Genomic DNA, 57,012 nt, shown 5'->3' on the forward strand with positions numbered 1-57,012 from the left:
GGTCCGGCCGTGCCGCTCCCGGGGTCGACGGCGGGGCCGCCGTCCGGGCCGACGACGGCGCCGGTGGCGGGTTCGACGGCGGGGCCGGTGGCGGGGCGGGCCGCGCCGCAGGCGGCGCACGGCCGCCGCTCGTGCCGCTGTTCGTCGTCGGCTTCCTCGCCATGGCGGCGCTGAGCAGCACCGGACTGCTTCCCCCGTCGGTGCTGCACGCGGCGGGTCAGGCGCGGGAGCTGCTGCTCGCGGCCGCGCTGTTCGGGCTCGGCAGCGCGGTCGACCTGCCGTCGCTGGCCCGGACCGGCCGCCGGGCCGCGGCGCTGGGGCTGGCGGCCTGGGTGCTCGTCGCATCCGCCGCGTACGCCGGGGTGGCCCTGCTCCCGCGGTGAGCCCGCCCGCCGCCTGTCGCTCCGGCTGTCGCTCCGCCCGGCATCCCGCCCGTCATTCGACCGTGACGACCGTGTGCGTGCCCTTCGCCGCCAGCTTGTGGCCGTCGCGTACATCGGCCACCCAGGTGACCAGCGCGTACTCGCCCGGTGTGAAGGGCACCCGGACGACGACGGACCTGCCGGGGGAGACCGGCGGAGTGCCGACGCTGCCGAGCGGGAAGGGCGGCGGCACGGACCAGTCGTGGTTGTCGACCGCGACGAAGAACCGGTGCACGTCCTCCGCCGTCTTGCCGGGGTGCAGCTTGTAGAAGGCCGCCTCGTTGACCTGGTCCAGGGCGTTGAAGAACAGCAGCGGCTCCCCGGCGCGCAGGGTGCGCGGCGTCAGATAGCGCGCCCCGGCGCCCGGCCTGTCGTACGAGGCGACGACGGCCCGCGGCGCGGGCGGCCGCCCCGCCGGGCCGCCGGAGACCGCGAGCGTGCCGATGCGCTCCTCGCCGACGGGCAGCTCGCGGTTCTGGAAGTCCTTGTACTCGATCAGCAGATAGCTGCCCGGCCGCAGGAGCTGGGTGAAGGTCACCGGGTGTCCCGGCTTGGTGAGCGCGCCGCCCAGCAGTTCGGCCGAGGCGCTCAGGAGCGCGGCGCCCCGTACGCTCTCGTCCCGGTCGTCGGAGAACGACATCCGCAGCCCGGTGCGGAAGTCCTCGAGAGCGTCGGGCCTGCGCAGCCGGACGAGGCCGATCTGTCCGGCCGTCGCGTCGGTCGTGGAGACCGCGAAGCTCGCGGGGCCGGGACGCGCCACGGCGGGTACGACTAAGTCATCGGCGGTGGCGACGACGGTGTACGAGTTCCTGCGGTCCTCAGAAGCCGCCGCCTCCGTCCGGCCGCGGGCGGCGTCCGCGGCCGCCGCCGAGTCGGGTGCGGCGCCGGCGGCGGTCGCCGCGCCGGGCGCGAGGCCGGTGAGCAGCGCGGCGGCGGTCAGCAGAGTGAGTCCGGCGGCTGCGGCGGATGTGGTGCGTCGCCGTGCTCTTGAGAACATGGGGCCTCCTGGGACACGGATGGGTGACGCACCGTACGCCCCTCGCCTCGGCTCGCCGTCGACTCCTCGTCGTGAGCGCCTCGACGGAGGCGACCCGGCCGGCCGCGGTGTGCCGACGCCCGGCCCGGCTGCGGTGTCCCGCGGCGGTCCGGGCCGGTCAGGCGAGCAGTGCGGGCGTCGCGCGGGTCAGGACGTCCGTCACCCGGTTCCAGGTCTCGACGTCGCGTTCCACCGGCGGCAGCTCGGCGGTGTGCCCGCTCTGCCAGCCGGCCGCCAGCGCCACCGGGTCATCGCCCGAGGCGGCCGCCGCCGCGAGGGCCGCCGCCCCCAGGGCGACCAGCTCGCCGTTCTGCGGGATCAGCAGGGGGCGGCCGGAGAGCCGCCGCACCGTCTCCACCCAGTGGCGTCCGCGCGCGCCGCCGCCGACCAGCCGCAGCGGACGGGCGGCGACATCGGGATCGGCCGGGTCGAGTCCGCAGGCGCGCAGCACCTCGTCCAGGGCCCGCAGCACGGTCACCGTCGCGCCCTCATAGGCCGCGCCGAGGATCTGGTGCCCGGTGGTGGCGTGTCGCAGCCCGGTCAGCAGGCCGGAGGCGGACGGCAGATCGGGGGTCCGCTCGCCGTCCAGATACGGCAGCAGCACCACCTCGCCGCCCGCCTGCGCGGCGTCCCGGTGCAGACCGAGGACGGCGGCGACCTTGTCGACGGCCTGGGTGCAGTTGAGAGTGCAGGCCAGCGGCAGATAGGTGCCGTCCGCGGCCGCGAACCCGGCGACGGAGGGGCGGGTGGGGCGGGTGCGGGTGGCGGCGAACACGGTGCCCGAGGTGCCCAGGCTGAGCACAGGCTGGTCCAGCAGCCCCGCGCCGCCCAGCCCGAGGCCGACCGCGGCGGCCATGTTGTCGCCCGTACCGGCGGCGACCGCGATCCCCTCGGGCAGGCCGAGTTCCCGGGCCGCCTCGGCGGTCAGCGAGCCGACGCGCACGGCGCCGGTGGCCGCCACCGGCGGCAGCAGGGCCGGGTCGAGCCCCACGAGGCCGAGCAGTTCGGGGTCGTACGCGCCGTCGGCGGTCGAGTACCAGCAGGTTCCCGAGGCGTCGCCCGGGTCCGTGGCGGGCGTGCCGGCCAGCCGCTCCGTGAGGAAGTCGTGCGGCAGCCGCACCGCGGCGGCGGACCGGGCCGTATGCGGCTCGTGCTCGCGCAGCCACTGCCACTTGGCGGCCGTCATCGAGGCGACGGGAACGGAGCCGGTGCGCGCGGCCCATGCGTCCGCTCCGCCGAGGGCCTCGGTCAGGGCCGCGGCCTGCGGGGCCGAACGCGTGTCGTTCCACAGCAGAGCGGGCCGCAGGGGCCGGCCCTCACCGTCCAGAACGACCAGTCCATGCTGCTGGCCCGCGACCGCGATGCCGGTGACCGCGGCGGCGGGGAGCCCGGACTCCTTGAGTCCGGCGGCCACCGCCTCGCGCAGCGCCCGCCACCACACCTCCGGGTCGCTCTCGCGCGCCCCGTCCGCCCCGCCGACCTGGTGCGCGGCCCGGCCGACGGCGAGCACGGCCCCTGTGCCGGCGTCGGTGAACGCCGCCTTGGCGGACTGGGTGGAGCTGTCCACGCCGATGACGACCCGGTGTGCCGGCATTGCCCACTCTCCTCGCTGCCCTTTTTGCTGTGGCGGAAACAAATTACGCCAGGTGATGCGGAAGGAAAAGGTCCAGAGAGGTCACAGAGAGGTCCAGAGGGGTCTACGGGGCTCCGGAGGGCTTCTCTGAGGCGCGGAACCCGTGCATAATTAGTTCACATAGACAACAAAATCGGATCGGCCATGCTTGGCCGACGCTGCCGTCCGCGCCCCTGTGCGCTCCATGTGCAGTCCGCGTGCTGTCCGAATGCAGTCCGTGTGCAAGTCCGTATGCATCCCTCTCTGGCGAAGGCGGTTGCCCGATGTCGGAACGCTTCACCCCCACCCCCGAGGACCGTTTCAGCTTTGGCCTGTGGACCGTCGGCTGGCAGGGCCGGGACCCCTTCGGAGACGCCACCCGGCCGCCCCTCGACCCGGTCGAGACCGTCGACCGGCTCGCCGGTCTCGGAGCGTGGGGCGTCACCTTCCACGATGACGACCTGATCCCCTTCTGCGCCTCCGACGCCGAGCGGCGAGGGCGCGTCGCACGCTTCCGCCGGGCGCTCGACACGACGGGCATGGCCGTGCCGATGGCCACCACCAACCTCTTCACCCACCCCGTCTTCAAGGACGGCGCCTTCACCGCCAACGACCGCGAGGTGCGCCGCTTCGCGCTCCGCAAGACCCTCCGCAACATCGACCTCGCCGCCGAACTGGGCGCGCGCGTCTATGTTGCGTGGGGCGGGCGCGAGGGGGCCGAGTCGGGGGCGGCGAAGGATGTGCGCACCGCGCTGGACCGGCTGAAGGAAGCGCTCGACCTGCTCGGGCAGTATGTGCTGGAGCAGGGCTACGAGCTGCGCTTCGCACTGGAGCCAAAACCCAACGAGCCGCGCGGGGACATCCTGCTGCCGACGGTCGGGCATGCGCTGGCGTTCATCGAGCGGCTGGAGCGGCCCGAGCTGTACGGGGTCAACCCCGAGGTGGGCCATGAGCAGATGGCCGGGCTCAACGTCAGCCACGGCGTGGCCCAGGCCCTGTGGGCGGACAAGCTCTTCCACATCGACCTCAACGGCCAGAGCGGCGTCAAGTACGACCAGGACCTCCGCTTCGGCGCGGGCGATCTGCGCGCGGCGTTCTGGCTGGTCGACCTGTTGGAGGAGGCGGGGTACGAGGGGCCGAGGCACTTCGACTTCAAGCCGCCGAGGACGGAGGACGCGCAGGGGGTGTGGGCGTCGGCCGCGGGCTGTATGCGCGCCTATCTGATCCTCCGGGAACGGGCGACCGCCTTCCGCGCGGACCCGGATGTCCGGGGCGCCCTGCGCGCGGCCCGCCTCGACGACCTCCGCCGCCCCACGGCGGACGACGGCCTCGCGGGCCTCCTCGCGGACCGTACGGCGTACGAGGACTTCGACGCGCAGGCGGCGGGGGAGCGGGGGATGGCGTTCGAGGTGCTGGACCAGTTGGCGCTGGAGCACCTGACGGGTGCGCGCGGCTGAGGCGGGGCGGTTTCCCTCCCCGCCCCGCTCTCCGCCTCCGCCCTGGGGTGTGGGGGACCCTTATCCCGAACCCGGGGGCTCCGCCTCCGGACCTCCTCTGCGGCGCTCGGTGCGGCGGCTCCCGCGCAGTGCGTCGGCACGGGCGAGCGGTCCCCGCCGGCCTCGCTTCGCGCCGCCGGCGCGCCCTGCAGCCCGGTTGCGGTGCAGTGCCGGCGCGCGTACGGGCCGGCGCGCGTGCGGCCCGGCTCGGCGCACGGCGCCCGGAGCGGGCGGTGGGCCCGGTCGTCCGCGCGGAGCGCCGGGTCGTGCAGGGGTGCGGGGGCGGAGCCCCGGTACATCAGGGGGCGGGCGGGTGGAAGACGTCAGGACGGGGCGAACGCCGCGGGGTCGGACAGGGCCGATTGGAGGACCAGTCCCGCCGCGCCGCGGGAGGCGTCCGTCGTGGGGGAGGCGGGCCGCAGGCGGCCGCCGCCGGGCGACCAGAGGCCGGAGACCACCCGGGTGGAGAGCTCCGCCTCCGCGGGCGGGGCCAGCCAGCGGAACAGCGGCCGGTAGATCCCGCCGAGAACGACCGCGTCCGGGTCGCAGAGGTTCACCGCGCCCGACAGCACCCGGCCCAGCACCCCGCCCGCCCCTTCGAGCGCGGCCAGCGCGGCCGCGTCGTCGGCCGCGGCCCGCCGTTCCAGCTCCGCCACACCGGGCGCGCCGGACTCCCCGTCCAGTCCGGCGGCCCGCAGCAGCGCCGACTGCCCCGTGTACTGCTCAAGGCAGCCCCGCGCACCGCACCGGCACAGCCGCCCCCGCGGGTCGACCGTCAGATGCCCGATCTCCCCGGCGAACCCGTGCGCGCCGCCGAGCAGCTCACCGTCGAGGACCAGCGCTCCGCCGACCCCGATCTCCCCGGTCAGATAGAGGAAGCCGCGCACCTCGCCGAGGCCCTCGGCCCCCAGGCCCCCGAACCACAGCTCCGCCAGCGCGGCGAGGTCCGCCTCGTTCCCCGCGGACACCGGCAGCGGGGGTGCGGCGGGACGCACCGCACTCAGCTCCCGCGCGAACGGCTCCGCCGCCTCGACGCCGCGCCACCCGAGGTTGGGGGCCTCGCGTACGGCCCCCGCGTGCACCAGCCCCGGAAGGGCCAACCGCACACCCACCGGTCGCAGCTCCTGTTCCGCCGCCGAGGCGAGTGCACGCGCGGCGATGTCCGCCGCACGCCCGAGGACCCGCCCGGGGGACGCGCCGCGGTTGTCGAGGTGCTCCACCAGCCGGACCCGGTCGGTGCCCGCGAGATCCGCCACGCACACGGACACATAGTCGACGTTGATCTCGACGCCGACCCCGGCCACTCCGGTGCGCGACACCTTCAGCACCGTGCCCGGCCGTCCCGCGTGTCCGCTGAAGGACTTCCCGGACTCGGTGAGGAACCCGCCGTCCAGCAGCTGCTCCACCAGCGAGGAGACGGCCGCACGGGTCAGCCCGACCCGTGCGGCGACTCCGGCGCGGGTCGCCTCGCCCTCGTCGCGCACGGCCCGCAGCACCAGGCTCAGATTGTGGCGTCGCACGGTGTCGCGGTCCGCCTTGGGGCCCAGGGACGTCCGGCCGCCCCTGGAACTGCCGTTCATGTCGTTCATCGCACGATCGAGCCTACGCGCCCGCCGGGGCCCTGCTCCTGCGGGTCTGTGCGACGGCGGGCGAACGGCGCAGTGCGAGGGAGATCAGCACCAGATCACGCGGTCCCTCGACCGGCTCGGCGGGTCCGGCCGGGCCGGAGTCGTCGGAGGAAGCGGCTCCTGCCGAGGAGATGACCCTGCCCTCCGGGTCGGCGGCCCGGGCCCGCAGCGCGGCGGAGATCATCGCCGCGTCGGCTGCGGCCCGCGCCTGCTCCGGGCAGACTCCGCGGCCGAGGGCGGCCCGCTGGGCGTCGGCCCGCAGCGCCCGGTCGAAGTACGGGTGCAGAAACAGCAGTCCGTCATGGATGTCCGACTCCCGCTGGGTGACCCGCAGGTCGACCGGCGCCCACCGGGGGATCCGCACCGAGGGCGTGGAGTGCGGCGCCACGGTGCGCAGCTCACGCCAGAGTAGACCGAGCCGCCGGTAGGCGCACCAGGCCGACCACTGGTGGGCCACCCGCCGGGCCAGCAGCGGCAGCACGAAGCCCGCGGCGCTGAGCAGAGCGCCCAGCGAGGCGAGCGGCGGCGCGACGGAGGTGCTCAGCGCGTCCAGGTCGGCTCCGGCCCAACGGGCGAACACGGCCGCACTCTTGCAGACACCGTAGCCGAGGCTGAACAGCGAGCCGACGACGATGGTGACCAGCCCCGTGCGCAGCCAGCCGTGGACCTTCCGCGACCAGCGCCAGCACATCGCCGTCATCGCGGCCGCCGCCACACTGTGGGCGGCCAGGTACAGCACGATCATCTCGCGGATGTACGGGGTGCCGGCGTAGTGCGTGTCCAGGTCGCGCAACCGCTCGACGGGGGCCTCGCCCAGGGAGAACAGCACATTGAGGGCGACGACGACCGCCCCGTAGCCGTACATCCAGCGGCGTGCCACCGTTCGGGTCTCCTCGGGCGGACCCCCGCGCCAGTTGACCAGCAGCACCAGGCAGGAGGCGCCAAGCGCGGTCAGGATGCTGTAGACGAGCGGCGCGGAGAAGTTGGGCACGCCGGCGAGGCCGTTGACGGCGGTGATGGTCGGCGGGGCCGCGAAGAAGAACGTGGACGCGGCGAGTGCCAGCAGCGCGCACACCGAGCGCAGCAGCGGATCACGCCAGTTGCGACGCATCCCCGGCAGCTTGAAGGCGAGCGCGAGGCCCAGCGCGGCGGCGGGGATGTAGTAGTCGGGCCCGTCCACCCCTCAGCCCTGCGGACCGCGGTATCCCAGGGAGGCCTCGATGCGGCCGGCCAGCCCGTCACGGCTCGTCGGCCCCTTCCCCGCGCAGCCGCCGGCCAGCCAGGCGCGGCACTTGCTGCCGAGCAGCAGGCCGAAACTCTCGGCCTCGTTCTCCTCCGCCTGGTCGAAGCGGGTCCTCGCGGCCACCTTGAGCACGGTGTCCTGGATGTCCGCCTCGTCCGACAGCAGCCGGGCGGCGACGGCCGCGCCCTCGACGTGGTGGGTGCAGTGCCCCGCCTTCATATGCCACAACTCATGGCCGAGGATGACCACTTGGTGGTAGGGAGCGGTGCGGCGTTCGATGACGATCAGGTCCTGGTCGGTCATGTCGAGCCAGAGGCCGCTGGCGGTGCCCGGAGGGAACGAGGCCGTGCGGTAGCGCACGGGCCGGCCGCGGTGCCTGGCCATCCCTTCGCACAGGGCGGCGTAGAGATCGGCGGGTTCCGCCGGAGCGGGGAGATCGATTCCGGAGACCAGCTCGCCGCACAGCCGGCGCATCTCTTTGCCTATGCTCACCGTTCTCCTCTCCCCTGAAGCGTGCGGGCGGACACGTGTGCGGCCGACGCTGTCCGGAAATCGGGGTTACCGGGAGTCGTCGGGACTGGTCGGCTTGACGCTCTCCAGCAGCATGTCGAGCCACTCGGTGACCTTGTCCCGGTGCTTGTCGGTGGGCAGCTGGGCGGCGCGCCAGGCGATGCCGCGTACGCCGTGGTCCTGCAGCAGCCGCTCCAGCGGATCGCCGTCGCCGGCGTAGTCCTGCAGCAGCCGCTGCTCGGTGCGCTGAAGTGCGCCGTTGAGCGCGTCGGCGTCGTCGGCCGTAAGAAACCCGGCGTGGACCTTGAAGAACCTCTGGATGGCATCGCAGTGCTCCATGGTGGGCCGGCGGTCGCCGTTGATCAGGGCTCCGGCCTGCTGGCGGGACATCCCGGCGCCGTCGGCGATCTCTTGCTGGGTGTAGCGGCGGCCGTTGGGCTTCAGCCGTGTTCTGCGCAGCAGGTCGAAGCGCTGCAGAAAGCGGGTCTGGAGGTCGGGTTCGCCGGCCGGCTGCCCGTCGAGCAGGGCGGCGACGACATCCGCGGGCACTCCGGACGCCTCGGAGAGCTCGTCGACGTGGAAGACGTCGCCATGGCTCAAACCAAGCCTGCCGGCGAGGTCCGCCACGCGCGCAACGGTAGCCGCGAGAGGGCCTGTGGTCGTCGGGCCCGGAACCGAGAAGCCGTCTGTCACCAGTAGGTCTCCTAGATCACGCGGGTTCGCTCCGCAGACAGTGGGCTGCCGCGAGACTAGCCGCTCCGAGTAAATGCAGCCAGGTTTTGCCACAGCTGTGGCGCGATCTGGTCGTTCAACGGCGCGGAATGCCACGATAGTTGACATGACCGCCTGTGCGGTAGCAGGATCGCCACGCGGTTGAAGATCGAAGCGATGGTTCCGGTCCGGGTGAACCGAACTCCGGCAAGGGCGACTTCGAGAACTGCAAGAGCTTCACGAACTTCGAAACACCGCGAGGCGACTTCGAGAAGGGGGGCGTTCTCGATGACACACGAGGCAGGCGCGGAGCAGCCCGGTGTCCAAGGACGGCTCGGATGCGCCGGCGCGACCCGTGGCACGCCGCGGACCCGACGGCTGGCCGAGGCGCTGAGGCGGCGTCGGCGGCAACTCGGCCTGAGCCTGGGGGAGATGGCCGAACGACTGGCGGTCGCCCCGGGGGCGTACCCGGGCGGGAAGCGGACCGGGGAGCACACCCCGGACAGCGCGTCGGCCGCCGCGGTCACCGCGTCGGACGGCCGGCGGGCGAGAGCGGACCGGCGTGAGGCCGAGCCGGACGGCCGGCGGGAACGGGACCGTCACGGCCGCCGTTTCACACGACGCCGCGACGACGCGAAGCCGCGAGCCCTGCTCGACGCCGTGGAACGGGCGGAGCGAAGCGGGGCGGAGAACGCCCGGCCGGCCGGTTCCGCCCAGGGGTACGAGGCGTTCGGCTTCGGCGGAGTCCCGCTGCGCCCCTCGGGCGCCCCGCTGCGTCCCTCGGGGCCGGTGCCGCCGTCGGGCCCCCGCCGTCCGGCCGTGCCGACCCGACCCGTCGGCCCGGCCCGCCCGTCGGGGCCGGTGCCGCCGTACCGCCCGCCCGCCTACCCCGCGGGTCCGGGCGCCCGGCCCGCCCGCCCCGCCGTGCCCGTCGTCGTCCCCGACACGCAGTCCTACCTGCGCGACTACGCGGCGATGATGGACGCGGTGCCGCTGCCGTCGCTGCTCTTCGACCGCCGCTGGAACGTGGCGCACGCCAACCCGGCCTTCGACGCGCTCTTCCGGCGTGTCGCACCGCACCCCACCGCCATGCCGACGCAGAACTTCCTGCGGTTCGTGCTCTTCCACCCGGACGCGGCGACCGTGCTGGCCGACCATGAGACCAGCTGGTGCCTGCCGCTGATGGCGCAGCTGGAGTCCGCCCTGGAGAGCGACGGCGAGGACCGGGTGCTGCGGTCCATCCGTGAGGACATCGCCGGGGATCCGATCATGGACGCCGCCTATCGCTGCGGCCTTCCGCACTGGATGAGCGCCGTGGGTGCGGCGGCCCTCCACCATGACGGAGCGGTACGGCCCCTGTGGCACCCCGACCCGCGCTGGGGTCGCACGGACTGCCGCATCGTCGACGAAACTCCCAGGACCCTTCAGGACAAGGGCTATACGCGGATGACGCTGGTGCTGCGCGAGACCCGTCCGTCGGCGGTGCCGGGCTCCCGGCGCGGCCCCTCCCATCTGCGTGCCGTTCCGGGCGGCTGAGCCGGCCGTACCGGAACGGCGGTCGCGGCGGGTTCAGGCGGGCCCGGCGGCAGCCGACGCGGTTCGGCAGCGCCCCGAAGGGCGCGGGGCTGTGTCGATGTGCGGCTCCGCGCGTGGTCGCGACCGGCCACGGCGTGGCCGCCCGCGCTCGGCGGGAGGAGCGCGGCGAGGAGTATCGCGACGCCCGCGCCGACGGCGGCGGCGGAGCGGCAGGCTGACGCGTATCGGTATGTCACCTCTGACCTCCAGAGGGGGGATTGGGCCCGACGGCTGGGCGCGGGCATGCCAAGATGCGCCCGCCGAGTATCCCGGGGCCCGGCCAGCGCGAATAAGGTGATGTCCACGCCGCGCAATCGGCAGGCGTAACGCGCCCCTTGCCCTCCGTGCGCGTCTTGCGGCCGGCTGCCGCGACGAGTCCGGCGGACAGCCGAGATTCGAGGGGCGATGCGTAACGTGCCCGAACCCCCTGTGTTCCGCAGGGGAGACGGGGGCGGGCGGCACACACCCCCGTGGACGGCTGGGACGGCGTTCGGGAGTTCGTGTGGCTGCGCTCATCGAGGACTATGCACTGATCGGGGACATGCAGACCGCCGCCCTGGTCGCCAGGGACGGCTCCGTCGACTGGTTCTGCCTGCCCCGCTTCGACTCACCCGCCGTCTTCGCCGGGCTGCTCGGCGGCGAGGAACACGGCTTCTGGCGGCTCGCCCCCGTCGCGGGCGCCCTCGGGCCCACGCCCGCCACGCGCCGCCGCTACCGCGGCGAGTCGCTCGTGCTGGAGTCGGAGTGGGACACGCCCGAAGGCACCGTACGGCTCATCGACTTCATGCCGCCGCGCGACGCCGGACGCGGCAGACCGGACGCCGCGCCCACCCTCGTACGCATCGTCGAGGGCGTCTCCGGACGGGTGCGGATGAGCTCCGCCCTGCGCATGCGGTTCAGCTACGGGCGCATCGTGCCCTGGGTGCAGCGCGAGCAAGGGCCCGGCGGACGGGACCGGGTGGTGGCCGTAGCGGGCCCCGACGCACTGTGGCTCGACACCGACGCCGACACCTACGGCAGCGACCTGACCACCCACGCCGCGTTCAGCGTCGCCGCAGGCGAACGCGTCGCGCTCGCCCTCAGCTGGCAGCCCTCCCACGGCGACGCCCCGCCGCGGCCCGACCCCGCCGCGCTGCTCGCCGGAACCGAGAGCTTCTGGGCCCGCTGGACGGGGCAGTGCACCTACCTCGGGCCGTACCGGGAGGCCGTGGTCCGCTCGCTGATCACTCTCAAGGCGCTCACCTACGCCCCCACCGGCGGCATCGTCGCCGCCCCCACCACCTCCCTGCCCGAGGAGATCGGCGGCGTACGGAACTGGGACTACCGCTACACCTGGCTGCGCGACGCCGCCATCACCCTCTCCTCCCTGCTGCGCACCGGCTACCGCGAGGAAGCCCGCGCCTGGCGCGAATGGCTCCTGCGGGCCGTCGCCGGAGACGCCCAGAACCTGCAGATCATGTACGGAGTCGCGGGCGAACGCGAACTCGCCGAGTCGGAGCTGCCGTGGCTGCCCGGCTATGAGAAGTCGGGCCCCGTCCGCATCGGCAACGGAGCGGCGCACCAGCTCCAGCTCGACGTGTACGGGGAAGTCGTCGACGCCCTGTGGCTCGGCCAGACCTCCGGCCTGTCCCGCGACGACTCCACGCACATCCTCCAGATGAAGCTGATGAACCACCTCGAGTCCCACTGGCGCGAGCCGGACGAGGGCATCTGGGAAGTCCGCGGCCCCAGGCGGCACTTCGTCCACTCCAAGGTCATGGCCTGGGTCGCCGCCGACCGCACCGTCCGCAGACTCAGCCGGCTCCCGCTGGAGAGCCCCGTACGGCGATGGAGGGCCCTGCGCGACGAGATACACCGCGATGTGTGCGCCCACGGCTACGACCCGGACCGCAACACCTTCACCCAGTACTACGGCTCCCGCGAACTCGACGCCTCCCTGCTGCTCATCCCGCAGATGGGCTTTCTGCCGCCCGACGACCCCCGCGTCGTCGGCACCGTCGAAGCCGTCCAGCGCGAGCTGTGCGACGACGGCTTCGTCCGCCGCTACCCCGTGCCCGACGACGGCTCCGACACCCTCGGCGGCGACGGACTGCCCGGCGGGGAAGGCGTCTTCCTCGCCTGCTCCTTCTGGCTCGCCCACGACCTCGCCCTCATCGGCCGCACGGACGAGGCCCGGAAGCTCTTCGAGCGGCTGCTGGCGCTCCGCACCGATCTGGGGCTGCTCGCCGAGGAGTGGGACACCCGCCGCGGCCGGCTCGTCGGCAACTTCCCGCAGGCCTTCAGCCATGTGCCGCTGATCGACACCGCTCTGCGGCTCTCCTGAGCGCACCCCGTCCGCCGGTTAGAGCCATCGTCGAGAGAGGGGGCGCATGGTCTGTGGACGGGGTCCACCACACGCCAAGGAGTTTCGGCCATGTCGTCGCTGCGGAAGTTTGTCGTCGTCAGGGTGTTGCGCCCGGTGGGCAGGGCTCTGATCGCGTACGGGATGTACTGGGTCTGGGTGCCCGGGGTGCGGCAGCACGAGACGCTGCCCTCGGAGATCGTGCCGCGTGGCGACGGCAGGTGAGAAACACGCCTTTTTCCATGAGGTCCACGGGGCTTCAAGGACGGCTTGAGAGCGTTCTCCGAAGCTCTGGCCATCAGTACGCGGCGCTGGGGGCGTAGATGGCTGCACACCGGAACTTCACCGAACTCGCGCACGAACGGATAACCGCACTCGCCGAGCGCGAGGCCTATGTGTGCGTCCGGGACGATCAGCAGGGCGGGCTGGAATCCGACGTCCTCAGCTACGGCGAGCTGGGCGAGAGCGCCCGGAGGCTGGCCTCCTGGCTGCAGCGCAGCGGCTCCCACGGCCATCGGGTGCTCATCCTGCAGAGTGATGTACGGCAGTTCATGAGCAGCTTCCTCGGCTGCCTGTACGCCGGGGCGGTGGCCGTGCCCGCGCCCGTGCCCGCCGGCTCCCGGCAGAACGTCGAACGCGTCGCAGGCATCGTCCGGGACGCCTCGGTGAGCTATATCCTCACCGACGCCGCCATGGCCTCCGCCGTCTCGCAGCTGCTCGCCGAGATGGGGCACACCGAGGTGGCCACTCTGGCCACCGACCGCTTCTCCGGAGGAGACCCGGACGCCTGGGAGGAGCCCGGGCTGTTCCCCGACGACGTGGCCTTCCTCCAGTACACCTCGGGGTCGGTCAGCGACCCCAAGGGCGTCATGGTCACCCATCGCAATCTGCTGGCCAACCAGCAGTCGATACAGCGGGCGATGCGCACCTCACAGGAGTCCCGCGTGGGCGGCTGGCTGCCCTTCCACCACGACATGGGGCTGGTGGGGCATCTGCTGCACCCGCTCTGGCTGGGCGCGTGCGGTGTGCTGATGCCGCCGATGACCTTCGTCAAACGGCCGCTGCGCTGGCTGCAGATGGTCGACCGGCACGGCATCACCACCGGCGGCGGCCCCAATCTCGCCTACGACCTGTGTCTGCGCCGCATCAAGGACGACCAGATCGCCGAACTCGACCTCTCCCGCTGGGAGACGGCCGTCAACGGCGCGGAGCCGGTGCGCGCCGAGACGATGGAGGCGTTCGCGGAGCGCTTCGCACCCGCCGGGTTCCGCAGAGAGGCCTTCTACCCCTGCTACGGACTGGCGGAAGCCACCCTGCTGGCCACCGGCGGCGATGTCGGGGAGCCGGCCGCGATGCGCCTCGTGGACGCCGGGGAGCTGGAGCAGCACCGGCTGCGCCCCGCCGAGCTGGGGCAGCCCGAGCGCCGGCTCGTCAGCTGCGGCCGCCCGCAGGGCTGCGAGGTCGCCGTCGTCGACCCCGACACCGGCCGCAGACTGCCCGCCGGACAGGTCGGCGAGGTGTGGCTGCGCGGCGAGAGCATCGCCCGCGGCTACTGGAACCGGCCGCTGGAGAACGCCCACGCCTTCCACGCCGTCACCGAGGACGGCGACGAGGGGTATCTGCGCACCGGCGACCTCGGAGCGCTCGCGGGCGGCGAGCTCTATGTCACCGGCCGCATCAAGGACATCATGATCGTGGCCGGCCGCAACCTCTACCCGCAGGACATCGAGCGCAGCGTGCAGCGCATCAGCGCGCTGTTCGGCTCCAGCGCCGCCTTCGCCGTCGAGTCCGGCCGCGACCATGTGGTCGTCGTCCAGGAGGTGCGCACCGGATCCTGCTTCGAGGCCGAGCTGGCCCAGCTGTCGGCCGCCGTGCGGACATGCGTGGCCCAGGAGTTCGAAGTCGCAGCCGAGAACGTGCTGCTGGTCCGCCCCGGCACCGTACGCCGCACCACCAGCGGCAAGCTCCAGCGCACCGCCATGCGCCGGCTGTTCCTGGACGGGCGGATCCAGCCCCTGTACGAGGAACTGCACCCGGAGGTGCGCGCCCTGGTGACGACGGGGGCGATGAGCGGCGAAGGCGCCACGAGCGGCGGGGCGGCCGGATGACCGCACTCACCGAGCGGACCGGCACACCCACGCCGCTGCGCGCGTCCGCGGACGCCCGAGACGACGAAGGCGGCGGCCCGCGCTGGCTGCTCGCCGAACAGCTCGACCGCGGCCTCGGCGATCCGGAAGCAGACGGGCCGCTCTCCTACGCCCGCGCCGCGCACCAGGACGCGGCGGAGGAGTTCCCTGCGGACGCCTGTGAACTGCTCGGCGCACTGGGCGTCCACCACTACTACATCCCCGCGGAGCACGGCGGCGCGCTCACCGGCTTCCCACAGCTGCTGGAGATCGTGCGCACGCTCGCCCGCCGCGATCTGACCTGCGCCATCGGCCACGGCAAGACCTTCCTCGGCGCGGTCTGCGTCTGGGTCGCCGAGGACCGGGCCGGCGCCGGCCGGCTGGCGCCCCTGGTCAGGGCGGGGGAGCCCGTCTCCCTCGGGCTGACCGAACGCACCCACGGAAGCGACCTGATGGCCGGAGAGGTCGTCGCCGAACGCACCGACGGCGGTTATCTCGTCAGCGGCGAGAAGTGGCTGATCAACAACGCCACCCGCAGCCGGCTCGTCTGCCTGCTCGCCCGCACCTCGCCCGAAGGCGGCCCCCGCGGCTTCAGCCTGCTGCTCGTCGACAAGAACGAGCTGCCCGAAGGGGTCTGCCGCACCCTGCCCAAGGTGCGCACCCTCGGCATCCGGGGCGCGGACATCAGCGGCATCGCCTTCGACCGGGCCCCCGTCGACGCGGACGCTCTCGTCGGGCGCGAGGGTCAAGGCCCCGAGACCGTGCTCAAGGCCCTCCAGATCACCCGCTCGCTGTGCACCGGGCTCTCGCTCGGCGCGATGGACCACGGGCTGCGCCTCGCCTGCCGGTTCGCCGCCGAGCGGGAACTGTACGGACGCCGGCTCATCGACCTGCCCGCCGCGCGCCGCACCCTCGCCGAGTCCTACGCCGATCTGCTCGCCATGGAGGCGCTGAGCACCGTCGCGGCCCGGTCCGTCCACACCCTGCCCGACGAGCTGAGCGTGACCTCCGCCGTCGCCAAGTACCTGGCGCCGACCGTCGCCGACGACATCCTCACCCGACTGCGCGGGGTGCTCGGAGCCCGCTCGTACCTCTCCCGCCACTACGCGCACGGACGCTTCCAGAAACTGGAGCGCGACCATCGCATCGTCGGCATCTTCGACGGCAACACCATGGTCAACCTCTATGCGCTGACCGCGCAGTTCCGCACGCTCGCCCGCCGCCACCCCGTGCGCACCGGCAGCCGCGAGGAGCGGCAGGCCCTCGCGGCCGCCTTCGGCCACACCCGGCCGCTGCCCCGGCTGCGCCCCGGCCGGCTCAGCCTGGTCGCCCGGAACGGCAGCAGTCTCATGGGCTCCCTGCCGACAGCGGCCGAGGTGCTTGCCGCCCAGGCGTCCCGCGAGCCCGCGCTCGCCCCGGCGGCCGCCCTCGCCCGCACACTGGCGGCCGCGGCAGCAGAACTGCACACCCGGATGCGGGCCCAGCGGCCCGTGCCCGGCGGCGCGCCCGTGGAGAGCTTCGACCTCGCCCGCGGCTACAGCCTGCTGTTCGCCGCCGCCTGCTGCCTCGGAGTCTGGCAGCACAACCGGCGCGAGACGCTGCACACACGGACCGAGGCGCTGTGGCGCGACGGCCTGTGGCTGCACGCCGCCCTCGCCCGGCTCGCGGAGCGGCTGGACCAGGCGGCGCCCGGCCTCACCGGGCCCCGGCCCGGCCGCCCCTTCGCCTACGACCCGGAGCTTGCGGAGCTGTACGAGCGCCTGCTCGACCGGCTCGCCGACCAGTACCAGGCGGGAGAGCTGTTCTCCCTGCTGACCGGCCGTATCGCAGAAGGACCCCCCAAAGGACCCCCATGCTGACCCCGAGCCAGGAAGAAGTCCTCATCCAGCAGCGCGTCGCCGAACTCGAACGGCGCTTCGGCGACCCGGCGGACCCGGACAATCCGCTGGGCCTCGACGCACTGCTCGCCGCCGACGAGCGCAGCGAACTCCTCGCCGAGGCCGAGGCGGAACTCGCCGACTTCCGGCTGAACGCCGAATTCACTCCGCAGGAGCTCGGCGGCAGGCTGGAGAGGATCGACACGCTCGGCCGGGTCCTGCGCACCGTATTCCGCAGGGACGCCAGCCTCGGGCTGGGGTACGGGGCCACGACCTTCCTCGCCGCCGTCGCCGTCTGGGCGGCCGGCGCCCCCCGGCAGCAGCGGCGCGTCGCGGACCTGCTGCTCGGCGGCGGCCGACTGGCCATCGCCTACCACGAACTGGCCCACGGCAACGACTTCGTCCGCAACGAGTTCCGGGCCCGGCCGGTCGACGGCGGCTTCGTCCTGGACGGTGTGAAGCAGGTCATCAACAACGTCGAACGGGCAGAGGCGCTGGTGCTGTTCAGCCGCACCGACGAAGGCCCCGGCAGCCGCAGCCACTCCGTGCTGCTCGTCGAGAAGGACCGGATGCCCCCCGACCGCTACCGCTATCTGCCGCGCTACGAGACGGTCGGCGTCCGCGGCTGCCAGAACGCCGGCATCGAGTTCACCGACTGCCCGGTCGGCGCCGACGCCCTGGTCGGCCGGCTCGGCGACGGCGTCGAACTCGCCCTGCGCTCCTTCCAGATCACCCGCAGCGTCGTCCCCTCCATGATCCTCGGCTGCGGGGACACCGCCCTGCGCACCGCGGTCGGCTTCGCCCTGGACCGCAGGCTCTACCACCGCTCCGTCCTGGACATCCCGCACGCCCGCGCCACCCTCACCGGCGCCTTCACCGACCTGCTGATCAGCGACTGCCTGGCGCTGGCGGCCACCCGCGCCGTGCATCTGCTGCCCGACGCCACCAGCGTCTACGCGGCGGCCGTGAAGTATCTGCTGCCGAAGCTGCTCACCGAGACCGCCTACGACCTGTCGATCGTGCTCGGCGCGAACTTCTATGTACGCGACGGAACATACGGCGCGTTCCAGAAGCACGTCCGCGACCTTCCCATGATCAGCCTCGGGCACGCGGGCACCGCCGCCTGCCAGGCGACGATCATCCCGCAGCTGCCCCGGCTGGCCCGCACCGCCTGGTTCACCGGCAAGGCCGCCCCCGAGGGGCTGTTCCGGGTACGCGACCCGCTGCCCCCGCTGGACCCGGCCAGGCTGGCGCTGGTCGCGGGCAGCGACGCCCTGGTCGCCACACTGGACGGGGCCGCCGAGCAGTTCACGGGCCAGGACGCGGCGCGGGCCGGCGAGTACGCCGAGGCGTTGAGCGCACTGGCAGCGGCCCTCGAGCAGGAGCTGCGCAGTCTGCAGACCGAGTGCCGCGACATGCCCCCCAAGGACCGCACCGTCCTCGCCAGTCCCAAGGCGTACGCCGTCGCCGACCGCTACACGCTGCTGCTGGCGGGCGCGGCGTGCCTGGGGGTGTGGCGCTGCCAGGAGCCTGCGGACGATGCGTTCCTCGCCTCGCCCGCCTGGCTCGCCGCCGCCCTGACCCGGCTCGTCAAACGGCTGGGCCGGCCGCTGCCCGCGCTGCCCGAGGGCTGGGACGGCCGGCTGCTCGACGAAGTCCTTGGCCGCTACCACGAAAGCCGCAGCTACGACCTGTACGACACCCCGATCGCCGGCGAAGCGCACCTGGCGTGACACACGCCGCAGCCCTGCCGAGAGGCGTCGCCGAGAGCACGTTGTGGAGGAGCATCAGATGGCGCTGCATCCCCCCGGGGCGGACGTCCCGGGCCCCAGTCCGTCGTCCGCGGCACCGGTCGCGTCGTCGCCTGCCGCCGCGGCGGTCGCGTCGCCCGGGGCGGTCGCCGCCCACGACACCCGCTACTTCCGGAACTGGCTGATCACCCGGCTGAGCGAGTATCTGCAGCGTCCCGCCGAGGAGATCGGCAGCCGCACGCCGTTCGCGGAGTACGGGCTCGACTCGGTGGCCGCGCTGAGCCTCTACGGCGACATCGAGGAGGAGTTCGGCCTCTACCTGGAGCCGACCGTCGCCTGGGACCACCCCACGGCCGACGAACTGGCCCGCCACCTCCGCGACGAGTTCGCCAAGGCCGGCGACGGGCGGCGGGAGGTGTGACCATGGGCCGTCCATCTGGCCCGTCCTCCCGTCCGGCGACCGGGCGGCGTCTCGCACCACCGGTCGCGGTGGTCGGTCTGGACTGCCGCTTCCCGGGAGCGCCCGACCCGGAGGCCTACTGGCGGCTGCTGCGCGGCGGTGTGCCCGCCGTCGGCGAGCGCCCCGCGGCCCGCGGTCCGACGCCCTCCCCGCCCGGGGGGTTCCTGGCCGACGCCGACGCCTTCGACCGCGCCTTCTTCGCCGTCCCCGCCGCCGACGCCGAAGCGATGGACCCGCAGCAGCGGCTGCTGCTCCAGTGCGCCTGGCGGGCGGTCGAGGACGCCGGAGCGTCCCCGGCCCGGCTCGCCGGCACCCCTGTCGGCGTCTACATCGGCTGCATGTCCGACGACTGGCTGCGCCTGAGCGCCGCCTCCCCCGACGGGGTCAGCCCCCGCACCGGCACCGGCGCGGGCCGCTCCATGCTCGCCAACCGCATCTCGTACCAGCTCGACCTGCGCGGCCCCAGCGTCACCGTGGACACCGCCTGCTCCTCCTCCCTCGTCGCGGTCCATCTGGCGTGCAGCGCGCTGCACGCCGGGGAGTGCGAACTGGCGCTGGCCGGCGGCGTGAACATCGTGGCGGGGCCGGTGCTGGACGAGATCTACGCGCAGTCGGGGCTGGCCGCCCCCGACGGCCGGTGCAAGCCGTTCGCCGCCGACGCGGACGGCATCGGGCGCGGAGAGGGAGTCGGCGTGGTGGCGCTGCGGCTGCTCGAGGACGCCGTGCGCGACGGCGACGCGGTGCACGCGGTCATCCTGGGCAGTGCGGTCAACCAGGACGGCCGCAGCAACGGCATCATGGCCCCCCGCCGGGCCTCGCAGCGCGACGTGATCGCCGCCGCCTGCGCCCGGGCGGGGACGCGGCCCGAGGAGATCCGCTACGTCGAGGCGCACGGCACCGGGACCCTGCTCGGCGACCAGATCGAAGCCCTGGCACTGGGTGATGTGTTCCGCGATGACGACGGCGTACGGGAACGGCCCCTGGCGCTCGGCGCGGTCAAGGGGCTCATCGGGCACACCGAAGGCGCCGCGGGGATCGCCGGCCTCATCAAGACCGTCCTCGCCCTGCGGCACGGACTCGTCCCCGCCGACCCGCCGCCGCCCGGCGGGGCGAACCCTCGGCTCGCCCTCGGCAGCCGCGGCCTGGAGCTGCTGACCGAGCCGCTCACGCTGCCCGCGGAAGGCTGCGCGGCCGGCGTGTCCGGCTTTGGGATGGGCGGCACGAACGCGCACCTCGTCTGCGGCTCGGTTCCCTCCCCGAGGCCGTCCGGGGGACCCCTGCCGTTCGACACCCGCGGCACCCCTTCGGCCTGCTCGCCCGGCAGCGAACCGGGGTCCGTGAGCGCCGGGTCCGCGGGGGTGTTCACGCTGTCCGCGGACAGCCCCCGCGCGCTGCGCCGGAATCTGCGGCTGCAGGCCGTGGACGTCGCAGGGCGCGGCGCGGCGGAGTTCGCCCGGCTGTGCTGGACCAGCAACCGCTCCCGCGCCCATCTGCCGTACCGCTTCTCGGCCGCCGCCGACACGCCCGAGGAGCTGGCCTCGCGTCTCTTCGCCGCCGCGGACCTGGACGCGGACTTCCAGGACGCCGGCTTCCGGGACGCCGGCTTCCGGGAGGCGGAGTTCCGGGAGGGGGAGCATGCGCCGGCCGTCGCCTTCGCCTTCACCGGGCAGGGGGCGCAGCACCCGGGGATGACCGCGAGCCTGTACCGCCACTCCGCCCTGTACCGGGGCTTCCTCGACGAGGCATCCGCGGCGCTCGAGCCCCACACCCGCGCCCCGGTCCGCGAGACGATCCTCGCCGGGGACCCGGCCGTCCACAGGACGGGCCTCGCCCAGCCCGCGCTGTTCGCCGTGGAGTACGCCCTCGCCCGCACGCTCATGGAGCTCGGCGTGCGGCCCGTGGCCGTCGTCGGCCACAGCGTCGGGGAGTTCGCGGCCGCCGTCGTCGCCGAGGCGCTCGACCTCGCCGACGCCGCCCGGCTCATCGCCGTACGCGGCACGCTGATGCAGCGGCTGCCCGAAGGCGGCGGCATGCTGGCGACCAGGGCGCGGTCCGCGGAGGCCGCCGCGCTCGTCGCCGACGAGCCCTCCGTCGGCGTCGCCGCGCTCAACGGCCCCGGCTCGACGGTGCTGTCCGGCGACCTCACCGCCCTCGGCAGAGTCCGCGCCCGGCTGGAGGAACGGGGACTGGCCTGCACCCCGCTCACCGTCTCCCACGCCTTCCACTCACCCCTGATGGCCCCGGTGCTGCGGGACTTCGAGGAGGCGGCGTCCCGGGTCACGTCCGGCCGCCCCCGGCTGCCGTTCCACTCGACCGTACGGGGCCGGCTCCTGGCGCCGGGCGAGGACCTGGACGCCGCCTACTGGACCGAGCACATCGCCTCCACCGTGCTGTTCGAGGCAGCAGCCCGGTCGCTGTGCGCCCAGCGGCCCGCGCCGACGCACCTCGTCGAGATCGGGCCCAAGCCTGTGCTGTGCGGACTCTTCCGGCGAATCGCGGCCTCCCGGGACCTGCCCGCCCTCGCGGTCTGCCGGGGCGCCGACTCCGGCGCCCGGGAGCTCGGCGAGGCGCTCGCCCGGCTGCACCAGGACGGGCTGGACCCCGCCTGGGACGGCCTCTACGCGGACGCCGACCGTCAGGTCGTGCGGATGGTCCCGCACGCGTTCTCCACCGAGTGGCGGTCCTGGCGGCACGCCGCGCAGACGGCCGAGACGGCTGCCGCGGCCCCGGGCGAGCGGCCCCCGAGCGGCGGGCTCTTTGCCGACCGGGTGCGCGAGGGCGTGCGCGAAGCCGTCGCCCTGGTCAAGGGCGGCCGCTGCGACGACCTGGACGACCAGCTGCGCTTCTACGACGACCTCGGCTTTGACTCCGTGATGCTGATGGAGCTCAAGTACCGGCTGGAGGTGCGCTTCCCGGAGCTCGGCGAGCTGTCGATGCCGGAGATGCTCTCCAGCCTCGTCAGCGTCGAGAGCCTGATCGGCTATCTCGGCGAGCAGCTCGAAGCGGCGGTCCCGGGGTGACGGCCGCGCGGACCCGGCTGGCGGGCGTGGGCACGGCGCTGCCCGGCGACCCCGTCGACAACACGGCGCTCGCTCTGCGGCTCGGCATCTCCGCGGAGTGGGTGGAGGCGTTCATCGGCACCAGAACCCGGCACTTCGCCCTCGACCTGGCGAGCGGAGCGGTCCGCTGGAGCCTGGAGGACCTGTGCACGGACGCCGCCGACCGGGCGCTCGCGGACGCGGACGCCGACCCCGAGGACGTCGGCTTCCTGGTGCTGGCCACCGCCACGCCCGACGCGCTGATGCCGACCACGGCCGCACTGGTGGCGGACCGGCTCGGAATCGACCAGGTGCCCGCGTACCAGCTCCAGTCCGGCTGCTCCGGAGCGGTTCAGGCGCTGGCGCTGGGCTCCTCGCTGCTTTCGGCGCAGGGCCGTGGCGGCAAGCCGCTCGGGCTGGTGATCGGCGGCGACGTGTGCAGCAAACACCTGGATCTCGCACAGGACTTCCGCGAGCTGCCGCCCGCCCAGCTCGTCAACTACGTGCTGTTCGGGGACGGCGCGGGCGCGGTGGTGCTCAGCGGCGAGTCCGGGACCGGACGGCGGGCCAGGCTGGCCGCGGCCGACCACTGGCTCAGCGGTCTCGGCCGGACACCCGGCCAGCGCGTCGAATGGTTCGGCGCGGCGGACCGCCACAGCGGCCGGCCCGCCGTCACCGAGGACTACAAGGCCGTGGAGCGCCAGGTCCCGGTCATGGCGCGCGAGGTCCTCGACACCCTTCTGGCGACCCTCGGCTGGACTTCGGAGAGCCTCGGCCATGTCCTTCCGCCGCAGCTCGGCGGCCGGATGACCGAGCGCATCACGAGGACGCTGCGGCAGGGCCTCGAGTGGGAGGAGGTCTCCTGTGTCGCGGAGACCGGGAACAACGGGAACGCCCTGGTCTTCTGCCAGCTTCAGCGCCTGCTGCCACGGCTGGGAGCACAGGGGCGGGCAGTCGGCATCGCGATCGAGTCCAGCAAGTGGATCAAGGCCGGCTTCGCAGTGGAGGCGACGACATGACCACGCGACGCGATGAAGCGGAAGCCCGGATGCGCGCGCTGCACGCCGCGGGCGCACTCGCCGCCTCGTACCCCGAACTCGCCGGCCTGCTGACGGCCCTGGACGAGGCGCCCCCTGCGGCGCAGCCCGCAGACGACGCCTGTGACTGGGCCGGGCGGGTGCTGGCGCGCCTCGACCCCGGTGAGGTGCTCGCGGCCCACCCCGGGACCCCCGTCGTACGGGTGGCGGTGACCGGGCGCGCCACTGCCGCCGGGATCGTCGCGCCGCTGACCGCCCAGCTCGCCCGGCACGGCATGCTGATGATCCCGTATTCCGGCGGGCACGGCGGTTATGTGCAGGAGCTGGCCGATCCGGCGTCCGGCCTGTACGCCCACCGGCCCGAGCTGACGGTGTGCCTGCTCGACCCGCTGACCGTCTGGGACCGGCTGCCCGCCCCGTGGCAGCCGTACGACGTCGCCCTGGAGGCCGAGCGGCAGCGACTGCTGCTGGCGGAGCTCGCCGCGGCCCACCGGGCGCACGCCCCCGAAGGGGCCGTCCTCGTCCTCAACACGGTCCCGCTGCTGCGCCGCTTCACCCATCAGCTCGTCTCCCTCGACCAGCGAGCCGAACTGGGCGCGGTCTGGCGGGAGTTCACTGCCGACCTGCTGCGGATGGCAGACCCGGCGGCCGGTGTGGCCGTGGTGGACGCCGAGCCCCTGACCGCCTCCGGCATCCGGGCCGACGATCCGCGCCTCGGCGTGTACGCGGACGCCCCCTGCACGGCCCGACTGCTCGCCGCACTCGCCCGCGAGACCGCCCATCTGGCCCGCGCCCGGCGCGGAGCCGCCAAGAAGTGCCTCGTCCTCGATCTGGACGGCACCCTGTGGGACGGCGTCCTCGCCGAGGACGGGCCGGAGCGGGTGCGGGCTGCACGCTCGCTGCGCTCCGGCGCGTTCGCCGCCTTCCGGCGGATCGCGGAGCAGCTCGCCGCGCAGGGCGTGCTGCTGGCCGTGTGCAGCAAGAACGACCCCGAGCCGGTCGCCCGCGCCCTGGCCGCCCACCCCGACTGGCCGCTGAGCGCGGACGACTTCGTCAGCGTCGTCGCCGACTGGGGGCCCAAGGCGGACGGCATCCAGAAGATCGCGGCCGAGCTCGGCATCTCTCCGTCGAGTGTGGTCTTCGCCGACGACAGCGTCTTCGAGCGGGAGGCGGTCCGGGCCGCCGTGCCCGGAGCGGCCGTGGTGCCGCTGGACGCCGAGCCCGCCCTCCACGGCGAACGGCTCCTCGCCGACGGCTGGTTCGACACGCCTACGCTGACCCGGGAGGACCGCGCCCGTGCCGACCGCTACCGGCAGCGCGAACGGCGGGAGCGGCAGCGCACCCGGGCTGCGGACTACACAGCGTTTCTGCGCGGGCTTAGCATCGAGGCGTCCGCCGCGCCGGCCGCCGACGGCGACACCGCCAGGATCGCGCAGCTCACCCTGCGCACCAACCGCTTCAACCTCACCGGCGTCCGGCTCACCGCCGCACAGGTGGCGCGACGCGCCGACGACCCGGCCGCACTCGTCCTCGCGGTCCGCGCCGCCGACCGCTTCGGCGACGACGGAGTCGTCGGCGCGGTCCTCGTGCACCGGGACGCCGACGGACTGCATCTGGAGAACTACGTCATGAGCTGCCGGGTCCTGGGCCGCGGCATCGAGGACGCCGTCCTCGCCGGACTGCTCCGGGCGGCACGGCGCGACGGGCTGCCCGCCGTCCATGCACGCTGGCGGCCGACCGCCGCCAACGAGAAGCTCCGCGGCTTTCTGACGGGCCACGGCTTCACCGCCGTGCCCGACGACGATGACGACGGCGGCGCGATCCGCTGCCGCCACGACCTGCTGCACCTCCCGCCGGCCCCGGACCACATCCGGCTGGCGTTCCAATGGCATTCGCACCTCGACAGGACGGGACCGCCCGCCCATGGACGAGGGAGCCGAAGCGGGGGCCCCGCCGACGGCAGGGGGAGCGAGGGCGCCGGACGGCCGGGGTCCCCCCGGGCGGAGTCCGGCGGCACACGCAGGTCCCGGGGAACGAGGGAGCGAGCATGACCGACCGTCGACACACGCCAATGCGCCCCGGAGGAGAACCGAGCCACGAAGCAGAGGAGCCTTCATGCAGTCCGTCGTCGATCTGATCCAGCTGGCCAACCTGCGCCTCGGCACCGAGCTGACCGCGCACGACGCGGAACGGGAGCTTGCCGAGGTGCCCTGCTGGGACTCGGTCCATCTGCTGCGCCTGGTGGGGCTGCTGGAAGCGGAGCTGGGCCGGCCGGTCCCGGTCGCGGAGGTCCTCGAGGCGCGTACGCTCGACGAGATCTGGACGGCGGCGAGCGGGGCGGTCTCCAATGCGTCGGCGAGCAGGGCGGCCTCCGACACGGCGGTGAGCGGGGCGGCCTCCGACACGGCGGTGAGCGCGGCGGTGCCCGCATGAGGACCTCCCGCGACCGGGCCCGACGGCATACGCGCCACTTCCTGAGGTGGGCGCGGGCCGCCGCCCCCGTCCATCTGTGCGCAGACGTCGACATGACCCGCGTGGAGCGGCACAGGGCCGCCGCGCGCACCGCGGACGGGCGACGCTTCTCGCGCGTCAGCTATCTGCTGCACGCCGCCGGCCGGGTCGTCGCCGTCCACCCCGAGGCACGTGCGCTGGCCCGCGGCGGCCTCTGGCCGCGCACCGTGCCGCTTCCCGTCGGCGGCCCCGACGGCGTCACGGCCAAACTCGCCCTCGACCGCACCGCGCCCGGCGGCGAACGCGTCGTGCTCACATCCGTGCTGCCGCGCATGGACACGGCCACGCTGACCGAGGTCCAGACCTGGGTGGACCGGTGCCGGGACGGCGACCCGCAAAGCCTGCCCGGCGCGGCGGCGGTTCGGCTGCTGACCCGGCTGCCGCCGCCCGTGGGAGAGCAGGCGTTCCGGCTCGGCCTGCGCGCCCCCGCCGCCAGGGCGCAGCGGATGGGGACCTTCGCCGTCAGCTCGCTCGGCCACCGTGCCGTGGACGTCTTCCACTCCTACGGCGGCACGGCGGTCACCTTCTGCGCGGGCCGCACCGCCGAGCGTGCGGTGGTGCGTGACGGGCGGGTGACGGCGGCCCCGGTCATGAGGCTCGGGCTGACGTTCGATCACCGGGTGCTCGACGGAGCCGCCGCGGCGGACGTACTCGACGGAGTGGTGAAGCGGCTGGAGGGCTGGTATGGCGATCTTTCCGGGACCCGTGGTGAACCCCGCGACCGAGCGGGGCTTCGCCCGACCGGTGCGGGTGACCGGGCCAGAGGGACCCTGGGATGAGGTCCGCGAGGCGGTGCGCGTACACGGCAGCGTGGTCGTCCACGCCCAGCTCGACGACTGGCTGCCCGAGGACCTCGACGCACTCTGGCTGCGGCCGGTGCTCGGCCGCGACTACGCCCGCTTCGCCGCCATGACCCACCAGCAGATCCGGTCCCGCTTCGTGGCGTCCAGGCTGCTGCTCAAGCATGTGGCCTGTGCCGTCATCGAGGCGTCCCCGCAGTCCGTGGAGCTCGCCTACAAGCCCGGCGGACGCCCGTATCTGCGCGGTCTCGACCAGATCGACATCAGTCTCAGCCACACGGAGACGCTGCTGCTCGTCGGGCTCACCCGCAAGGGCTGGATCGGCGTCGACGCCGAACTGAGCGACCGGCCGATGCTCGGCCTCGGCACCGAGAAGCAGGTCTGCACCCCGCACGAGCGCCAGGCCCTCGCGCAGGTCGCCGAGGAGCGGCGCAACGGCGCACTGGTGCGGCTGTGGACGCTGAAGGAGGCGTACAGCAAGGCCATCGGACAGGGCATGCGGTTCCGCTTCACCGAGTTCGGCTTTGGCCCCGAAGACCGCACGGTGCAGGTGCTGCGGCCCGACGGAGGTCGCGGCACCGGAGCGGAATGGAGCTTCCACACCTGCATCGTCGACCGCCGCTACACGGTGAGCGTCGCGTTGTTCGACGCGGGCTTCGGCGACACCGACGACACGGCGGCCGCGACGATGCTCGACGACGGACTGGTGGCGGCGCTCGCCGAGACGGCGGACGCTCCGCCGCAAGCCCCGCAAGCCCCGCAAGCCCCGCAAGCCCCGCATGGCCCGCATGGCCCGCATGGCCCGCAGAGGCCGCGAGAGGCACAGGGCATACGGGATGCGAAGCCCGCACGGGAGGCACAGGAGACTCGATGACCGTGACGACCGATGTGTGCGTGGTCGGCGGCGGCCCCGGCGGCCGCGCCCTGGCCCTCGCCCTGGTGCGCCTCGGCCGCCGCGTGGTCCTGCTGGAGCAGCGGGCCACCGCCGCCCGTGCGTTCCGCGGCGAGTCCCTCACCCCCGACGGAGTGCGCCTCCTCGCCGGACTCGGCGTCCTCGACCGCGTACGCGACCGCACCCACGAGGTGCACCGGCTGGAGATCGCCGACGGCGGGTCGCGCGTCCTCGACGTCAGCTTCGAGATCTTCCCCCACGCGTACCGCCGTCCCGTCGAACTCGCCCAGCCGACCCTGCTCGCCGCCCTGGCCGACGCCGCCGCCGAATGCGGCGGGTGCACCGTGCTGGAACCGGCCTCCGCCGTCGGACTGCTCGAGGAGGGCGGCACGGTGCGCGGCGTACGGGCGAAGACGCCCGGCGGGACCGCCGAGATACGCGCCGAGGTGACCGTCGGCGCCGACGGCCGCTACAGCGCCGTGCGGCGGCTCTCCGGACTGGAGCACTACGCCCGGCGCACCCCCCTGGAGCGGGACGTCGTCTGGATGAAGCTGCCGTTCCCCGACGCCTGGGACCGGCACGCCTACCGGGTGCGGATCGACTTCGGACGCCACGGGCTGTTCCTGCCCAGCACCGACGGAACCGTGCGGATCGGCCTCAACATCCCCAAGGGCGGGCTGCGCGAGCTGCGCGCCTCGGGTCTGGAGCGGCTGCACGCCCGGCTGCGGCAGCTCGCCCCCGAACTGGCCGCGGGGGCCTTCGAAGGGCTGAGGAGCTGGTCCGACACCGCGCTGCTCGACATCTTCACCACGGACGTGGGCCGTTGGTCCGCACCCGGCCTGGTGCTCATCGGGGATGCCGCGCACACCCTCTCCCCGATCCTCGGCCAGGGCGTCAACCACGCCCTCGCCGACGCGGCGGCGCTCGCCCCGCTCCTCGACCGGTCCCTCGCCGAACCGCGCAGCCGCCGGGCCGCCGCCCTGGATACCGCCACGCTCGCCTTCCAGCAGGCCAGGGAGGACGCGGTGCGGCGCTCCCGTGCGCTTCAGCTGCGCCAGGAGCGGATGTTCACCCTGTCCGCCCGGCCCGCGGTCGCGCTGCGCCGCGCCGTCTACCGGGTCGTCGACTCCAGCCCCGCGCTCCAGCGCAGGGTCCTCGCCCCCGCCTATTTCCCCCGCGGCGCCGTCGCCGCGACGCCCGACCGCCCGGCAAGGACGGAGCCCCGCCGATGACCACCCTGCCCACCGTGCCCGGACCCGCCCTGGCGGAACTGCGCCGGTACGCGACTCTCCACGCCCGTGCCCAGGAGATCCCCGAAGAGCGGTGCCGGGCGCTGCTGGAGCGCATGACCGCCGCGCACGGCGACGGGCCGGGCTCCTGGGCCGCCGTGTGGAGCGGTGCAGGCGATGTGCTTGCGGACCGGGGCCGCCCCCTGGAGGCGAGCCGCTGCTACGGGCTGGCCCGCTTCCCGTACGTCTCCGACGGCGACATGCCGCGACGGCGCGCCGCACGCCGCTGCGTGGAGGCTTTCGACGACTGGCGTCGCGCCCGCCCCGGACTCGGCGTCGAACGCCTCGACATCGCCCTGCCCGAGGGCCGGTTCGCCTGCTGGACCGCCGGACTCGCCACCCACGCCCGGCCGGCGCGCCGCCCCCTGGTCGTGGTCATGGGCGGCATCGTCAGCGTCAAGGAACAGTGGGCCCCCATCCTGGCCCGCGCCAAGGCGCTCGGTGTGGCCCTCGCCGTCACCGAGATGCCCGGAGTCGGCGAGAACACCCTGCCCTACCGCGCGGACGGCTGCCGGATGCTCGGCGCGCTCCTCGACCGGCTGGACTCCCGCGCCGACGTCACCCGCACCGGGGTGATCGCGCTCAGCTTCGGAGGGCACCTCGCGCTGCGCGCAGCCCTCGACGACCCCCGCATCCGGGGCGTGGCCACCGTCGGAGCGCCGCTGCACCGCTTCTTCCGCGACCGCGACTGGCAGCGACGGGTGCCGGACACCACGGTCCGCACCCTCGCCCACCTCATCGGCTGCCGACCGGACCGGGTGTTCGACACGATGCGGGGATGGGCCCTGACCGGCCATGAGCTCCAGCGGCTGACCATCCCCGTGACCTACGCCGCGGCCCTGCGCGACGACATCGTTCCCCCCGACGAGCCGGACGCCCTGCTGCGCGCACCCCGGGCGCCGCGGGAGATCCTCCGCCTCGACGACGAACACGGCGCGCCGTCCGAACTCCCCCGCCTGCGCCTCACCCTGCTGCGCGCGGCCCTGCGTGCTGCCGCAGCCCCTCCGGCGCGCCGCGCGGCCCTCACCGCGGCGCTCGCCGCCCGCCGGCGCGACGCCGCCTGGACGTACCGCGCCCCCCTCGGCCGCGCCGTGAGCGGACTCATCGGCGCGACGGCCCTGGCAGCCGGCGTCCACGTCGCCGGCGCCCGCAGCCGTACGCTGTGGACCTGCGCAGTGCTCCCCGACGTCGCCCTGCTGTACGGCATCGCCGCCGCCCCGACCTTCGAACGCCTCCCGCGCTACGCGGTGCGCCCCTACAACGCCCTCCACTCACCCGCCGTCCCCGCGGCCCTCTTCGCCGCGGCCGCCGTCACCCGCAGCCGCGCCACGGCGACCGCCGCCCTCGGCTGGCTCGCCCACATCGCCGTCGACCGCGCCTTCGGCTACGGCCCCCGCCGCCCGGACGGCCTGCGCCGTGGCGTCGACGCCTGAACACCCGTCCGGCGGCGGCCGGCTGCCGGGATGTCAGAGGAGGCAGGGGTCGGCGAGAGCCCGGGCGGCGACGTCGGGGACGTAGGCCGCCAGCGCGGCGACGAGGGCTCGGATGTCGTGGCGGGCTTCGAGCGTGAGTGAAGAGGTGCGGGCGACGTCAAGCTCATTGGCGATGGTGAGGACGGCGAAGTCGGCGAGGTCGGCGCCGGCCAGGGGGGCGACCTCGCCGGTGAAGCGGTCGGTGAGCGGGAGCGGGGTTGCGCCGAGGCGGGGATAGGTCCTGCTTCGGTCGCAGGCGCCGTAGAGGCGGACGAGGGCCTCGGCCCCGTCGCCGATCGCCGCCTGCAGGCGGGCTCGCCGGTCGAGCGGCAGCAGCGCGTGCGGGAAGCCGTCGGTGCCGTAGGCGGCGTGGCAGAGCGCGGCGAGGCGTACGCGTCGGCTCACGCCCCAGCTCACCACCAGCTCGTGCACTCTTCGGACGTGGTCGAGGAGGTTCCCGCCCGGGTGGCCGACCTGCCCCGCGCCGAGATCGCGCAGAAGTGCCAGCGCCGGCCACTCGGCGGTGCGGGCGGCGATGGTCTCGGCCAACATCACCGGTTGATCCCGCGCGACGAGGTGTCCCGCGCCGTTGACGCGGGTCACCGTGGCGTGGGGAGCCAGGCGCAGCAACCGGTCGACGTCGTCACCGGTGATGGGCGATCCGCTGCCGCCGCGGACGAGCAGGACGGGCAGGTCGAGCTCCGCGGTGATCTGCCGCAGCCGTGGAACCCGGGCGAGGATGTCGTCGACGATCTCGGTGTGGGCGTCGAGCAGGCCGCCGGAGGCGAGGAAGCGGCGGACCCGCCGGGGCTCGAGGTGGGGTACGACGTCCACCAGTACGAGGCCCGCCGCCTTCGTCCGCACCGCCGGGTCGCCGAGCGCGGCGATGGCGGCGAGCCCGCCCAGCGAGGCGCCGACGACCACACATCCCGGTGGCTCGGCGCGGAGCATGGCGGCGACGTCGTCCGCGCAGGGTGCGAGCGCCTGGGGTGAGCCGTCGCTCTCACCGTGGCCGCGCTGATCGAAGGCCACGCACCGGAACCCGGCATCGACGAGGACGTCGATGACCGGAGTCCACACCCGGCGACGCTCGCCACCGGCGTGGAGCAGGAGGACGGTCGGCCCGGCGCCGGCCTCCTCCCCCCGCAGGACCGCGTCAGGGCGGGCGATGCGCCGTCCCCGGGGGACGGTGGGGTCGGGCATTGCGCGACGCCTCCTCTACCTTGTGTTGTCAAGGTAGGACGATAGGAACCCTGCCTTGGCATGTCAAGGTAGGGTGTCCGGCGTGACACGACAGCGTGTGCGCCGTCCTCCCGACGAGGCGCGGCGCCTGATTCTGGATGCTGCCGAGGGGCTTCTGGCCGAGGGCGGTGTGGCCGCCGTCCAGGTCCGGGCGATCGCCGCCCGCGTCGGCATGACCGATGCGGGGGTCAGCCACCACTTCGGCTCCCGTGACCGCCTCCTGGAAGCTCTGCTGCGCCACGGCGGCAAGAAGATCCGGGCCGGAGCGGAGGAGGTGCTGGGTTCCTGGCTGGACCGCGGCGCCGATATCGGAGAGCTGGTCGACGCCTTGGCGGACTTCTACCGCCGGGGCTACGGCGAGCTGGCCGTGGCACTTCACGCCGCCGGGTGGCGGGACGAGGGATCGGGAATGCTCGACCCGGTCGTCGACGCGCTCCACGCTCTGCGGCCCGACGCCGCCGACACCCCGGTCGAGGACACCCGGCTCGCCGTGGCCGCTCTCCACCAGGCCCTCGCCACCGAGCCCCTGTACGGCCCGGAGTTCCGCCGCAGCGCCGGCCTCACCGGCCAGGCGGCCACTGCTGCCGCCCCCCAACTCCGATGGTGGACCACCCACCTCACCCGCTCCCTCGGCCTCCGGTAGCGGCTGCCGCACCCCCGGACAGACCCCGTCGGGCGACACCGGCGTCCGGCGGGTCCGCGCTCCCGGGGGCTGCGCTTCCCGGGTCCGCGCTCCCGGGGCCCGCGACGCGCCTCGGTCGTGGCGGCACTCCTCCGTGGCGGCACTGCTCCGGGGCGGCTGCCGCGATCACCTCCGGCCCCCAGGCGGTGCGGTGGAGCCGGTACGCGCGCCGGCAGACAGAGCGGCCCGCGGCGGTGCTGCCCGGGCTCAGTCCCACTCCACCGGCAGCGCCTCCAGCCGGTTCACCAGCAGACCCGCCCGCATGCGTATCTCCTCCGCGGGGACCGCAAGGCGCAGCCCGGGAAAGCGGCGGACCAGGGCGGAGAGCGCGATCTGGAGTTCGGCTCGGGCCAGCGGCGCCCCCAGGCAGTAGTGCGGGCCGTGGCCGAACGCCAGGTGCGTTCCGCCGCGGCGGGCCGGGTCGAAGCAGTCGGGGTCGTCGAAGCGGCGGCCGTCGCGGTTGGCCGAGCAGATCGCGCCGATCACCGCGCTCCCCGCCGGCACCGTCACCCCCGCCACCTCGATCTCCTGCGTGGTCACCCGCAACGGCCCGCCGTCGCCGATCGGGTTGATCCGCAGCAGCTCCTCCACCAGCGCGGCCAGCGGCTCCGGCTCCTCGGGCACCAGCTTGACGCCGCCGTTGTGGCGCAGCAGCGTGAACACGGACGCGCCGAGCACCCCGACCGTCGTCTCATGCCCGGCCACCAGCAGCGTCATGGCCATGGTGATCAGCTCATGCTCGGTCAGCGGGCCGTCCTCGTCCCGGACCTGGACCAGCGCGCTGAGCAGATCGTCCGCCGGCCTGCGCCGCTTCTCCCGGGCCAGGTCCTGGAGGTAGCCCGCCAGCGCCAGCTTGCGTTCCAGCATCTCCTCCGGGGTGTGCGCAGTCAGCGAGACGATCCCCTCCGACCAGGTGCGGAACCGTTCCCGGTCGGCGAAGGGCACGCCCAGCAGCTCGCAGATCACCGCCACCGGATACGGAAACGCGAAGGCGTCGTTGAAGTCGACCGGACCCCCCTGCTCCGCCATCCGGGCCAGCAGCCCGTCGGCCAGCTCGGCGATGCGCGGCCGCAGCAGCTCCACCCGTCGCGCCGTGAACGCCCCGGCCACCAGCGACCGCAGCCGGGTGTGCTCCGGCGGGTCCATGGTGAACAGGCCGCCCCCGTCGAACGGCACCGCCGTCAGCTTCGGCGACTCGGGGAGCACCGTCGCCGCACGGCTGCAGCGGGAGTCGGAGAGCACGGTGCGCACATCGTCGTACCGGCTGAACAGAAACGCCGGGTCGCCGCTCGGCATCACGACCTCTGCCGCGGGGTTCGCTTCGCGCAGCCGCACGTACTCCCCGGGGATGTCGGTCGCCGAGCGCCGCGGGGGCGGGTAGCTGCGCACAGTGGTGTTCTGAGGCATATCCGAACAGTCGCTCCGCGGACTCGCGTTCTGATGGAGCTGGTGTTCAGAACGGGTCGGGCAGGTATCCTCGGCCTTCGCTGGGGCAGGCAGGGGGAGGCTGAGTGCTGGGCGAGCCGTCGCACATGATCAGAGTGATTCTGGCCGAGGACATGCATATGGTCCGCGGGGCGCTGGTGGCATTGCTCAACCTCGAACCGGACATCCAGATCGTGGCCGAGGTCGGCGCCGGGCGGGACATCCTGCCGGCGGTGCTGCTCCATGAACCGCATGTCGCGGTGCTCGACATCGATCTGCCCGGCATGGACGGACTCGCCGCCGCGGCCGAGGTGCACGCCAAGCAGCCGGCCTGCCGCACCCTGATCCTCACGGGCCTCGGCCGCCCGGGCAATCTGCGCCGGGCGCTGGAGGCGCAGGTGTCCGGGTTCATCCTCAAGGACGCCCCGCCCAGCCAGCTCGCCGACGCCATACGGCGCGTGGCCTCGGGGGAGCGGGTGATCGACCCTCAGCTCGCCCTCGACGCCTGGGCGGCCCGGGACAACCCGCTCACGGCGCGGGAGACCGAAGTGCTGCGGATGGCCGCCGACGGCGCCGAAGCACCGGACATCGCGGCCCGGCTGTATCTGACCGTCGGCACCGTGCGGAACTATCTGACCACCGTGGTCACCAAGCTCGGCGCACGCAACCGGGTGGACGCCATCCGCATAGCCCGCGAGCAGGGCTGGCTCTGAAGCCGTTCCGCGCATCGGTCCGCCCGTGCTGGAAGCGCTCCCACAGGCCTTGCCCGCGTCCGCTCGCGACCGTCAGACCGCGCTGCGCTTCCCTTCGCCGGCCTGACCGCCCGACGCCTCCTCGGCGGCCTCCGCGGGCAGCGGCTCCACCAGGCGCGGCCGCCGCCCCCGCAGGGCCTCGCCGACGTCCAGCGGGACCCTCGCCACCAGATGGAAGCAGCCGTCCTCCCGCACCTCCGCGGTCAGCGCGCCCCCGATCGTCGCCACCCGGGCGCTGAGGTTCCCGATGCCGCTTCCCCCGTACGCCGTCGGCCTGTCCGCCGACTTCGCCACACCGTCGTTGCGCACATGCAGCACCGCCTGCCCGTCGCCGGCGTTCCGCACCGAGATGCGGCAGTGCCGCACCGCACTGTGACGCAGGATGTTGGTGACGCCCTCGCGCAGCACCGTGGCCAGCACGGTGCCGATCTGGTCGGGTACGGCCCCCAGCGTGCAGTCGACCTCGACGGCGATGCCCGCCGCGCCGAACACCGAGCGGGCCGAGGCCAGCTCGTCCGCGAAGGACATGTCGCGGTAGCTGCGCGCCACCTGCCGGGTGTCGGCGAGCGCCTGGCGGGATATCTGCAGGACCGTGGAGAGCTCCTCCCGCGCCCGCGCCGGCTGCTGCTCCACCAGACGCAGCGTCAGCTCGCTGCGCAGTGTGATCGCGGAGAGGCTGTAGCCGAGCAGGTCGTGCAGATCGCGGGCGAACCGCAGCCGCTCCTGCTCCACGGCCAGCCGGGCGATCTCCTGCTGGGCGCTGCGCAGTTGCAGCACCATCTCGGAGAGCGCGGTCAGTCCGTAGACCAGGCTGGCCACCATCACCGTGGAGACGCCGATATAGGCGACGTCCAGGACGGGCTTGCCCGACCAGGTGGTGGTCAGCGCCATCGTGCCGACCGTCGTCGCCCCGGCCGTCAGCCACGACCAGGGCGAACGCAGCGTCAGCAGCAGCGAGCCGGTGAGGAAGCCGATGAGCCCCACCCAGGCCGTGCCGAGCAGCAGCAGCGGCGGAAAGCTCAGCAGGACCTGCACACCGAGCAGCGCGTACTGCTGTCTGCGGCTGAGCCGGACCCTCCGCGGCGCGGAGAGCGCGACCTGTGAGGCGAACATGCCGAGCAGCGCCGTCGCGCCGATGAGCAGTTGGACGGGATTCTGCTCGACCGTCAGCAGATGCAGGGTGGCAGCGGCCAGCACACTGCCGAGGGCCACCATCAGAATGCTGAGGGCGATCTTGGGCGCAAGGCCCGCGTCACCGCCGCCGCGGTAGGGCATGAAGGGCTCGCGGCGGTGTGCGCTGTGCACGTGCTGTCTCTCCTGGGTGCGATTCACGTCAGGCATAGGACCCCCGTCGCACGCTACGCGTGGCTCGATCCTATGCCAGGGCAGGGGGGCTATGACTGGCGTTTACTAGACAAACAGCGGTATGGGATTGAGTTCCTCATAGGAGATCGGGCGAGTCCGGCGGCCGAGTTGCACCGGGGTGTCGTACAGGCGGCCCCGGCCGAAACGGGCCCAGAAATGCCGCAGTCCGGGCACCACCACCTTCACTGTGGGAAGTTCGAGGTCGGGTCGTGTCTGGTCCAGCACCAGCAGCTCCAGACCGCGTTCGCGCAGCAGCGCCTCCGCGGCGTGGACGTCGTCCAGCAGATCCGTGCGCAGCGTGTACGGATAGTCTCCCCGCCGCTTCGCCGGCACGGACGGATCGGGGCGCAGATACGGCTGGTTGGCCACGGTCCGCCGGGCACACCAGTCGGCGAGCGCCGGGTCGTCCGCAGGGGACGGTCCCAGCACGGCGGGCAGCAGCTGGTTGAGCTCCGTCAGGGCGCGGCGCAGCGCGATCACCGGGTCGAAGTGGCAGCCGAAGCCGAACATGATGTCCTCCTCCGGCTTGTCGGTGCGCCGTGAGACCGCCGCCATGGCGGGCACCCCCAGATCGGAGGTGACGTCCAGCACCCAGAACTCCCGCTTCAGCCGGGCGTACTGGGTGTGCATCTCATCGATCCAGGGGTCGGGGAAGGATTCCAGGTCGACTCGCGGCTGACGGGTGCGGTTGTACCACCACAGTGCCACCGCGTCCCGCTCCACCAGCTCGAAGAAGCCCTGGAGCACGGCGTCTTCGAGACTGCCGCCGGCGGCGTTGCCGTTGGAGTCGGCCAGGGCGAAGCACGGCCCGCTCGCGGGTGGCGGCGCGCAGTACAGCAGAGCCGTGGGCAGGAGTCTCCGTCTGCCGTGGGTGAGCGACCACACGGGCGTCCAGTCGATCCGGGAGTGTTCGTCGAAGGGGTCGCAGACGTACTGGAACGGCGGATGCGCCGCGTTCCACTCCAGTCTCGTCGCGTACTGGCGCTCGTGGTAGAGCTGGCAGGCGTTGGGGTGCACGGCCTCGTCACCCAGCTCGGCGAGGCTGCCGCGGATCCGCGGCTCATCGCCGTGCAGCGTGCCGGAGTAACGTTCCACCGCCTCACACAGCGCCCCCACCTTGGCGTCCAGCGCCGTGGTGCCCTTGCCGCCGCTCTGGCTGCGCAGCGAGGAGCGAAAGCCCGCCAGCGTACGGTGGGTCAACGCGGGATTGGGACCGGAGTGGTACGAGTTGAGGAAAGCGGGCCCGCCGGGTGCGCGGTCGAGGCCGGTGACCACTCCGGTGACGCGGCCCACCAGATGCTCATAGCGCTCCAGCACCTGCTCGGCCGTCAGCGCGCGGTGCCCGCCCTCGCTGAGCGTCGTCTTCGGCCGCGAGGCGAGCACGACGGGGCTGCACACCCGGTCGCCGACCAGCGACGGGTCCCCGCACTGAGGACACTGCGGACGCCGGGTCACCGGGTGCGGCCGCACGCCCAGGTTCAGAGTGTCCAGAACGCGTATCGACGACTGGCTGCCGCCGCGGTATCCGGCCAGCCACTTCGCCGCCTCCAGGGCGATGCCGCGCAGCGCCAGCGAACGGCTCGCGGCGATGGACGACGGCGGCGGGGACGGCGGCGCGTCGAGACCGAGCGCCCGGCCGACATGGTGCTCCGGGCTGCGATGCGAGCGCAGCCGGTGCGCCAGACAGTGCCAGCACGGCCCCTCGCCCGGCCGGAACACCGGTCCGATCCACGGTTCCACCCCGTGCGGCTTGGCCAGCAGCCAGGGACGGCCACAGCGGCGCTGTGCCGCGTCGACATCGGCGAGCCCGGGCAGCAGGTAGTCGTCGCACAGCACCACGGTGAGATCGCCGACGCCCGGGTCTCCCCCCGCGCGCGAGGGGAGACCCAGGACGACCCCCGCGTCGGAGAAGGCGTCCCGCACGTCCGTGCCGTCCAGCCGGCCCAGGTCCAGCACCCGGACCCGGCCCGCGGCCAGGGTCGCCGATGCGCGCTGCGCGTCCAGACCCGCCGCTTCCCAGAACGCCGCGGCGTCGCCGTCGGGCCCGTCGTCCGCCGGCGCCGCCGCCGACCCGGTGATCAGATTCGCCTGGCGCAGCTTCGCGAGCACGGCGCCTAGTTCGGTCGGCGACAGCACCCCCTGGGTGTCCCGCACCAGCGCGGACATGTCCCTGCTGCCGTCGAGCAGCGGGGCCAGTGCGGCGACGGCGCGGCCCTCGATCGCGGTGACGCCCTGTTCGGAGACCAGATAGGTCGCCTCGCCCGGCACCACCGCCGTGGTGAGATGCCGTCTGAAGCCGATGCGCGGCCAGTGGGACTCCATCAGCGGCTCACACCCGCAGCGGGGCGGCGGCGCCCTGTCGTACGGGCCGGCCGGCGGGCTCCGGCGTCAGCGCGGCTCGGGTGCCGCATATGCAGGGCTGGGTCCCCCCGGTTTCGTCATAGGACAGATCGGTGGCCGACGAGCTGAGGTTGATGATGCACACCTCGGCGTCCGCGCCCGTCGGCAGAGCGGGAATCGGGCTCTCGGGTCCAGTGGTCAGGCCGAATTCGGCGAGAACGTTTCGGGGCTCCAGGGCGTACCGCAGCGCCAGTTCGGGCTGCAGACAGCTCCGGGCGACCAGTTCGGCGAACCTCCAGTCATGCTCGACCGAACCGCTGCCCGCCTCTTGAGCTGCGGCTGCGCTGGGCGCGAAACCAGACATCATGGGCTCCCATCGTGAAGTGAAAGGCGCTGGACGGTCAGTGCTCCCGTGCGGATGTTCGGCTGCGCATATGAGAGCAGTGTGGTGTCGGCTGACTGGAATCGAACAGTGGAGACGTCACCTCCCTGGCTGTGAAGATTTCATAGGCCCGCCCACCGTGATCTCCATACCGTGCTTATGACGTGGTCACTGTTGGTCGCGCGGGGATGCGTGGGACGCTCCCAGGACCGGCTCCACGAGACTCGGGAGCCGTCCGACGGGGTGAGGAAGCAGCCATGCCGAACAGGGGGCGCACGGTGCGCGTCGAGGTGCTCGGGACTCTCCGCGGCGAGGCCGCCGGGGTGTCCGTGCTGCCCAGCGCCTCCAAGCCGCGGCAGATCCTCGCCCTCCTCGCGCTGAACGCCCAGCACATCGTGCCGGTTCCGGTGCTCATGGAGGAGCTGTGGGGCGCGGGCCCGCCGCGCAGCGCCCCCACCACCCTGCAGACGTACATCCTCCAGCTCCGCCGCAGGCTGCGCTCCGCGATGCCGGGCGCCGCCGGAGTGTGGGACAAGAACGTGCTGGTCACCCGGCACGGCGGCTATCTCCTCGATGTGGACTCCTGTGACATCGACGCGCTGGAGTTCGACCGGCTCGCCGGCGCGGGGCACACCGCATACGAGATCGGCGACATGGCTGCCGCGTCGGCCAGCCTGGCCGCGGCCCTTCGCCTGTGGCGCGGCCCGGTCCTCGCCGACGTCCCCCACGGGCGGCACCTCGGCATCGAGGCCACCCGGCTGAGGGAGAGCAGGCTCGGCGCCCTCGAACGCCGCATCGGCGCGGATCTGCGGCTCGGCAGACACCGTGAAGTGCTCGGCGAACTGTGCGCGCTGTGCGAACGCCACCCGCTGCACGAGTCCCTGAGGGCGCTGCAGATCCTCGCCTACTGCGCGGACGGCCGCAGCTCCGACGCCCTGATCGCCTACAAGCGGCTGCGTGAGACGCTGGTGGAGGAGCTGGGACTTGAGCCTTCCCCCCGCATCCAGCGGCTGCACCAGGCGGTCCTGCGGGGGGAGGACGCCTTGGAAGCCTGGGCGGGCCCCCTGCGCAGCGCCGGCGAGCTGACCGGCTGACGCGGAGCTCTCTCCCCCGGCGCCCGGCGGCGTGCGGGGACCGCACCCATCGCACTCCACCTCCGATCTAGCGTCCTTCCAGCAACGGTCGTGAGGATCGGGGCCCGCGTAGTCGAGAACCAGTGCGGTGTGAGGAGGCGGCGTGAACCACTACCTTGCGGTGTCGCCCGGCGCTCCGGAGCTGCCGGAGCCCGCGCTCCGGCTGTTCTGTTTCCATCACGCGGGCGCAGGCGCCCTGACCTATGCCCGCTGGCGGCCCCGCTTCCCCGGGGACGTCCAGGTGCTTCCCGTGCGGCTGCCCGGTCGAGAGACCAGGCTCCGCGAGCGGCGCATCACCGACGCCGGGCAGCTGCTGGACGAACTCGAGGCCGATCTCGGCCCCTTGCTGGAGGGGCCGCACGCCTTCTACGGGCACAGCCTCGGCGCGCTCGTGGCCTACCGGTTCGCCCTCGAGCGGGCCCGGGCGGGTCGCCGGCCGCCGGAGGTGGTCGCCGTGGGGGCCTGCGGCGCACCGCATCTGCCGAGTCCCCTCGTCGAGCAGTCGGAACTGCCGGACGAGGGGCTGCTGGCCGCGCTGGCCCGCTACGGGACCCTTCCGTCGTATCTCTTCGAGCGGCCCAAGTGGCTGAAACTGCTGCTGGACACGATGCGCGACGACCTCCAGCTCGCCCGGAGCCTGAAGGAGGGCGCGGGGGAGCCGCTGCCCTGTCCGCTGCAGGCATTCTCGGGCGTCGAGGACGCGGTCGCCACCACGCGGGCGGTCGCCGCCTGGCGCCGCTACACCACCGCCGGCTTCGCACTGCGCCAACTGCCCGGCGGGCACTTCTTCGTACGGGACGCGGAGCTGCCCGAGACGCTGGCGGCGGAGCTGCACCGGCTTGTCGCGCCGCAGCGGACCGCGGCGCCCGGGCGGACCGCCCCGGCCGGGCGGTCCGCCGCCGTCAGAGCCTTAACGCCTTGAAAGCCTCACAAGCCCAGAAGGGAGTAGCGGATATGGACATCAGCGTCCTGGGGCCCTGCCGGGTCGTCCAGTCGGGGGTTTCCGTTGTCCCCACGGCCGTCAAGCCACGCAAGGTCCTGGCCCTGCTCGCCATACATCCGGACCAGGTCGTGTCGGTGGGCTCACTGGTGGAGGAGCTGTGGGGAGAGGCCCCGCCGCGCAGCGTCCAGACCACCCTGCAGACCTACATACTGCAACTGCGCAACCTCATCGCGGCGGCGATCGGCGGGGCGCGCCGGCCGGAGCTGCCCAACGGGGCCAAGTCCATCCTGGTCACCGAGTCCGGCGGCTATCTGCTGGACACGCAGGGCGGCGTCGTCGACGTCAAGGAGTACGAACGGCTCGCCGGCGCCGGCCACCGCGCCCTGGAGAGCGGCGACTGCTCGGCTGCCTCGGACTCCTTCAGACGAGCCCTCGCGCTGTGGCGCGGCCCCGCGCTGGTCGACGTGCAGTGCGGACCGCTGCTGGAGATCGAGGCGACCCGGCTGGAGGAGTCCCGGCTGAGCATCCTCAACCAGCGCATCGAGGCGGATCTGCGGCTCGGCCGCCACCACGAGCTGGTGGGGGAGCTGTCGGGTCTCGCCGCGCAGCATCCCATGCACGAGGACACCCAGGGCCAGTTGATGCTGGCGCTGTACCGCTCCGGCCGACGCGGCAACGCCCTCGAGGTGTACCAGCGACTGCGCACCGTGCTCTCCCAGGAGCTGGGGCTCGACCCCTCGCCGCGGTTGCAGCATCTGCAGCGGGCCATGCTGGAGTCCTCGCTCGAACTGGAGATCCAGCCGGGGATGCGCACGGGATCGGGGAGGGTGGAGCGCACCCTCAGGGCCCGCTGACCGGATTCCTCGCATCCCGCGGGGACCCGCACACCGACGTGCCATGGCACGTGTCACTCCGTACGCCGGTGTGCGTCGCTCCCCGCGCCGGTGTGCGCTCCGGCCACGGCACGGGCCGCCCGAGGGAGCGCACCGGGAACCGGCCGGCGAACTCCGGCTCACGGCCGGGTGAGCACGGCGGTGTCGACCATGCCCGTCGCCGTCCGCGTCCCCGTCCGCGCCTCCGGCGCGGCCGCCGTGCCGTCCGGGGCGAACTGCGCCAGGCAGCCGCCGGCGCGCCCGTTGAACAGCATCGGGCTCAGCACCGGCAGGATCCGCGCCGTCCACGTCGCCGTCCCGTCGGTGAGCTCCAGCGCGCACGGCTGCGGCTCCACGTACTCCTGCACCACGCCGTCCCCGTCCGTGAACGCCCGGCCGACGGCCTCCTCCCACGCCGAAGGGCCGGAGTGCCGGCCGATGACGGCCCCGCGGCCCCGGTCGGCGGGCCCCGGCTTCAGCACAAAGCGCTCACGTTCGCGCAGCAGCAGAGCGGGCAGCTCGTACTCGCCCTCCCGCCACCACGTCCGCCCCGGCAGTGTGATCCGCGTCCAGGGCAGATGGCGCTCCACAAGACGCCGCTCCGCGCGGGTCATCCACGGGCGCTGCTCGGATACCAGGGCCAGCGCCCGGTCGTCGGCCAGCAGGGCACTGCTCTGCGGCGGAAGGAGCAGCAGCCCCGCCCGCTGAGCCCGGAGCACCGCCTGCAGGCCGCCGCCGTGCACTGCGGTCGTCAGCAGCCCCAGCGGGTAGCGCAGTGCGCCCGGCCGGCCCAGCGCCTCCGGCAGCTGCCGCGGCTCGAAGCAGTCCGCGGTGAAGCCGGCGTGCCGGAACCGGTCGCAGGCCACGCCGGTCGCACGGTCGTCCGGTGGGCCGACGAGCGCCACGGCCTTCGGCAGACTCCGCCGCGCGCACACCTCCGCGAACGCCTCCGCACGGCAGGCGAGGGGGTCCGCGCCGACGATGACGGCGGCGGCGCCGTCGGCCGCGTACGCGCGCCGCCAGGCACGGGACAGCCCATGGGCGCGAACCGGTCCGTCGAAGGCGCCGCCCGCGTCGAACCCCAGCAGCTGCGGCCCCCGCTGCCCGATCACGAAGTCGGCTCGGGCCGCCATGGCGCAGTGCTCCGTCTCGGTGTTGTCCCGCCCCGACAGCAGCGGATGGTCCGCGGCCTCCAGGCCGAACGCCGCCAGACGGGCGGGCCATCCGTCACCCTGCGCCAGCACCGCGCGGCGCACCAGAGCCAGCAGCACCCGGCTGACGTGGAACAGCTCCTCGTACGACCGGCGCGGCAGCACCAGCGGCCCCGCGGGCAGCGCAGAGCCCGCCTGCGAGTCCCCCGCCCCCTCCGTCTCCTCGCACAGCAGTGCATGCACCCGGGCGCCGGACAGCCGTGGCGACGCCTGCCGCCGGACCTGCCCCTCCTCCCGGAACCAGCGGTGCTCCCAGGGCAACAAGGAGCCGGCCGCGGCGGAAACGGTGCTCGTCATCATCAGCCTCCTGGCATCGAAGCCAATTCCCGTCCCAAGAATTCACTTCAATTACCGCTGGACATCTATTCGTTTATTCAATTACACTGTGAAATGCGGTGGAAGCGCGGTGAGTTCTGCATTCGGGTGATCCGGGTGGCGGCAGCAGATTATCCGAGGGGTCTCGAGGACGACTCAAGACCGCCCCGCGCCGCGAGGAGACAGCTCGATGAGCAATCCGTCCATGCCTGTCCTGGAGTCGTTCACCCGCACCTGGCCCGATCTGGAAGCCGCACACGAGAGGGCGATGCGCGTCGCGTCCGCGCTGCTCGACTGCCGTACGCGGCTCCTGGCCCAGCTCACGAGGATCGCCGTCTACAGCAGCGCCCGCGATGAACTCCTGCGCGCTGTCGGCGCCCTGACCGGCGCCCCGGCGGAGCTGGCCCGCAATTGCCCGCCGCAACTCTCGCGGCTCTCCGTGTTCCTGCCGCCGCACCATGTCCTCTACTCATACGCACTGTACGGCCTGGTCCCCGCGCTGTACTGCGACGAGGTGGTCATCCGGCCCTCCGCGCTGACCCGTGACACCGCATACGCCGTCCACAAGGAAATCACCAGCCGGCTCGATCCCGAGATGGCCCGGCGGATCAGAATGATCGACATTTCACGGCGGCAGTTCGCACCCGTCTGCGCCGAATCCGACGCGGTGGTCTTCACCGGACGGCCCGCGCAGGCCCGCGACCTGATGCACACCGTCGGAGACCGCCCGCTGTTCCTCGCCGTCGGGTCCGGACCCAACCCGGTCGTCGTGGGCCCGCGCACCGACCCGGGAGCCGCCTGCCGGACGATCCTGCGCGCCCGTCTGCACAACTCCGGCCAGGACGGGCTCTGCCCCGACGTCGTCTTCGTCCACCGGCTCCGCCTCGACGCCGTCGTGGAACAGCTGCGCGCCGAACTGTCCGTGCTCACCGTCGGAGCGCGCAGCTGGCCCGACACCGTGCTCACCCCGCTGGTCCACGAGGACGCGGTCGAAGGTGCGGCGGCGTTCCTCGCAGAGAACGCCGACCATGTCGTCAGCGGCGGCTCCGCCGACGTCGAGCGGATGCTCGTCGAGCCGTCGCTGCTCGTCTTCCCGGAAGGCACGGACTTCCATCCGCCCGAACTGTTCTCGCCCGTCTTCTGCCTGGTCCCCTATGAGGACCCGGAGATGCTGCGCACCTGGGCGCGCACCCCGCGGGAGCTGGAGCGCGGGATGTACGTCTGCGCGCTGGGCGAGCCGCGGCTGACGGGCCAGACGCTGGGCACGGCCGTCATCAGCCGCAACGCCACCGCTCTCGACGCCAGGGACGCGAACCGGCCCTTCGGCGGTTTCGGCGTGCACGCCAGCGGAGTCCGGCGCGACGGCCGGCTCATCGGCCGCCCGCTGCTGCTGTCCGCGGAGGCCGGACTGCGCCGTGCCGTCATCACCGGCCCGCTGCGCTGAGGTTCGCGAGCGCGGGTGTGCTCCGCCCGGCGGGGCCGACGGACGACCGCTGCGGTGCGGTCCGCCGCGTCGCCCGCGCGGGAGCGGCACGACGGTCCGGGGCGTGGCACCCGCCCGCGCCAATGCGTCGCCCGCGCGGGAGCGGGTCACGGGGCGGACGAGCCCCGGCAGGCGGCCTCCGCGGCGAGAGCCGCGCGGCTCAGGTGGACGTCGGATCGAGCGGCGCTCCAGCGTCCCCTGCCACGGTTCAGCCAGACCCGCTCATCGCGGGGCTCTTCAGCACATTCCACGAAGGAGGCCGACGGTGGCACACCGGACGCTCATAGTGGCTCGGATGGAGCCGGGCAAGGCCGGCGACATCGCCAAGATCTTCGAGGAGTCGGACTCCAGCGAGCTGCCCCACATGATCGGTGTGGGAAGGCGGACCCTGTTCACCTTCCACGATCTGTACTTCCACCTCGTCGAGGCCGACGAGGACATCAGCCCGCGGCTCTACCAGGCGCGCAGTCACCCGCTCTACGACGACATCAACACCCGGCTCGCCCAGTGCGTGTCCCCCTACGACCCCGACTGGAAAGAGCCCAAGGACGCGATGGCGCAGTCCTTCTACATCTGGACCAAAGAGGGAGGAAGGATCCAGTGAGCGAGTTCACTCTGGTGGAGCTGGCCGACAAGCTCCGGGAATGCGCGGGGGAGTCGGAGGGCATCGACCTGGACAGCGACGCCGTGCTCGACGTCCCCTTCATCGACCTCGGCTATGACTCGCTGGCTCTGCTGCAGGTGACCGGGGTCATCAAGCGGGAGCGCGGCGTCGAGCTGTCCGACGACGCCGTGGTGGAGGCCGAGACACCGCGCATCCTGCTGAAGATGATCAACGCCAGCCTGCCCGAGGCGGCATGAGCGCCGAGGGCGCCGTCACCTCGGGACTGGCGGGCAAGCGTGTGCTGATCACCGGAGGCACCCGCGGCATCGGGCGGGCGACGGCTCTGGCCTTCGCCCGCGCCGGCGCCCAGGTGATCGCCGGGCACAGCAGGGACGGCGAGGCGGCCGGGGCGCTCGCCGACGATCTGGGCCGACTCGGCGTCGGCCACCTCACGGTACGGGCCGACGTCACCACCGCCGAGGGTGCGACGACGCTCGCCGAAGCCTGCCAGGAGCGGCTCGGCGGGCTCGACGTGCTGGTGAACAACGTCGGCGTGGACGGCCACGCCAAGTTCGGCGACCTGGACACGGCGGAATGGCAGCGGCTGTTCGACCACAACGTGACCTCCGCGTACCGGGTCACCCAGGCGGTGCTGGAACTGCTCGACGAAGGCGCGTCCATCGTCAACATCGGCGCGTCCGTGGCGCTGCGCGGGCGGCCCTTCAGCGCACACTACTCCGCCTCCAAGGCGGCTCTGGTGGGCTTCGGCCGGGCGCTGTGCAAGGAACTCGGGCCGCGCGGCATCCGCGTCAACACCGTGGCCCCCGGCGTCACCGAGAGCGAGGCCGGCTCGGACCTGCCGCCGCCGCTGCGGGAGCGCATCGCCTCGATGACCGCCCTGGGCCGGCTGGGCCGACCGGAGGACGTCGCCGGAGCCGTGCTCTTCCTGGCTTCGGACGCATCCTGCTATGTCTCCGGCGCCACGATCACCGTCGATGGAGGAATCTGATGCCGTACGCCGCGATCACCTACCGGGTCAAGCCCGGCCATGAGGAGGAGATCGCCGAGATCTTCTCCCGGTTCACCCGTGTGGACACCCCCAACTTCCGGGGCGAGGACGGCCAGGCGGCCGGCCGGCTGCTGGGCACCGGGGTGTTCATCAAGGACGATGTGATGGTCCGCGTCATCCACTACGAGGGCGACTTCGCCGCGATCGGCCGCCATATGGCGACGCAGAAGGGCGTGCACATACTGGAGGAGAAGCTCCAGCCCTATCTGGCCGAGGAACGCGACACCTCCAGCCCGGCCGGCTTCGCCGCGTACTTCAGGAACGCCACGATGCGGTCCATCGCCCAGCTCACCGTCGACACCCACCCGGCTCAGGCCTGAGCCGTGGACGCGGTGCTGGGGACGGCCGTTCTCCTCGGCAGCGGCGTCACCGCGGGGGTGCTCTTCGCCGTGGCGCTGAGCGTGCTGCCGGCGCTCTTCGCCATGGAGACCGGTACCTATGTGTACGCGCACAAGCTGCTGGGCCGCAACTGGGACCCGACCATGCCGGTCGTCGTCCTGACCTCGACCCTGCTGGCCGGGGCCCTCGCCGTCACCGCCGACGACGGTGCGGCGAGGGTGCTCTTCGGCGTCGCCGCGGTGCTGCTGCTGGGCGTCTCGGCGGTGTCGCACCTGTGCAATGTGCCGATCAACCGCCGGGTCAAGGCCGTCGAGAACCCCGAGGAGCTTCCGGCGGACTGGGAGGATCCGCGCCCGCTGTGGCGACGCTGGCATATGCTTCGCACCCTGCTGGCGCTGCTCGCCCTGGTCGTGAACGCGACTGCGGTCACTATGATCTGAGGTGCGGTCGACTCAAAAGCACCGCGGCGGCCACCAACCTGACACGGTGACCGCCGCGGTTTCCTCTGCTGGTTTCCTCTGTGTGTCCGCGGGCCTCCGGCATATGCTCAGAGCAGCCCGCGAGGGCTCAGCGCACCATCTCCATCTGGCCCATCATGCCCATCGTCAGATGGCCCATCAGATGGCAGTGGAACATGAACAGCCCCGTGTAGTCGGTGAACTGGATCTTGATTCTGGCCTCTTCCCCGGCCCGGACCGTGACCGTGTCCTTCCATCCGGCCTCGCTCGGACCGGGCGGCTGGCCGTTGCGGTCCACGACCTGGAAGTGCGCGAGATGCGGGTGCAGCGAGTGCGGTATCCCGAACTCCGCGTCCTTGTTCCGGATCGTCCACAGCTCGACATCGCCCAGGCGGGACCGGAAGTCCACCCGGTTGACGTCGAACGGCTTGCCGTTGATCAGATGCTGACCGGTCTCGGGACTGAACGACATCTCGAACATCCGCTCGACCGTCGGCGTGCCCAGGTCCTCCACGGGCCGCAGCACCTCCGGCACGCTGCTCGGGTCCTCGGCCTCACGCACCACGTCAAACCGCATCACCTCGGGCGTCTCACCCGGATACGTCACCATGGTCTGCAGCTCGACCTTCGAGCCGACCGGATACCGTGAGAAGTCGACCACGATCTCCTGCCGCTCCGCCGGCCACAGCTGGAGCACCCGGCTCGGCACGGGCGCCGGCAGCAGCCCGCCGTCGGTCGCGATATGAGTGAACTCGTCGCCCTCGCCGAGCCGCAGTACGAACGCCCGCTCGTTGGAGGTGTTCACCAGCCGCAGCCGGTACTTGCGCGCGGCCACCTCGAAATACGGGGTGGGCACGCCGTTCACCAGAAACACCGGACGGTCGTTGAAGCCGTTCGGGTCCCAGACGAACGTGCCGTCGTCCTCCACCTTGGCGTCGCGCATCTGCAGGACGACGTCGTACTGCCCCTTCGGCAGCGGCAGCTCGTCCTCCTCGGGGTCGGTCAGCAGATAGGTGGCGGCCGTCCCCATGTAGATGTTCTCCGCGTGCGTGTCGTGCGAGTGGTCGTGCACCCACATCGTCGAGCCCGCCTGCGTGTTGGGGTAGTGGAACAGCCGGCGGCCGCCCGGCTCGACCTCGTTGTTGGGATGGCCGTCGGAGTGATGCGGCACATGCCCGCCGTGCAGATGCATCGAGAACGGCTCCGGCAGCTCATTGACCTGCTCGATCAGCACCGGACGGCCGCGCTGCGCCCTGATCAGCGGGCTGAGCTGCCCGTTGAAGGTGCGCACCCGTGAGGTGGCGCCCGGCACGATCGACACATCCGACTCCCGGGTGGTCAGCCGGTACACGTCGTATCCGCCCATGCGCAGCGCACGCTGCGGCCGGGGAATCCGCAGCGGCACGGCGAAGGGGGCCCTCGCCGCCGCCGCCGCGGCGGCCCGGCCCGGCCGCGCCCCCAGGAGGCCGGCGGGCACGGCCGCCAGCACCCCGGCAGCCGTGCCCGCCTTGAGCAGTGATCTGCGGTTCAGCACGTGATTTCCCCCATGTGTCTTCCTCGATTCAGTTCGTGTGCGGGGCCGGCCGCGCGGCCGGCAGATCGCGTACGGACATCTGCGCCATACACGTGAGCAGGGACCGCTTGAAGGTGGCCACGAAGCCCTCCACGGTGTCCGTGGCGCGGGGCCGGGACAGATAGGGCGCGAGCTTCTCCTCGACCTCGCGCACCCCCGGCTGGGTGGCCATATGCCGGGCGATGGCGTCCAGGTCGCCCTCGTACTCGATGACGCGCACCATCGTCTCGTCGCGGATGAAGACGGCCGTGGCGAGAATGCGGGCCGTCTCCTCGCCGTTCTCACCCTGCACCACGGGGGAGCCCACCCGGCGGAAGCCGGTGAAGATCTCGGTGATCTCCTTCTCGTAGCCGGCCTTGATGTCGTACGTGATGGCGGCGAACGGCATGGCTGCTCCCTCGCTGGCGCCCGTGGACGCGTGAGACGGCTGATTCCTGCCGTGCCATGGCAGAACACCGGCCTCGGACCGGGCTTGAGCGCTGGTACACCCCGGACCGGGGGCTCCGCCCCCACCTCAGCGGTTTCGGCCCCTCCGGTGCGTGAGGAGCGGGGGTCCGGGGGCGGAGCCCGGGATCGGGACGGCGGGGCGCCTGGCCGTCCACGTTTCTTCAAGCGGCCCTGTAGGACCGACTGCGACGGTTCAGGCCATTGGACATAAAGGGCCGTCAAGGAGGCGGGCAGTGACCACCGAGATCACGCGTACCGTCCGGGTGCACGCGGACGACGTCGAGGCCAACACCCGGCGCGGCGGCGACATCCGGACCACGCTCAGCCCGAAGACTGTGGGGTGCACCTCCGGTTTCGGCGGAGTGCTCACGCTCGAGCCGGGCGACTTCGTCACCGAGCACTACCACCCGTACTCGGAGGAGTTCCTCCATGTCGTCGCCGGAGAGCTGGAGATGACCATGGACGGGCAGCCCGTGGCGCTCGGCCCCGGAGACTCGCTGCTGGTGCCCATCGGAGTGCGGCACCGGCTCGTCAACACGGGTACGGAGACGGCCAGCGCGGCCTTCCACCTCTCCCCGCTCGCACCGCGCCCCGACCTCGGGCATGTCGACACCGAGAAAGTGCAGCGCCCCGAACAGGCCAACCCCCAGGTGGGCGGTGCCCAGTGAGCCGCAGGGCCGTCATCACCGGCATAGGCGTGGTGGCGCCGGGCGGGATCGGCAGGGAGCCGTTCTGGGACATGCTCACGGCGGGCCGCACCGCGACCCGCCGGATCACGCTGTTCGACCCCACCGCCTTCCGCTCCCAGGTCGCGGCCGAGGCCGACTTTGACCCGGCGGCCGCCGGACTCAGCCCGCGCCAGATACGCCGTATGGACCGCGCGGCGCAGTTCGCCGTGGTCAGCGCACGTGAGGCGGTCGCCGACAGCGGCCTCGACCTGGCCAACACCCCGCCCGAGCGGATCGGAGTCAGCATCGGCAGCGCGGTCGGCTGCACCATGGGCCTGGAGGAGGAGTACGTCCTCCTCAGCGACGCCGGCAGGCACTGGCTCGTCGACCACTCCTACGGGGTGCCGCATCTGTACGGCTATATGGTGCCCAGCACCCTCGCCGTCGAAGTCGCGTGGGAAGTCGGCGCGGAGGGCCCCACCGCCCTGATCTCCACCGGCTGCACCTCCGGGCTCGACTCCATCGGGCACGGCGCCCAGCTCATCGAGGAGGGCGCCGCGGACGTGGTGGTCACCGGAGCCACCGACGCGCCGCTGTCGCCGATCACCTCGGCCTGCTTCGACGCGATCAAGGCCACCTCGCCCAACAACGACGACCCCGAGCACGCCTCCCGCCCCTTCGACCAGGACCGCGACGGCTTCGTCCTCGCCGAGGGCGCCGCCGTCCTCGTCATGGAGGAGAAGACGGCCGCCGAGGCACGTGGTGCGCATGTCTACGGGGAACTGGTCGGCTTCGCCGGACGCAGCAACGCCTTCCATATGACCGGGCTGAAGGCCAACGGCCGGGAGATGGCCGAAGCGATCAAGGTGGCCCTGGACCGGGCCCGCCTCGCCCCCGCGTCCGTCGACTACATCAACGCCCACGGCTCCGGCACCAAGCAGAACGACCGCCATGAGACGGCCGCCTTCAAACGCTCCCTGGGCAGCCACGCCCACAAGGTGCCGGTCAGCTCCATCAAGTCCATGGTGGGCCACTCGCTCGGCGCGATCGGCTCCATCGAGGTCGCCGCCTGCGCCCTGGCCCTGGACCGCCAGGTGGTCCCGCCCACCGCCAATCTGCGCACCTCCGACCCGGAGTGCGATCTGGACTATGTGCCGCTGACCGCCCGCGAACACCGCATGGACGTCGTCCTCAGCGTCGGCAGCGGCTTCGGCGGCTTCCAGAGCGCCATGCTGCTGGCCCGCTCGGGCGCGGTCGAGTACGGAGGGGACCGAAGGTGACCACAGCAGACCTCCAGACGGCGCGCGTCACCACGGCGACCGGGCTGCCTGCCCCCGGACAGGCCGGCGCGTCCACCGCCGCACCCGTCATCACCGGCATCGGCGTGATCGCGCCCACCGGGCTGAGCACCGAGGCGCACTGGTCCGCCGTACTCGCCGGGCGGTCGGCCATCGGACGGATCAGCCGGTTCGACCCGACGCCCTATCCGGTGCGGCTGGCCGGGCAGGTGCCCGGCTTCGCCGCCAAGGAGCAGGTGCCCAGCCGGCTCATCCGGCAGACCGACCACTGGACCCATATGGGACTGGCCGCCGCCGAGGCCGCCATCCAGGACGCGGGAGCCAACCCGGCCGAGCTGCCCGAGTACGAACTCGCCGTGGTCACCTCCAGCTCCTCCGGCGGCACCGAGTTCGGCCAGCACGAGATGGAGAACCTCTACCAGCACAACCCCGAGTGGGTCGGCGCCTACCAGTCCATCGCCTGGTTCTACGCCGCCACCACCGGACAGGTCTCCATCCGGCACGGCCTGCGCGGCCCCTGCGGCGTCATCTGCTGCGAACAGGCCGGCGGCCTCGACGCCGTCGGCCAGGCCCGGCGGCTGATCCGCACCGGCTCCCGGCTCGTCGTCACCGGCGGCACCGACGCCTCCCTGTGCCCGTACGGACTGACCGCCCAGCTCTCTGCCGGCAAGCTCTCCACGGTCCAGGACCCCGCCCGCGCCTATGCGCCCTTCGACGAGCACGCCGCCGGCTATCTGCCCGGCGAGGGCGGCGCGATGCTGATCGTCGAGAGCGCCGAGTCCGCCGCCGCCCGCGGCGCGGGGCAGGGATACGGCAGGGTCCTCGGCTACGCTGCCGGATTCGACCCCGCGCCGGGCTCCGAGCGCCCGCCCGCGCTGCGCCGCACCATCGCCGAGGCCCTCGCCGACGCCGGCGTCGAACCGTCCGCCGTCGACGTGGTGTTCGCCGACGCGCTCGGCGTGCCCGCCGCCGACCTGGCCGAGGCCGAGGCGCTCGCCGAGGTCTTCGGGCCGCGCGGCGTGCCCGTCACCGCACCCAAGACCCTCACCGGACGGCTCTACGGCGGCGGGGCGCCGCTCGACGTCGCCACCGCCCTGCTCGCCCTGCGCGACCAGGTGATCCCGCACACCACGGGCACGGACGCGCCGGCCCCCGGGATCGAGATCGACCTGGTCCTCGGCGAGCCGCGCCACCAGGAGCTCACCACCGCGCTCGTCCTCGCCCGCGGGCACGGCGGCTTCACCGCCGCCCTCGTCCTCGGCCGGGCCGACTGACACCGCTGACACCGCTGACACCGCACCAGCCGCACCAGCCGCACACACGACGGCACACAGACCGACGGCAGACCAATGGCAGGAGGGGCCGCCATGGCGGGCCACACCGACAACAGCATCCTCATCGACGCGCCGATGGACCTGGTCTGGGACATGACGAACGATCTGAGGTCCTGGCCGCAGCTGTTCAGCGAATACGCCTCCGTGGAGGTGATCGAGGAGGACGGCAAGGAGATCACCTTCCGGCTGACGATGCACCCCGGCGAGGACGGCAACGTCTGGAGCTGGGTCTCCAAGCGCATCCCCGACCCCGCGGCCCGCACCGTCCACGCCCACCGGGTCGAGACCGGACCGTTCGAGTACATGCGCCTGTACTGGGAGTACACCCAGGAGGACGGCGGAGTGCGGATGCGCTGGGTGCAGGACTTCCATATGAAGCCCCAGGCCCCCGTCAGCGACGCCGGCATGACCGAGCACCTCAACCGCAACACCGGCGTCCAGATGAACCTCATCAAGCAGAAGGTCGAAGCCGAAGCCGCCCGTCGGACCACGGCCGGCTAGGGGGAGCGGAGGAGAACACCGGTGATCGCCTATCTGGTCCCCGCGGTCGTCCTGCTCAACGGACTTGCCGCCGGAGTGCTCTTCGGCACCCAGCTCGGCGGCTGGCCGCTGCTCGCGGCGCTGCCCGCCGACCGCTATGTGCACGCACACGCCTTCTTCGCCTCGCGCTACGACCCGGCGATGCCGCTGTGCCTGCTCGGGACCCTGGTCGGCGATGTCGTCCTGGCCGTGATCGCCCCCGACAACGCGGTCCGCACCCTGTTCATCGTCGGCGCCGCGCTCGCCGCGGTCACCGTCACCATCTCGCTGACCAAGAACGTCCCGGTCAACAAATGGGTGCAGACCCTCGACCCGGACGCTCTGCCGGACGACTTCGAAGCCAACGACCCGCGCTGGAACTGGGGCGCCTGGAACGCCCGGCGCAGCTGGCTCACCGTACTCGCGCTCCTGGTCAACTGCGCCGCACTCGCCCTGCTGCTCTGATCGCTTGGCGAACAGCCCTGCAACTTACCGCACTTCGATGGAGGACCATCCATGGATCTCGGCCTCACGGGCAGGAAAGCCCTGGTCACCGGCGGCACCCGGGGAGTCGGCCGGGGCATCGTCCGGGCGCTGGCCCAGGCCGGCGTCGATGTCCTGACCTGCTACCGCACCGAAAGCGACGCCGTCGCCTCACTGCAGAAGGAACTCGGCGAGACCGCGGGCGACCACCACGTCGTCAAGGCGGACGTCGCCGACCCGGCCGATGTGACCGCCCTGGTGGACGCCGCCAAGGAGCACTACGGCCACCTCGACCTGATCGTGAACAATGCGGGCGCCATCAGCCACATCCCCTACGCGGAGCTCCCGTTCGAGGAGTGGCGGCGGATCATCGACACCAATGTCACCGGCGTCCATCTGGTGATCCAGAAGGCGCTGCCGCTGCTCGGCTCGGGCGCGTCCGTCGTCAGCATCGGCTCCAAGGCCGTCGAGGCCGGCATTCCGCTGCGCTCCCACTACACCGCCACGAAGGCCGCCCTCGTCGGCCTGAACCGCTCCCTGGCCAAGGAGTTCGGCGGCCAGGGCATCCGGTTCAACGTCGTCGCACTCGGCGTCATCGAGACCGAGAACCTGCACAAGATGCCCGAGGAACAGCAGAAGCTGATGATCGAGCGGTACAGCGCCAAGACCGCGCTCGGCCGGCTCGGCACGCCCGACGAGGTCGCGGGCGCCGTCCTCTGGCTCGCCAGCGACCTCTCCCGGTATGTCACCGGGGCCACCATCGGCGTCGACGGAGGGATCTCCTGATGACCGCACAGACGAACGGCGAGGGCGCCTTCCGGGTCCTGCTCCGCATGGAGATCAACCCCGGCATGGAGGCCGACTTCGAAAAGGCCTGGCGCGGCTCCACCGAGGCCGTCACCGGCCACTCCGCATGTCTCGGCCAGTGGCTGTCCAAGGACAACGACGAGGACAGCGTCTACTTCATCGTCAGCGACTGGACCGACGAAGCGGGCTTCCGCGCCTTCGAGTCCAGCGACGCCCACCTCGCCCACCGCGAACGCCTCCAGGCCTACCGCGGCAAGGGCTCGTTCAACACCATGCGGGTGGTGGCGCACATCGAGGGCAAGGCCGCCTCGCATGGCGCGTGAAGTACGCGTCCTGGTCTACCAGGCGGCCTGCGACGACGAGCAGCTCCAGGCGGTCCGCGAGGCCTACCACCTGGTCAGCAAGCGGCTCGAGGGAGTTCCCGGCATGCTCGGCAACGAACTGCTGCGCTCCCCGCTGGACCCCACCGCGCTCGTCGTCGTGAGCCGCTGGTCCGACCTCGCCGCCTTCCGCCGCTGGGAGGAGGGCGCGGAGCACCGCGAGGACACCGCGCCTCTGCGCCCGTACCGCGACACCCGGCTCGCCTCGCCGTTCGGCGTCTACGAAGTGGAGGCGGCCTACTGACGGCCGGCCTACTGAAGGGCAAGCACAGATGACCACCACGCTTCCATCCGCAGGCAAGGCACAGAAGGCGGCGGCCGAGCAGGCGGCCTGGGTCTCCTGCTCCGGCTGCCGCTCCCTGGTCTACGGCAAGCGCTATACGCGTCTGCTGCGCGTCTGCCCCGAGTGCGGTGCGCACGCCCGGCTGGACGCGCCCACCCGGATCGCGCAGCTCCTCGACGAGGGCAGCGCCCGGCCGGTCCAGGTGCCCGCCACCCAGCACAACCCGCTGGACTTCGTGGACCAGCGGCCCTACGCCGAGCGGCTGGAGCGGGCCAGGGCGCGCACCGGGCAGCAGGACGCCGTGCTGGTGGTCCGCGGCCGTGTCGAAGGACGCCCCCTGGTCGCCGCCGTCATGGACTTCCGCTTCTTCGGCGGCAGCCTCGGCGTCGCCGCGGGCGAGGCGATCACCACCGCCGCGGAGACCGCGCTTGCGGACCGCACCCCCCTGCTGATCGTCACCGCCTCCGGCGGCGCCCGGATGCAGGAGGGCGCGCTCTCGCTGATGCAGATGGCCAAGACGTCCAACGCGCTCGCCGAGCTGGACGAGGCCGGGCTGCTCACCGTCACCCTCGTCACCGACCCGACGTACGGCGGCGTCGCCGCGTCCTTCGCCACCCTGTCGGACGTGGTGGTCGCAGAGCCCGGCGCCCGTATGGGCTTCGCCGGGCCCCGCGTCATCGAGCAGACCATCGGGCAGCGGCTGCCCGACGGCTTCCAGACCGCCGAGTTCCTGCTGGAGCACGGCCTCGTCGACGACGTCTGGCCACGCGCCGAACTGCGCGGCCGGCTCAGCAGACTGCTCGCCGTCGCCGACGACCCCGGACCCGACTGGGGCGCCGAAGAGGACGACCCGGCCGTCCGCGACAGCCAGCTCCTCGACCAGCTCCCCGCCTGGGACTGCGTCCAGCTGGCGCGCGAGTCGGGCCGGCCCACCGCCCTGGAGCACATCGGCTTCTGGCTCGACGGCTTCGTCGAACTCCACGGCGACCGGGCCGGCGAGGAGTGCCCGGCCGTCGTCGGAGGCCTCGGCCGGCTCGACGGACTGCCCGTGATGGTGATCGGCCACCAGAAGGGCCACACCACCGCCGAACTCGTCGGCCGCAACTTCGGCATGCCCTCACCGGCCGGCTACCGCAAGGCCGCCCGGCTGATGCGGCTGGCGGCCAAACTCGGCGTCCCGGTCGTCACCCTCATCGACACCCCCGGCGCCTACCCCGGACTGACCGCCGAGGAGAAGGGCCAGTCCGTCGCCATCGCCGAGAACCTGCGGCTGATGGGCTCGCTGCCCGTCCCGGTGGTCGCCGTGGTGACCGGCGAGGGCGGCAGCGGCGGGGCGCTCGCGCTCGGCGTCGCCGACCGGGTGCTGATGTGCGCCAACGCCACCTACTCGGTGATCAGCCCCGAGGGCTGTGCCGCAATCCTGTGGAAGAACGCGGCCGAGGCCGCCGTCGCAGCCGACGAACTCGCCCTGGACGCCGCCTCGCTGCTGCGCCTCGGCGTCGTCGACGCAGTCATACCGGAGCCCGAGGGCGGCGGGCACACGGACACCTCCGCCATGAGCGACTCCATCCGCCGGGCAGCCGTGGCCGCGCTGCGCGAGCTGCGCTCCAGGACCGTCTCGCCCGCCGCCCGCCGCCGGCGCTTCCGCGCCTTCGGCCTGGCCCAGGACGTGCCGGCCTCCTCGGGAGCGCGGCCGTGATCCGCCAGAACGGCCACAACGGGCGCCGCGGCCACAACGGCAACGGCAACGGCAGCAGGTACTACGGAGAGAGACCGATGAGCGAAGTCACCAAGGAGAGTCTCCGCACCGCCCCCACCGACGACCCACTGGCCGGCCTGGACTACGACACCAGCGCCCTGGCACTCACCGACATCTGCCGCAGCATCGCGGACGTGGTCCGGGTGGGGGCCGGGCACCCCCGCCGGGTGCGCGTCACCCTCGGCGCGGCCAGCGTCGAGGTGGAGTGGGACGAGCAGCAGCAGACCGCTGCCGCCGCGCGTGAGCCGGCGACACTCGACCGCATCGAGGACACCGTCGAGGGCCACCATGAATGCGCGCCGCTGGTCGGCACCTACTACGTGGCACCCTCGCCCGGGGCCCCGCCCTTCGTGCGGCCCGGCGACCGCGTCGAGGTCGGCCAGCAGCTCGGCATCATCGAGGCGATGAAGCTGATGAACCCCCTGGAGGCGACCCGCGCCGGCCGTGTCGTGGAGGTGCTGGTCGCCGACGGCGCCCCGGTCGAGTACGGCCAGCCCCTGGTGCTGGTCGACCCCGAGGAGCCCGCGGGCGGGGCCGGGGAGGACTGACCGTGCCATTCGACACCATCCTGGTCGCCAACCGCGGCGAGATAGCGCTCAGAGTGATCAGGACGTGCAAGGAGATGGGCATCCGCACCGTCGCCGTGCACTCCACCGCGGACAGGGACGGCGCCCATGTGCGGGCCGCCGACGCGGCCGTGCAGATCGGCCCCGGCGCGCCCCGCAAGAGCTATCTCTCCGCCCCCGCCGTGATCGAGGCCGCCCTGAGCACCGGCGCTCAGGCCGTCCACCCCGGCTATGGCTTCCTCTCCGAGGATCCCGACTTCGCCGAGATCTGCGCCGACAACGGCCTTGTCTTCATCGGCCCCCGGCCCGAGGTCCTCTCCCGCCTCGGCGACAAGGCCGTGGCCCGCGAGCTGATGACGGACGCCGGGCTGCCCGTCCTGCCCGGCAGCCCCGGCACCGTCGACAGCGCGGCGGAGGCAGCCGACCTCGCCGCCCGCATCGGCTTTCCACTGA

General features: G+C 73.0%; 53 protein-coding genes (1 of these 53 only partly in view). 39 read left to right on the forward strand and 14 right to left on the reverse strand.

The genetic code is table 11. From position 1 onward, the window contains the following. A partial coding sequence (locus tag QCN29_RS18590; protein ID WP_279929404.1) for a putative sulfate exporter family transporter occupies positions 1-383 on the forward strand: 383 nt, incomplete at its 5' end. Between the two features lie 52 nt (positions 384-435). On the opposite strand, the gene QCN29_RS18595 is transcribed toward QCN29_RS18590, so the two are convergent. Then, positions 436-1,419 (reverse strand): hypothetical protein, encoded by a 984-nt coding sequence (locus tag QCN29_RS18595; RefSeq protein WP_279929406.1) that lies wholly within the window; start codon positions 1,417-1,419, stop codon positions 436-438. Between the two features lie 157 nt (positions 1,420-1,576). After that, positions 1,577-3,052 (reverse strand): xylulokinase, encoded by a 1,476-nt coding sequence (xylB, locus tag QCN29_RS18600; protein WP_279929407.1) that lies wholly within the window; start codon positions 3,050-3,052, stop codon positions 1,577-1,579. A 302-nt stretch (positions 3,053-3,354) separates the two neighbouring features. Between xylB and xylA the strand changes: the two genes are divergently transcribed. Further along, positions 3,355-4,527, forward strand: coding sequence for a xylose isomerase (gene xylA / locus QCN29_RS18605; RefSeq protein WP_279929408.1), 1,173 nt, complete (start codon positions 3,355-3,357; stop codon positions 4,525-4,527). 362 nt (positions 4,528-4,889) lie between these two features. Here xylA and QCN29_RS18610 read toward each other — a convergent pair whose 3' ends face one another. The 4 genes from QCN29_RS18610 to QCN29_RS18625 all read right to left on the reverse strand — a co-directional run bounded on the left by QCN29_RS18610 (position 4,890) and on the right by QCN29_RS18625 (position 8,640). Then, the gene (locus QCN29_RS18610) at positions 4,890-6,155 is read right to left on the reverse strand and encodes an ROK family transcriptional regulator (protein ID WP_279929410.1); all 1,266 of its coding nucleotides are present in this window, start codon (positions 6,153-6,155) and stop codon (positions 4,890-4,892) included. 13 nt (positions 6,156-6,168) lie between these two features. Further along, positions 6,169-7,374, reverse strand: coding sequence for an MAB_1171c family putative transporter (locus QCN29_RS18615; RefSeq protein ID WP_279929411.1), 1,206 nt, complete (start codon positions 7,372-7,374; stop codon positions 6,169-6,171). Between the two features lie 3 nt (positions 7,375-7,377). Beyond that, positions 7,378-7,911 (reverse strand): toxin-antitoxin system, toxin component, encoded by a 534-nt coding sequence (locus QCN29_RS18620; RefSeq protein ID WP_279929508.1) that lies wholly within the window; start codon positions 7,909-7,911, stop codon positions 7,378-7,380. Between the two features lie 84 nt (positions 7,912-7,995). After that, complete coding sequence (locus QCN29_RS18625; RefSeq protein WP_279929413.1) at positions 7,996-8,640, reverse strand: helix-turn-helix domain-containing protein; 645 nt, start codon at positions 8,638-8,640, stop codon at positions 7,996-7,998. A gap of 306 nt (positions 8,641-8,946) precedes the next feature. Between QCN29_RS18625 and QCN29_RS18630 the strand changes: the two genes are divergently transcribed. From QCN29_RS18630 to QCN29_RS18700, 15 genes are all read left to right on the forward strand, one after another. Beyond that, on the forward strand, positions 8,947-10,194 hold the full coding sequence (locus QCN29_RS18630; RefSeq protein WP_279929415.1) for an MmyB family transcriptional regulator: 1,248 nt from the start codon (positions 8,947-8,949) through the stop codon (positions 10,192-10,194). A gap of 541 nt (positions 10,195-10,735) precedes the next feature. Continuing rightward, the gene (locus QCN29_RS18635; protein ID WP_240135211.1) at positions 10,736-12,556 is read left to right on the forward strand and encodes a glycoside hydrolase family 15 protein; all 1,821 of its coding nucleotides are present in this window, start codon (positions 10,736-10,738) and stop codon (positions 12,554-12,556) included. Positions 12,557-12,646: 90 nt separating this feature from the next. Continuing rightward, the gene (locus tag QCN29_RS18640) at positions 12,647-12,799 is read left to right on the forward strand and encodes a hypothetical protein (protein WP_240135212.1); all 153 of its coding nucleotides are present in this window, start codon (positions 12,647-12,649) and stop codon (positions 12,797-12,799) included. A 98-nt stretch (positions 12,800-12,897) separates the two neighbouring features. Next, positions 12,898-14,682, forward strand: coding sequence for a fatty acyl-AMP ligase (locus tag QCN29_RS18645; protein ID WP_279929416.1), 1,785 nt, complete (start codon positions 12,898-12,900; stop codon positions 14,680-14,682). Continuing rightward, the gene (locus QCN29_RS18650; protein WP_279929417.1) at positions 14,679-16,559 is read left to right on the forward strand and encodes an acyl-CoA dehydrogenase family protein; all 1,881 of its coding nucleotides are present in this window, start codon (positions 14,679-14,681) and stop codon (positions 16,557-16,559) included. Before QCN29_RS18645 ends, QCN29_RS18650 begins: the two co-directional genes overlap by 4 nt. Then, positions 16,553-18,310: an acyl-CoA dehydrogenase family protein gene (locus QCN29_RS18655; RefSeq protein WP_279929419.1), complete on the forward strand. Its 1,758-nt coding sequence runs from the start codon at positions 16,553-16,555 to the stop codon at positions 18,308-18,310. The genes QCN29_RS18650 and QCN29_RS18655 overlap by 7 nt, the downstream gene beginning before the upstream one ends. 58 nt (positions 18,311-18,368) lie before the next feature. Continuing rightward, positions 18,369-18,749 (forward strand): acyl carrier protein, encoded by a 381-nt coding sequence (locus QCN29_RS37130; RefSeq protein WP_398859436.1) that lies wholly within the window; start codon positions 18,369-18,371, stop codon positions 18,747-18,749. Between the two features lie 2 nt (positions 18,750-18,751). Beyond that, positions 18,752-21,808, forward strand: coding sequence for a type I polyketide synthase (locus QCN29_RS18665; RefSeq protein ID WP_279929421.1), 3,057 nt, complete (start codon positions 18,752-18,754; stop codon positions 21,806-21,808). Further along, positions 21,805-22,845: a 3-oxoacyl-ACP synthase III family protein gene (locus QCN29_RS18670; RefSeq protein ID WP_279929422.1), complete on the forward strand. Its 1,041-nt coding sequence runs from the start codon at positions 21,805-21,807 to the stop codon at positions 22,843-22,845. The genes QCN29_RS18665 and QCN29_RS18670 overlap by 4 nt, the downstream gene beginning before the upstream one ends. Next, positions 22,842-24,914: an HAD-IIIC family phosphatase gene (locus QCN29_RS18675; protein ID WP_279929423.1), complete on the forward strand. Its 2,073-nt coding sequence runs from the start codon at positions 22,842-22,844 to the stop codon at positions 24,912-24,914. Before QCN29_RS18670 ends, QCN29_RS18675 begins: the two co-directional genes overlap by 4 nt. 64 nt (positions 24,915-24,978) lie before the next feature. After that, positions 24,979-25,296, forward strand: coding sequence for an acyl carrier protein (locus QCN29_RS18680; RefSeq protein ID WP_279929424.1), 318 nt, complete (start codon positions 24,979-24,981; stop codon positions 25,294-25,296). Further along, the gene (locus tag QCN29_RS18685) at positions 25,293-26,153 is read left to right on the forward strand and encodes a 2-oxo acid dehydrogenase subunit E2 (RefSeq protein ID WP_279929425.1); all 861 of its coding nucleotides are present in this window, start codon (positions 25,293-25,295) and stop codon (positions 26,151-26,153) included. The genes QCN29_RS18680 and QCN29_RS18685 overlap by 4 nt, the downstream gene beginning before the upstream one ends. Next, positions 26,059-27,048, forward strand: coding sequence for a 4'-phosphopantetheinyl transferase family protein (locus QCN29_RS18690; protein ID WP_279929427.1), 990 nt, complete (start codon positions 26,059-26,061; stop codon positions 27,046-27,048). The genes QCN29_RS18685 and QCN29_RS18690 overlap by 95 nt, the downstream gene beginning before the upstream one ends. Beyond that, positions 27,045-28,298, forward strand: a complete 1,254-nt coding sequence (locus QCN29_RS18695) for an FAD-dependent oxidoreductase (RefSeq protein ID WP_279929429.1) — start codon at positions 27,045-27,047, stop codon at positions 28,296-28,298. Before QCN29_RS18690 ends, QCN29_RS18695 begins: the two co-directional genes overlap by 4 nt. After that, the gene (locus tag QCN29_RS18700) at positions 28,295-29,788 is read left to right on the forward strand and encodes a DUF4260 family protein (RefSeq protein WP_279929431.1); all 1,494 of its coding nucleotides are present in this window, start codon (positions 28,295-28,297) and stop codon (positions 29,786-29,788) included. The genes QCN29_RS18695 and QCN29_RS18700 overlap by 4 nt, the downstream gene beginning before the upstream one ends. 33 nt (positions 29,789-29,821) lie before the next feature. Here QCN29_RS18700 and QCN29_RS18705 read toward each other — a convergent pair whose 3' ends face one another. Continuing rightward, positions 29,822-31,030: an alpha/beta fold hydrolase gene (locus QCN29_RS18705; RefSeq protein WP_279929433.1), complete on the reverse strand. Its 1,209-nt coding sequence runs from the start codon at positions 31,028-31,030 to the stop codon at positions 29,822-29,824. 82 nt (positions 31,031-31,112) lie between these two features. On the opposite strand from QCN29_RS18705, the gene QCN29_RS18710 reads away from it, so the two are divergent. Further along, on the forward strand, positions 31,113-31,712 hold the full coding sequence (locus QCN29_RS18710; protein ID WP_279929434.1) for a TetR/AcrR family transcriptional regulator: 600 nt from the start codon (positions 31,113-31,115) through the stop codon (positions 31,710-31,712). A gap of 246 nt (positions 31,713-31,958) precedes the next feature. Here the strand turns inward: QCN29_RS18710 and QCN29_RS18715 are convergent, their stop codons facing one another. Beyond that, on the reverse strand, positions 31,959-33,158 hold the full coding sequence (locus tag QCN29_RS18715; protein ID WP_279929435.1) for a cytochrome P450: 1,200 nt from the start codon (positions 33,156-33,158) through the stop codon (positions 31,959-31,961). A gap of 125 nt (positions 33,159-33,283) precedes the next feature. Here QCN29_RS18715 and QCN29_RS18720 point away from each other — a divergent pair, with 125 nt between their 5' ends. Beyond that, positions 33,284-33,889 carry a response regulator transcription factor gene (locus tag QCN29_RS18720; protein WP_240135227.1) on the forward strand — a complete coding sequence of 202 codons (606 nt, stop codon included), beginning with the start codon at positions 33,284-33,286 and terminating at the stop codon, positions 33,887-33,889. A 72-nt stretch (positions 33,890-33,961) separates the two neighbouring features. Here the strand turns inward: QCN29_RS18720 and QCN29_RS18725 are convergent, their stop codons facing one another. The 3 genes from QCN29_RS18725 to QCN29_RS18735 all read right to left on the reverse strand — a co-directional run bounded on the left by QCN29_RS18725 (position 33,962) and on the right by QCN29_RS18735 (position 38,000). Next, complete coding sequence (locus tag QCN29_RS18725) at positions 33,962-35,233, reverse strand: sensor histidine kinase (protein ID WP_279929437.1); 1,272 nt, start codon at positions 35,231-35,233, stop codon at positions 33,962-33,964. A gap of 105 nt (positions 35,234-35,338) precedes the next feature. Further along, a complete protein-coding gene (locus QCN29_RS18730) occupies positions 35,339-37,615 on the reverse strand; it encodes a TOMM precursor leader peptide-binding protein (protein ID WP_279929438.1) in 2,277 nt (758 codons plus the stop codon). Between the two features lie 7 nt (positions 37,616-37,622). Further along, a complete protein-coding gene (locus QCN29_RS18735) occupies positions 37,623-38,000 on the reverse strand; it encodes a hypothetical protein (RefSeq protein ID WP_279929440.1) in 378 nt (125 codons plus the stop codon). A 272-nt stretch (positions 38,001-38,272) separates the two neighbouring features. Between QCN29_RS18735 and QCN29_RS18740 the strand changes: the two genes are divergently transcribed. The 3 genes from QCN29_RS18740 to QCN29_RS18750 all read left to right on the forward strand — a co-directional run bounded on the left by QCN29_RS18740 (position 38,273) and on the right by QCN29_RS18750 (position 40,945). Next, entirely contained in the window at positions 38,273-39,109 is an 837-nt protein-coding gene (locus QCN29_RS18740; protein WP_450169609.1) for an AfsR/SARP family transcriptional regulator, read from the forward strand. Positions 39,110-39,251: 142 nt separating this feature from the next. Further along, a complete protein-coding gene (locus QCN29_RS18745; protein ID WP_279929441.1) occupies positions 39,252-40,070 on the forward strand; it encodes a thioesterase II family protein in 819 nt (272 codons plus the stop codon). 32 nt (positions 40,071-40,102) lie between these two features. Next, on the forward strand, positions 40,103-40,945 hold the full coding sequence (locus QCN29_RS18750) for an AfsR/SARP family transcriptional regulator (protein ID WP_279929443.1): 843 nt from the start codon (positions 40,103-40,105) through the stop codon (positions 40,943-40,945). 158 nt (positions 40,946-41,103) lie between these two features. Here the strand turns inward: QCN29_RS18750 and QCN29_RS18755 are convergent, their stop codons facing one another. Next, positions 41,104-42,471 carry a hypothetical protein gene (locus QCN29_RS18755; RefSeq protein WP_279929445.1) on the reverse strand — a complete coding sequence of 456 codons (1,368 nt, stop codon included), beginning with the start codon at positions 42,469-42,471 and terminating at the stop codon, positions 41,104-41,106. Positions 42,472-42,679: 208 nt separating this feature from the next. Between QCN29_RS18755 and QCN29_RS18760 the strand changes: the two genes are divergently transcribed. From QCN29_RS18760 to QCN29_RS18785, 6 genes are all read left to right on the forward strand, one after another. Then, positions 42,680-43,933, forward strand: a complete 1,254-nt coding sequence (locus QCN29_RS18760) for an aldehyde dehydrogenase family protein (RefSeq protein WP_279929447.1) — start codon at positions 42,680-42,682, stop codon at positions 43,931-43,933. A 304-nt stretch (positions 43,934-44,237) separates the two neighbouring features. Next, entirely contained in the window at positions 44,238-44,576 is a 339-nt protein-coding gene (locus QCN29_RS18765; RefSeq protein ID WP_240135235.1) for a TcmI family type II polyketide cyclase, read from the forward strand. Then, positions 44,573-44,833, forward strand: a complete 261-nt coding sequence (locus QCN29_RS18770; protein WP_240135236.1) for an acyl carrier protein — start codon at positions 44,573-44,575, stop codon at positions 44,831-44,833. The genes QCN29_RS18765 and QCN29_RS18770 overlap by 4 nt, the downstream gene beginning before the upstream one ends. Beyond that, the gene (locus QCN29_RS18775; protein WP_240135237.1) at positions 44,830-45,585 is read left to right on the forward strand and encodes an SDR family NAD(P)-dependent oxidoreductase; all 756 of its coding nucleotides are present in this window, start codon (positions 44,830-44,832) and stop codon (positions 45,583-45,585) included. Before QCN29_RS18770 ends, QCN29_RS18775 begins: the two co-directional genes overlap by 4 nt. Continuing rightward, positions 45,585-45,965 carry a SchA/CurD-like domain-containing protein gene (locus QCN29_RS18780; RefSeq protein ID WP_279929448.1) on the forward strand — a complete coding sequence of 127 codons (381 nt, stop codon included), beginning with the start codon at positions 45,585-45,587 and terminating at the stop codon, positions 45,963-45,965. Before QCN29_RS18775 ends, QCN29_RS18780 begins: the two co-directional genes overlap by 1 nt. Before the next feature lie 3 nt (positions 45,966-45,968). Continuing rightward, entirely contained in the window at positions 45,969-46,424 is a 456-nt protein-coding gene (locus QCN29_RS18785) for an anthrone oxygenase family protein (RefSeq protein ID WP_279929449.1), read from the forward strand. 127 nt (positions 46,425-46,551) lie between these two features. On the opposite strand, the gene QCN29_RS18790 is transcribed toward QCN29_RS18785, so the two are convergent. Further along, the gene (locus QCN29_RS18790) at positions 46,552-47,976 is read right to left on the reverse strand and encodes a multicopper oxidase domain-containing protein (RefSeq protein ID WP_279929450.1); all 1,425 of its coding nucleotides are present in this window, start codon (positions 47,974-47,976) and stop codon (positions 46,552-46,554) included. 28 nt (positions 47,977-48,004) lie between these two features. Next, positions 48,005-48,403 carry a SchA/CurD-like domain-containing protein gene (locus QCN29_RS18795; protein ID WP_279929451.1) on the reverse strand — a complete coding sequence of 133 codons (399 nt, stop codon included), beginning with the start codon at positions 48,401-48,403 and terminating at the stop codon, positions 48,005-48,007. Between the two features lie 292 nt (positions 48,404-48,695). On the opposite strand from QCN29_RS18795, the gene QCN29_RS18800 reads away from it, so the two are divergent. From QCN29_RS18800 to accC, 11 genes are all read left to right on the forward strand, one after another. Further along, entirely contained in the window at positions 48,696-49,130 is a 435-nt protein-coding gene (locus QCN29_RS18800) for a cupin domain-containing protein (protein WP_240135242.1), read from the forward strand. Further along, positions 49,127-50,410 (forward strand): beta-ketoacyl-[acyl-carrier-protein] synthase family protein, encoded by a 1,284-nt coding sequence (locus QCN29_RS18805; RefSeq protein WP_240135243.1) that lies wholly within the window; start codon positions 49,127-49,129, stop codon positions 50,408-50,410. The genes QCN29_RS18800 and QCN29_RS18805 overlap by 4 nt, the downstream gene beginning before the upstream one ends. Before the next feature lie 44 nt (positions 50,411-50,454). Further along, positions 50,455-51,702 (forward strand): ketosynthase chain-length factor, encoded by a 1,248-nt coding sequence (locus QCN29_RS18810; protein WP_279929511.1) that lies wholly within the window; start codon positions 50,455-50,457, stop codon positions 51,700-51,702. A 93-nt stretch (positions 51,703-51,795) separates the two neighbouring features. Continuing rightward, positions 51,796-52,263: an SRPBCC family protein gene (locus QCN29_RS18815; protein WP_279929452.1), complete on the forward strand. Its 468-nt coding sequence runs from the start codon at positions 51,796-51,798 to the stop codon at positions 52,261-52,263. Positions 52,264-52,284: 21 nt separating this feature from the next. After that, entirely contained in the window at positions 52,285-52,746 is a 462-nt protein-coding gene (locus tag QCN29_RS18820) for a DUF1772 domain-containing protein (RefSeq protein ID WP_279929453.1), read from the forward strand. A gap of 51 nt (positions 52,747-52,797) precedes the next feature. After that, positions 52,798-53,550, forward strand: a complete 753-nt coding sequence (locus tag QCN29_RS18825) for an SDR family NAD(P)-dependent oxidoreductase (protein ID WP_279929455.1) — start codon at positions 52,798-52,800, stop codon at positions 53,548-53,550. Continuing rightward, a complete protein-coding gene (locus QCN29_RS18830) occupies positions 53,550-53,894 on the forward strand; it encodes an antibiotic biosynthesis monooxygenase family protein (RefSeq protein WP_279929456.1) in 345 nt (114 codons plus the stop codon). The genes QCN29_RS18825 and QCN29_RS18830 overlap by 1 nt, the downstream gene beginning before the upstream one ends. Next, a complete protein-coding gene (locus QCN29_RS18835) occupies positions 53,884-54,195 on the forward strand; it encodes an antibiotic biosynthesis monooxygenase family protein (protein WP_279929457.1) in 312 nt (103 codons plus the stop codon). Before QCN29_RS18830 ends, QCN29_RS18835 begins: the two co-directional genes overlap by 11 nt. 28 nt (positions 54,196-54,223) lie before the next feature. Then, positions 54,224-55,933, forward strand: coding sequence for an acetyl-CoA carboxylase, carboxyltransferase subunit beta (accD, locus tag QCN29_RS18840; protein ID WP_279929459.1), 1,710 nt, complete (start codon positions 54,224-54,226; stop codon positions 55,931-55,933). Continuing rightward, positions 55,930-56,541: an acetyl-CoA carboxylase biotin carboxyl carrier protein gene (locus QCN29_RS18845; protein WP_279929460.1), complete on the forward strand. Its 612-nt coding sequence runs from the start codon at positions 55,930-55,932 to the stop codon at positions 56,539-56,541. The genes accD and QCN29_RS18845 overlap by 4 nt, the downstream gene beginning before the upstream one ends. After that, on the forward strand, positions 56,538-57,012 hold the start of the coding sequence (accC, locus tag QCN29_RS18850) for an acetyl-CoA carboxylase biotin carboxylase subunit (protein WP_398859465.1). It continues 875 nt past the right edge of the window; only the first 475 of its 1,350 coding nucleotides appear in the window; the start codon lies at positions 56,538-56,540; its stop codon lies off the right edge, out of view. Before QCN29_RS18845 ends, accC begins: the two co-directional genes overlap by 4 nt.

The sequence above is a fragment of the Streptomyces chengmaiensis genome (assembly GCF_029846775.1).
GTDB lineage: Bacteria > Actinomycetota > Actinomycetes > Streptomycetales > Streptomycetaceae > Streptomyces > Streptomyces chengmaiensis.

Coding starts and splice junctions, on each gene's coding strand:
- QCN29_RS18720 (WP_240135227.1), top strand. CDS start 33,284: ATGATCAGAGTGATTCTGGCCGAGGACATGCATATGGTCCGCGGGGCG.
- QCN29_RS18760 (WP_279929447.1), top strand. CDS start 42,680: ATGAGCAATCCGTCCATGCCTGTCCTGGAGTCGTTCACCCGCACCTGG.
- QCN29_RS18620 (WP_279929508.1), bottom strand. CDS start 7,911: ATGCGCCGGCTGTGCGGCGAGCTGGTCTCCGGAATCGATCTCCCCGCT.
- QCN29_RS18700 (WP_279929431.1), top strand. CDS start 28,295: ATGACCACCCTGCCCACCGTGCCCGGACCCGCCCTGGCGGAACTGCGC.
- QCN29_RS18715 (WP_279929435.1), bottom strand. CDS start 33,158: ATGCCTCAGAACACCACTGTGCGCAGCTACCCGCCCCCGCGGCGCTCG.
- QCN29_RS18645 (WP_279929416.1), top strand. CDS start 12,898: ATGGCTGCACACCGGAACTTCACCGAACTCGCGCACGAACGGATAACC.
- QCN29_RS18815 (WP_279929452.1), top strand. CDS start 51,796: ATGGCGGGCCACACCGACAACAGCATCCTCATCGACGCGCCGATGGAC.
- QCN29_RS18830 (WP_279929456.1), top strand. CDS start 53,550: ATGACCGCACAGACGAACGGCGAGGGCGCCTTCCGGGTCCTGCTCCGC.
- QCN29_RS18780 (WP_279929448.1), top strand. CDS start 45,585: ATGCCGTACGCCGCGATCACCTACCGGGTCAAGCCCGGCCATGAGGAG.
- QCN29_RS18730 (WP_279929438.1), bottom strand. CDS start 37,615: ATGGAGTCCCACTGGCCGCGCATCGGCTTCAGACGGCATCTCACCACG.
- QCN29_RS18650 (WP_279929417.1), top strand. CDS start 14,679: ATGACCGCACTCACCGAGCGGACCGGCACACCCACGCCGCTGCGCGCG.
- QCN29_RS18655 (WP_279929419.1), top strand. CDS start 16,553: ATGCTGACCCCGAGCCAGGAAGAAGTCCTCATCCAGCAGCGCGTCGCC.
- QCN29_RS18835 (WP_279929457.1), top strand. CDS start 53,884: ATGGCGCGTGAAGTACGCGTCCTGGTCTACCAGGCGGCCTGCGACGAC.
- QCN29_RS18685 (WP_279929425.1), top strand. CDS start 25,293: ATGAGGACCTCCCGCGACCGGGCCCGACGGCATACGCGCCACTTCCTG.
- QCN29_RS18705 (WP_279929433.1), bottom strand. CDS start 31,030: ATGCCCGACCCCACCGTCCCCCGGGGACGGCGCATCGCCCGCCCTGAC.
- accD (WP_279929459.1), top strand. CDS start 54,224: ATGACCACCACGCTTCCATCCGCAGGCAAGGCACAGAAGGCGGCGGCC.
- QCN29_RS18795 (WP_279929451.1), bottom strand. CDS start 48,403: ATGCCGTTCGCCGCCATCACGTACGACATCAAGGCCGGCTACGAGAAG.
- xylB (WP_279929407.1), bottom strand. CDS start 3,052: ATGCCGGCACACCGGGTCGTCATCGGCGTGGACAGCTCCACCCAGTCC.
- QCN29_RS18775 (WP_240135237.1), top strand. CDS start 44,830: ATGAGCGCCGAGGGCGCCGTCACCTCGGGACTGGCGGGCAAGCGTGTG.
- QCN29_RS18640 (WP_240135212.1), top strand. CDS start 12,647: ATGTCGTCGCTGCGGAAGTTTGTCGTCGTCAGGGTGTTGCGCCCGGTG.
- QCN29_RS18695 (WP_279929429.1), top strand. CDS start 27,045: ATGACCGTGACGACCGATGTGTGCGTGGTCGGCGGCGGCCCCGGCGGC.
- QCN29_RS18665 (WP_279929421.1), top strand. CDS start 18,752: ATGGGCCGTCCATCTGGCCCGTCCTCCCGTCCGGCGACCGGGCGGCGT.
- xylA (WP_279929408.1), top strand. CDS start 3,355: ATGTCGGAACGCTTCACCCCCACCCCCGAGGACCGTTTCAGCTTTGGC.
- QCN29_RS37130 (WP_398859436.1), top strand. CDS start 18,369: ATGGCGCTGCATCCCCCCGGGGCGGACGTCCCGGGCCCCAGTCCGTCG.
- QCN29_RS18735 (WP_279929440.1), bottom strand. CDS start 38,000: ATGATGTCTGGTTTCGCGCCCAGCGCAGCCGCAGCTCAAGAGGCGGGC.
- QCN29_RS18755 (WP_279929445.1), bottom strand. CDS start 42,471: ATGACGAGCACCGTTTCCGCCGCGGCCGGCTCCTTGTTGCCCTGGGAG.
- QCN29_RS18630 (WP_279929415.1), top strand. CDS start 8,947: ATGACACACGAGGCAGGCGCGGAGCAGCCCGGTGTCCAAGGACGGCTC.
- QCN29_RS18740 (WP_450169609.1), top strand. CDS start 38,273: ATGCCGAACAGGGGGCGCACGGTGCGCGTCGAGGTGCTCGGGACTCTC.
- QCN29_RS18750 (WP_279929443.1), top strand. CDS start 40,103: ATGGACATCAGCGTCCTGGGGCCCTGCCGGGTCGTCCAGTCGGGGGTT.
- QCN29_RS18680 (WP_279929424.1), top strand. CDS start 24,979: ATGCAGTCCGTCGTCGATCTGATCCAGCTGGCCAACCTGCGCCTCGGC.
- QCN29_RS18675 (WP_279929423.1), top strand. CDS start 22,842: ATGACCACGCGACGCGATGAAGCGGAAGCCCGGATGCGCGCGCTGCAC.
- QCN29_RS18610 (WP_279929410.1), bottom strand. CDS start 6,155: ATGAACGACATGAACGGCAGTTCCAGGGGCGGCCGGACGTCCCTGGGC.
- QCN29_RS18825 (WP_279929455.1), top strand. CDS start 52,798: ATGGATCTCGGCCTCACGGGCAGGAAAGCCCTGGTCACCGGCGGCACC.
- QCN29_RS18690 (WP_279929427.1), top strand. CDS start 26,059: ATGGCGATCTTTCCGGGACCCGTGGTGAACCCCGCGACCGAGCGGGGC.
- QCN29_RS18595 (WP_279929406.1), bottom strand. CDS start 1,419: ATGTTCTCAAGAGCACGGCGACGCACCACATCCGCCGCAGCCGCCGGA.